Here is a 57,671-nt window from a genome sequence, read left to right on the forward strand (position 1 = left end):
CCGCCGGTACGCAACTGCTTCTCGGTGATACCGATCGAGGTGAGCTCGGCGAGTACCCGTCGCTTGATCAGTCCGTTGGGTCCTGGTGTGACGTCACTCGCCTCACGCGACTTGATGGTGCGGGGGAAGTTCTTCTCCTCCAGCGCCTCGGCGGCCTGCTGCTTGGTGATCGCGCCGGTGGTCACCATTCCGTCGATGACGTACTTGTAGCGCAACTTGAGCGCGTCGAGGTTGACTTCCGGGTCGTAGTACCCCGGCGACCGCACGATCGACGCGATGAGTGCGGCCTGCTCGATGGTGAGGCCCTTCTCGATCGGTTTGCCGAAGTAGGCCTGGGTGGCGGTCGCGATGCCGTAGGCGCCACGCCCGAAGTAGATGGTGTTCAGGTAGGCCTCGAGGATGCGTTCCTTGGGCCAGCCGTTGGAGGCCTTCATCTTCGCCGCATAGGCGAGTTCGCGGAACTTGCGCTCGTAGCTGCGTTCGTCGCCGACGATCGCGTTCTTCACATACTGCTGGGTGATCGTCGAGCCGCCACCGGCGTTCGCATCACCGGTGACCTGGCCGACCACCGCGCGCATCATGCCGCGCGCCGAGAAACCGTCGTTCTGCCAGAACTCCCGGTCCTCGGCGGCGACGATCGCCTGCGTCATCGTCTTCGGGATGTCCTTGTACTGGATCACCTTGCGGTCGCCGCCGGGCTGTTTGATCTCGGCGATCGGGTTCCCGGCCGAGTCGACGATCATCGCCTTCTGGCTGACCTCGACGTCGGGGATCTCCGCCTTGGCGTAGGTGAAGGCGAACGTCACGATGAGGGCCAGCACGATCGCCGGGACGATGGCACCGACGATGCCCAGCGCCCAGGCGTAGGCCTTGTGTTTACTTCGGATGCCCGCGCGAACACTGCGATCCGACCTGGTGCCGGTGCCACGCGACGTGGGCGAAGGGTTGTCTGCCTCGCTCATCGTCAACCTTCCCACCGGGGTGTGCGCTGCGCGCCGTCAACCACGGTATTTCTCCGACACCCAGGACTTCTGGGGTTCCGCTGCCACTCCACTCTGACGTATGCCCGGCGGCGACGGCAAAAACGTCGCCGAGAACACAGTCGTCATCCCACCGCCGACCTACGGGTTCCGGGGAGAGTCCGTACTACTTGGCCACTCGACGCGTGCGCGTCGATCGCGGAGGCAGCCCGGCAACGTACGACTGGACCAAATGGTTCCAGCTACACGTACGACACACTTCGACGACGTGGACGGTGAACTCTTCGGCGGTGGCGTCGAGCCGGGCGATCTCGTCGTTGCTCCGCGCCGACCCCGACACCTGGCCGAGCCGGTCGCCGAACACCCAGGAAACCAACGTGACCTGCTCTTTTCGGCAGATCGGGCACAGCGTCGCGCTGGGTCGGCCATGGAACTTCGCGGCGCGCAGCAGGTATGGATTCGCATCGCAGACCTCAGCCACGGCGGTCCGGCCCGCGTGGACCTCGGCCAACCGTGCGCGCCTGGACAGCGCGTAATCGACGATCTGGCGTTGCACGTGTTCAGGGTACGTGGTCGCTGGTCGGCCGTCGCCGCGACGTTCCGCGTCGGCCCGCATCGACATCCGTTATATCGGTGCGATACATTGATAGACACATCGGCGCGGAGTGTCGGCACGACAGAATCGCCGCGCATGTCGAGGAACACGATCGGAGAAGGGGGTGGGAGCGAATGCTTGAACTCGCCGTACTCGGGCTGCTGCTCGAATCCCCCATGCATGGTTACGAGCTGCGCAAGCGCCTGACCGGCCTGCTCGGCGCGTTCCGCGCGTTCTCCTACGGATCGCTGTATCCGACGCTTCGCCGCATGCAGACCGATGGCCTCATCGACGAGGCGGCCACCCCGACCGGAATGAAGGTGCGTCGCGGACGGCGCGTCTATCAGCTCACCGATGCCGGTCGCGAGCGGTTCAACGAACTTGTCGCCGACACCGGACCGCAGAACTACACCGACGACGGCTTCGGTGTCCACCTCGCGTTCTTCAGCCGTACCCCGGCGGTAGCGCGGATGCGGATCCTCGAAGGTCGCCGTCGGCAGGTCGAGGAACGCCGCGAGGGGTTGCGCGAGATCGTCGGCGGGTCCAACCGGGCCGTCGACCGCTACACCCGACAGCTGCATCAGCTGAGCCTCGAGTCGAGCGAGCGGGAGGTGCGCTGGCTCAACGAGCTGATCGCCGCCGAGAACTCGCACAACGAAACGGGTGACACCCCGTTCGATGACCCCATCAACGACAACGACGTCACGAGCGACAACGACGTCACCGATGAGGATTTCCACACCCCGGCCTCGAAGCCGAGCCGGGATCCGGCGCTCACCACCTCCCACCCCCGGGATGGTGAGCAACTGAAAACACCGGTAGCGCAGCGAACGACTGCCACGCCGCGAGAAGAAGGAGAGCCCGACCATGGGTGAGCCCAATAAGGTGCGCGTTGCCATTGTGGGCGTAGGAAACTGCGCTTCATCCTTGGTGCAAGGCGTGCAGTACTACAAGGACGCCGACGAGAACTCGACCGTCCCCGGCCTGATGCACGTGAAGTTCGGCCAGTACCACGTTCGTGACGTGGAATTCGTCGCCGCCTTCGACGTGGACGCCAAGAAGGTCGGCTTCGACCTCTCGGACGCGATCTTCGCCAGCGAGAACAACACCATCAAGATCGCCGACGTGCCGCCGACCGGCATCACCGTGCAGCGCGGCCACACCCTCGACGGTCTGGGCAAGTACTACCTGGAGACCATCACCGAGGCCGATGGCAGCGGCGTCGACGTCGTGCAGGCCCTCAAGGACGCCGAGGTCGACGTCCTGGTGAGCTACCTGCCGGTGGGCTCGGAGCAGGCCGACAAGTTCTACGCACAGTGTGCGATCGATGCGGGCGCCGCCTTCGTCAACGCGCTCCCCGTCTTCATCGCCTCCGATCCGGAGTGGGCGCAGAAGTTCGTCGATGCCGGCATCCCGATCGTCGGCGACGACATCAAGAGCCAGGTCGGTGCCACCATCACCCACCGCGTCATGGCGAAGCTGTTCGAGGATCGCGGCGTCACGCTGGACCGCACCTACCAGCTGAACGTCGGCGGCAACATGGACTTCAAGAACATGCTCGAGCGTGAGCGTCTGGAGTCCAAGAAGGTCTCCAAGACCCAGGCCGTCACCAGCAACCTCAACGGCCCGCTGGCCGGCAAGATCGAGGACAAGAACGTTCACATCGGCCCGTCCGACCACGTCGCGTGGCTCGACGACCGCAAGTGGGCCTATGTCCGCCTCGAAGGCCGCGCCTTCGGTGACGTGCCGCTGAACCTGGAGTACAAGCTCGAGGTCTGGGACTCCCCGAACTCGGCAGGCATCATCATCGACGCGGTGCGCGCTGCGAAGATCGCCCTCGACCGCGGCCTCGGCGGCCCGATCCTGCCCGCGTCGGCCTACCTGATGAAGTCGCCGCCGGTCCAGGTCGCCGACGACCTCGCCCGCGAGCAGCTCGAAGCCTTCATCATCGAGGCCTGAGCCTCGCTCGACCGTCGGGTCCAACACGACTGTGCCGCACACCCTTCGGTGTGCGGCACAGTCGTCTTCCGGGGTGGACTCGACAACGCGACGCCGCCGACACCACTACGCTGGCTGTCATGCGTGCGAAGCGGTGGGTGGCAACCGGATTCGACGGCCCCGACGACCTCGAATTCGTCGACCACGACGTGTCGATGCCCGGGCCCGGCGAAGTCACCATCGAGGTGCGCGCCGCCGGCGTGAATCCGGCCGATCTCAAACATGTCGTACGCGACCCGGACCCGGCACGGTTGCCGATCCCGCTCGGGTACGAAGTCGCCGGCATCGTGACGGCACTCGGTCCCGACACCGAATTGGCCTCCGGCGGCGGCGCGATTGGTGACGAGGTACTCGCATTCCGGGTTTCGGGCGGCTATTCCACCGCGCTGACCGTGCCTGCGGACAAGGTGTTCGCCAAGCCGTCGACCCTCGACTTCGACGCGGCGGCCGGTCTGTTGCTGACCGGTTGCACGGCGGCGGATATGTTGCGTGTCGGTGTCGTCGAACGCGACGAGACGGTGGTGCTGCACGGTGCATCCGGGGCGGTCGGCGTCGCCTTCTTACAATTCGCCCGGCTGCGGGGCATCCGGGTGATCGGCACCGCGAGCGCACAGAACCTGGACCGTGTTCGCGAATTCGGCGGTATCGCAGTCACTTACGGCCCTGACGTCGTCGATCGGATCCGAGTGGCGGCCGCCCCCTTCGACATCGATGCCGCCTTCGACGCCGTGGGTACCGACGAGGCCGTCGACGCGTGTCTGGAACTCGTCTCCGACCGCTCTCGCATCGTCACCATCGCCGCACCCACACGTGCGCACGCCGACGGCTTCGTCGCCATCGGCGGAAACCAGCCGGACAGCCTACAGTTCCGGGACTCCGTCCGCGCCAACCTCATCCGCCTCGCCGGGTCAGGAGATCTCCAGGTCCCCATCGCCCGCACCTTCGCGCTCGCACAGGCACCCGAGGCGCTGCGGCTCGTCGTGTCCGGCCACGCAGGCGGCAAGGTCGTGCTGACCGGGTAGCGACTCACCCGCCGGTAGGACCCAACACGTCGGCGTGACCGTGCCGACGGCACCAGCTGACCAGGTAGCGGGCGTGCAGCCCACACCAGCGGTAGACGGCGGCCTGCGTCATCGGCAGCCGATCGTCGTGTTCGCCGCGTGCGGTGATGATCGGGCCGAGGTAGTTGCTGGTCGCCTTGTTGGCGGTGTTGGGTGAGACCTTGGCCGCGCGAGCCAGAGTCGCGACGTCGGATGCCGCGCCGGAGGCGATCGCGCCGGCCAGCCGCCCCGCGGTGTGTCCGCGCTGTCCGACGAACTGTTCGTACAAGGACGGCCGCGCGGCGGTAGGACTCGTGTCCGGCGCGGGAGACAGCCGTCGGCCGAGCGCCACCGTGCGGACCGCCTGCATCAACGGCATCAGTCCGTCGGATTTGGCGAAAACCCCCATCACCTCGGGCCGCAGCCTCGCTTCATCGAGATGATCGCGCTCCATCCCGTGTCCCTGGGTGGCCAGGAGAACCGGGGCGGGCCGATCGTGGGATCGGAGTGCATCGATGACGTCGAGCCCGTCGAAGGCCCATTCCAGATCGGGGCGATTCCAGATGAGATCCGCAACGACGACGTCGAAACGCACCCGCCCCACGACGCTCCGGGTGAACTCGTCCTCGTCCGTTGCCACGACGACGTTCACCGCGCCCAAACCGGACTCGAGCGGACCTGCAACCACATGCCCCAACGGCGAGGCCACCAGTATCCGCAATCCCCTATCCACGTGCGTAATTATGCCCGATAGTCGCCATCGATACGTAATCGCGCATCCACGGCCGTCTCTTACGCTCATTTCGGTGCGGTATGCGACCGAGTGGGAACGTAAGGCCCATGACTTCCGGCGCCATACGCGTCAGGCTTGAGTCACCCCCTCGTATCCGTCTCACCTTCACCCCAGCGAGTCCGCAGTGCACTTCCCCCCAGTCACCAACCCCACGAATCATGTTCCCGGCCGCCTGCCGGTGGTCATCGTCGCCGAAGGCGACATCGTCGATGACGCGCTGGTCAGCCTTGTCGAGAGTTTTGGTTTCCCCGCCATCACCGTGACGCCCGGGAGCCCGGCGATACCCGGCGCGCTGGCCCTGATCGTCCGCGCACCGCAGCGCATCTCCTGGGCCCGTACGACCGCACCCCATCGCGACACCCCGATCATCTGTTTCGGCGCTACCACATCCCTCGACGATCGGCCCTCGATACCGACGCGCGCCCGCTCCCGTGGGGCACGCGGCGCACGCTTCTTCTGGTTCAAGGCGAACTCGCCCACGGCCGCCGCCGGCCTGCACACCTTGCTGACCGGATTCCAGGAAGATCTCCCGTCGCCGACGCGTATCCACGTCACCGGACGCGAGTGCGAAGTCCTACGCACCTACACATTGGGGGCGACGCTCCGGCAGACCTCGCAGATCCATCACGTCGCCGAGAGCACGGTCCGGGAGCACTATCGTCGCGTGGCCCGCCGCTACTGCGAGGCCGGGCGGCCGGTCGGCAACAAGGCGCAGCTGCTGCTTGCGCTCATGGCCGACGGCTGGATCGCATCCACCGAAGCCGAAACCGACATCTCCGCGTGAACCCCGGCGCAATCTGATCGAGCGCCCCATTCGTCGGGATGCCACCCGTCCGATGTTCACCACTGTGGATAATGGGAGCCATGCGCTCGCGCGGAAAGATCCTCGACGCCACTCTCGACCTGGTTACCGACGCCGGCTTCGATCAGATCACCATCGCCGCGGTCGCCGAGCGTGCCGGAGTGTCTCGCCAGACTGTTTATTCCATCTTCGGTTCTCGCGAAGATCTCGTGGCGCAAGCGGTTTCGCAGGTGGCGCTGGCCGCGCTCGACGACATCAAGACCCAGGCGTCAAAGACCGAGAACGTGACCGACTTCGTCGTCGAGGTGATCGTCGCCGGACGTTCCTTCGCCCGCTCCTCCCCTGTTCTGGTGGCCATGCTCCGGGGCGGTGACGGCAACCCGCTCTTCGACCCGGGTGTCGTCGGCAGGGCCAAGATCATTTCTGAACAGTTTCTGTCGCCGATACACGATCAGCTCGCGCGCCCCGACGACGTCGCCGAGATCATGGTGCATCTGGCCTTGTCTCTCATCCTGTTCGACGATCCCGAACGTAGGGATGACGACCTCCGGGACTTCCTGCGGCGCTGGCTTGGACCGGCACTACAGCACACTCAACGCTGATTCGCAGCGCGAGCTAAATATTGACACTTCACCCCTTGAGTGTCTAAGTTACTTTCCAGTTCGGGGAGATCCACTTCACACTACTGGGGGTTTGTCGTGCTCGGCCACAACGGGTTCACCCGTCGCAAATTCATCTCCGGAACGGCAGCCGTCACCGGCGCCGTTGCCGCCGGCGCCACGATCGGCACCATCACACCAACTGCCACCGCCCGCGCCGACAGCCCTCGTCCGCGCGTCCGCACCACCCGCGAAGAACATCGTGTCGTCGTGATCGGGTCCGGATTCGGCGGCGGTGTCGCCGCGCTGCGGCTGGCGCAGGCCGGTGTCCGGGTGCTGGTGCTCGAGCGCGGCCGCCGCTGGCGCACCGGGCCCAACGCCGAGACCTTCCCGCATCCGTCGAATCCGGACAAGCGGATGCTCTGGTACCAGTCCCCGTCGCAGATCCTGGGTAAGCCGGTCTCCGTCGAACCCTATGTGGGTTTGCTGGAAACCGTTGTCGGAGACAATATGACGGGTATCTGCGCGGCCGGCGTCGGCGGCGGATCCCTGGTCTACCAGGGCATGACGCTCGAACCGACGCGGGAGATCTTCGAGACCCACTTCCCCGCCGGTCTGGACTGGTCGGAGATGCATCGGGTGCACTACCCGCGGGTTGCCCGCATGCTCCACCTGGCCACCGCGCCCAACGAGCTGATCCGCTCGAAGAACTACGCCGCGGCACGCTACTTCGCCGATCGGGTACGCGCCAACGGCCTGCCGCTGGCCAAGATCCCGATGCCCATCGACTGGAACTTCGCGCTGGCCGAGCTGCAGGGCAAGATGCGTCCGTCGTACACCAACGGCGACGGCCAGCTCGGCGTGAACAACGGCGGCAAGTTCAGCGTCGACGTCACCTACATCGCGCAGGCCGAGGCTACCGGTCTGGTGTCGCTACGCACACAGCACAATGTCACCGAGGTCCATCGAACCCCCAAGGGGCAGTGGGAAATCCACGTCGACAAGATCAGTGATACCGGCCGCGTACTGGCGAAGCAGATCCTGACCACCCCGACGCTGATCATGGGCGCGGGCAGCCTCAACACCTCCCGGCTGCTGGTTCGTGCCGCGGCGCTGGGCCACATCACCGATCTGCCCGACGGGCTCGGCCAGGGGTGGGGCACCAATGCCGACCGCATCTACGTCTGGACCGACCCCACCGCGGATTTCGGTCCAGCACAGGGCGGTCCGGTGGTGTACGGCAGCAAGAACTGGGCCGACCCGCACTCCGCCCACACCGTGATCCAGGCCTCGATGCCGCCGAACCCGATGGGCCGCAACTCGACCATGCTCGTCGGCTACGGGGTCAGCGACAGCCGCGGTCACTTCACCTACGACTCCGCCGCCGACCGGGCCCGGCTGCATTGGCCCAAGAACGGCGACCAGCGCATCCAGAACCGGCACATCGGCCCAGCCGTACGGCGTATCGCCGGACCGCAGTCGACCCTCACCGACACCAACGCCGCGGTCAACTCGACCTGGCATCCGCTGGGCGGCGCGAACGTCGGCACCGTCTGCGACCTGGACGGCCGGGTCAAGGGGCAGCGCGGTCTGTATGTGGTCGACGGCGCGCTGATGCCCGGCAACAGCGCGGCCTGTAACCCGTCGATGACGATCGCCGCACTCGCCGAGCGGGCCCTCGACCGAATCGTCGCGAACGACGTGGGCGCCCGGATCTGACATCCGGTGGGCGTCCGCGCGACGTGGGGTCGCGCGGACGCCAGGGCCACGTCACCTACCCGGCCGGGCCACGGCGACGCATCTCTGTGCGACAGTGGGTTTGTGCTGCTGCCGTTGCTGTCGCCCCAGGCCCCCGATGATCCCGACGCCGTCGTGGTCGGGGACATCCGATTCTCCCGCGAAGACGTCGTCGGCGCGGCCACCTCGGTCGCCGAGCGGATCCGCGGCGCGCATACGCTCGCGGTCCTGGCCGAACCAAGCATCGACACGGTGCTCGCCGTGCTCGGCGGGCTGATCGCCGGAGTCACCATCGTCCCGGTGCCGCCGGACTCCGGCGTCCGCGAGCTGGGTCACATCCTCACCGATTCCGGTGCGCAGGCGTGGCTGGGTCCGGCACCTGCCGACCCGACCATCCCGGTCATCCCGGTGCGTCGGTACGCGCGATCGTGGCATTCGCATCCGGAGCCACCGGCCGATGCGACCGCACTGATCCTCTACACCTCGGGCACCACCGGATTGCCCAAGGGCGTGCCACTCACCCGCGCCGCGATCGGATCCGGGCTCGATGCGCTCGCGGAGGCCTGGGACTGGACCCACCACGACCGTCTCGCCCATGGACTCCCGCTGTTCCATGTGCACGGTCTCATCCTGGGCGTGCTCGGGCCGTTGCGGCGCGGTGGCTCGTTGCACCACACGGTCAAACCAACGCCGGCGGCTTACGCGGCGGCCGCATCGGCAGGCGCGACACTGTTCTTCGGGGTACCGACCGTCTGGCACCGCGTGGCCGACGACCCCGAGTCGGCCCGAACCCTGTCCAGCGCACGTCTATTGGTGTCGGGCAGCGCACCGCTGCCGGTCCCGGTCTTCACCTCGATCCGTGAACTCACCGGCCACCAGATCGTAGAACGCTATGGGATGACCGAAACGCTCATCACGGTGAGTACCCGCTCCGACGGCGAACGTCGGCCCGGTTGGGTGGGACTCCCGCTACGCGGCGCGGAAACCCGACTCCGACTCGACGGCGCTGACCAGCCACACGACGGCGCGACCGTCGGCGACCTGCAGGTGCGTGGCCCGATGCTGGCCCGAGGCTATCTCAACCGGCCCGAGGCCACCGCCGAATCCTGGCTGGACGACGGCTGGTTCGACACCGGCGACGTCGCCATGATCGATCCGTCCGGGATGCATCGGATCGTCGGGCGCGCGGCCACGGATCTGATCAAGTCCGGTGGCTTCCGCATCGGCGCCGGCGAGATCGAGACCGTGTTGCTCGGCCATCCCGCGGTACGCGAGGTCGCCGTCGTCGGCGAACCAGACGAACAACTCGGCCAGCGCATCGTCGCCTATGTCGTCGGAGATCCGGTCGAGCCGGGTGTGCTGATCGATCTCGTGGCCGACGAACTGTCGGCACACAAGCGGCCCAGGGAGATTCGCTTCCTCGACGCGCTGCCCCGCAACGCGATGGGCAAGGTGCAGAAGAAGCTGCTCGGGTGAGTGGCACTTCGGGGTGACGAAGGGTCCAGTCAGCGACCGACCGAGGTGAACGCACGCACCAAAGCCGTACGTTTGACCTTGCCCGACGCCGTGCGCGGCAGTTCGTCGAGGATGACCACCGACTTGGGGACCGCGTAGCCCGCGACCCGGCCGGTACACCACCTGGCAACCGCACTCTCGGTGACCGCGGCGGCATCGCCGGTCGGCGACACCACGATCGCCACGACCACCCGCTGCCCCCAATGTGAGTCCGGCGCACCGAAAACCGCGCATTCGGCGACACCGGGCATGGCGATCAGCACTTCTTCGACGGCCTGCGGGTGGACGTTCTCGCCACCGGTCTGAATCATGTCGTCGGAACGTCCCTGGACGTAGATGTATCCGTCGGCGTCGAGGAAGCCGACGTCGCGCGTGTTGAGCCAGCCATCGACCAGCACACGAGCGGTGGCCTCGGGATCGTTGAGGTAGCCCAGGGTCAGACATGGGGACCGGAACCACAATTCACCGGCTTCACCGCTCGGGAGCACGGTGCCGTCCGGGGCGCGGACCTCGACGTCGATCCCCGCACCGACCCGTCCGGCCGACGACAACCGTTGTCGATGATCACCGACGTGATCTTCCGGCCAGAGAAAGCTGACGCCACCACCAGTTTCGGACAACCCGTAGACCTGCCCGAATTCACAGCCGAGCAGCGCCATTGCCTCGTCGAGGAGGTGGCGGGTGATCGGCGAGGCGCCGTAGCCGATGTGTTCGAGCGCGGGCAACGCGGTGGGTGTTCGCTTGACCTCTTCGACGAGTGAGTGGATCAGCGTTGGCACCATGATGGTGTGGGTGATCTGCTCCCGGCTGAGCACGGCGACGATCCCCGTTGGTGAAGCGTCGTCGGTGAAAACGCTGGTGTAGCCATGGTAGAGACCGAAGTTGTTCCAGGACGCGCCCGCCGCGTGGAAGCTGGGCGGGATGATGAGGACCCGGCTGTCCGGGCCGAATTTGTGGACATCCGATTGCCGCATGGTGGCGTCGACGGCGCTGCGGGTGAGCGGAACGGCCTTGGGATGTCCGGTGGACCCGGAGGTGAAGTAGATCATCGCCTCGGATCCAGCTGCACCCCAAACAGTCTCGTACGCCGGCGGCGAGCCGGGCGACGCCCGGTCCACGGTCGGATCGGCGACATTCCGGGTACGCGCGGCGACATGCGCACCGAGGTCGGCGAAGCGGGGATCGATCACCACGTGGGCGAGATCGATGTCGGCGGTCATCGCGGCCAGCTCGGCGGGCGGCAGCCGGAAGTTGAGTCCGACGATGCTCGCGCCGCGTCGCCAGGTGCCCAGCAGTGTGATCGGATAGCCGACCGTGTTGGGTCCGAGCCAGCCGACCCGGTCGCCCGGGCCGATTCCGTGATCGGCCAGCATCGCGGCGACCTCATCGGCTGCACGATCGAATTCACACCAGGTGATGCTGCCGTACGGATCGACGAATGCCTGCGTATCTGGCCTGAGCACCGCACGCTCACGAACCAGCGCGTCGATATCGGTCACCGGCCCGACCCCCGAAGAGGATTCCCGGTGACCGCACCACCGCCGAAGGACGAGATGTTCTGTCGCGCGGTGTCGGTGGTGATCACCTCCAGCTGATTGAATGTCTCGGCCCGCAACGCGCCGTCGAGATCGTGATCCCAGGTGTCGTTGAGTAGCTGCTTGGTGCCCGCCAGAGCGACCGGCGACGACTGCGCCAGGCTGCGGGCGATCTCGGTTCCGTTCGCCACCAGGGCTTCCGGGTCGAACACCCGATTGATCATGCCCATCGTCAGCGCCTCGGCGGCCGACACCGGCCCGCCGAGCAGGCAGAGTTCCCGTGCCCGCCGTTCCCCCACCAGCCGCGGCAGTAGCCAGCTGGCTCCGCTGTCCAGGGAGAGTCCGCGCCGGATGAACAGCTGAGCGAACCGCGCGCGTTCGGTTGCGTAGACGAGATCGCAGGCCAGCGCCAGGTTGGCGCCCGACCCCGCCGCGACACCGTCCACCAGCGCCACGGTGGGGATGGACAACTCATGCATGGCCAGGACACAGCGGTTGGACATCTCGATCCGGTCCGGCAGCGACTCCGGATCGTCGAGCAGGCCCCCGACATCCGATCCGCCGCAGAAACTCTCCCCGGCACCGGTGATGACGAGCACCCGATCCCGACCGCCGGGATCGAGCGCATCGAGGTGATCGTGAAGCTGCGCCCACATCGCATCGGTCATCGCGTTGCGTTTGGCGGGCCGGTCCAGGGTGATCCAGACGATGCCGTCCTCGGCCTCGGCGCGCACGTTCATCGGGCCGTCCATCCTCCGTCGACAGCGAGCACCTGGCCGGTAAGGAAGGTGCTCGACGGTGATGCGAGGAGCAGCAGTGCACCGTCGAGTTCGTCGAGCCGGCCCGGACGGCCCATCGGCGTGTTCCGCCTGACCCAGCTCAACGCCTTCTCATCGGCGAACATGACGTCGGTCTGTTCACTCGGAAACCAGCCGGGGGCAATGGCATTGACCCGTATTCCGTCCTTGGCCCATTCCGCCCCCAGCTGCCGCGTCAGGTTGACCACGCCACCCTTGGCCGCGCAGTAGGCCGCCTGCTGGATAGGCCATGCTCCGACCAGACCCAGGATCGAGGCGATGTTGATGATCGAACCGCCCTCGGGCATGGCGTTGGCCGCAGCCTGGGCCACCGCGAAGGTGGCGGTCAGATCGATGTCGATGGTGCGCCGGAACAGCTCCATCGACACATCCTTGGCGGGGGCATCGTCGCCGAATCCGGCAGCGTTGACCACGATGTCGACACCCCCGAGGTCGACGGCCGACGAGATCAGGGCGGCGATGTCACCGGAGTCACCGACATCGCAGGACACCGCGCGGGCGGCGTACCCGGCCGCGACCACCTCGTCGAGCCGTTCCTTGCGCCGGGCCGCGGCGACGACCGTCGCACCGTTGCGGGTGAGGACTTCACAGAAGTGCCGGCCGAGACCGCTCGATGCGCCGGTGACGACGGCGATCTGGTCGGACAGGTCTGCGCTGATGGTCATGAATGAGTTCCCTTTCCAGAGGCCGGGGTGACGAGCAGATCGAGACAACCGGCCGCGACCGCACGATCGCGGAGCCGGTCTGGGGTGCCACCGACGGCGGCGGTGACGCGGGCATGCCGAAAATGCAGGTGCGCGTCGTGTTCCCAGGTGAAGCCGATGCCACCGGAGACCTGAATCAGCGCGGACGCACCGGCGCAGTAGGCGTCGGCGGCCTCGGCCCGCGCCAGCAGTGCGCCTTGCTCCGCCGCATCCGCCGACCCGGCATCGTGGGCTGATGCGGCCTGCTGGGTCAGCGCACGCGCCGCCGCCACGGCGACCGCGGTTCGCGCACACCGGTGTGCCACCGCCTGGTAGGTACCGATCAGCCGTCCGAATTGGGTTCGTACGCCGGCGTAGTCGACCATGGCGTCCAGGCATCCCTGCGCCCCACCGACCTGTTCGGCGGCCAGCAGCAGGGTGTCGAGACGACGGTGCCTGCGCACCGCGTCGTCGTCCCCGGGTTCGGTGAGCAGGATGGCCGGAACACCGGTGAGGTCGAGATCGGCCGGGGTGCTGCCGAAGTCGACCGTGCGCAGCTCCCGCCGGTCGATTCCGGCACCACCGATGAGATCGGCCACCGCGAGCGCCACACCGCCCGGGGTAGAGACCTCCGTGACGACGAGATCCGCACGGCCACCGTGGTTCACCGAGTGCAGCCGCCCGGTGAGATGGCCATCGGCCCACGTCGCACGGATCCGGTCCGGATCGGCGGCCGGAGACCCGACGATCCGTCGGCCGTCCAGCACCTCCTGCATCGGAAGACCGTCGGCGATCTCCGTGCGGTCCCCGAGCGCCCTCGCCAGGAGCAGCGCAGCTCTGATCGGACCCGGATACAGCGCCCGCCCGCATTCCTCGGCCATCGCGACGAGGTGTCCGGTCGGCACGGCCAGGCCACCCCAGTCGGAGGCGGCCGCCAGCCCGACGACCCCGACCTGCGCGGCCAGCAACTGCCAGTTGCTCTCGTCGAATCCCGCGCGACGCCGCGCGGCGTCGCCGGCTTCGTCCCGATTGTCCCGCACCTCGGCGATGCCGGGGTGATCGGCGAAGTAGTCGCGCAACGCCCTGCGCACCTCGTCGGGATCGATCTGTGACTCGGTGGTCAGACGCTGGTCCACGACCGCTCTCCCAACCACCCGGTGATCGTGTCCACCGCCTGATTCAGGTACGGGATCTGCTCGCGGCCCGAATAGTAGTGTGTGGCACCGGTAATCGTGTGCAACGTCTTATCCGCGTGGCCGACCGCGTCGAACAGGCGGTGGGTATGGCTCGGAGTACACGCGTTGTCCGCCGAATTGCCGATGACCAGTGTCGGCACCGCCAGATCGGCGGCACAGCGCGGACCGTCGCCGAGGGCGTCGTCGTAGCTCCACTGCGACAACCAACTGCGCAACGTGGTGAACCGCGCCAGACCGACCGGCCCCATGTTCACAATGCGTGGATCACCAAGGTAGCAACCGAGTTTCCGGTCACTGGGGTCGATACTCAGGTCGAGCCAGCGCGGATCGGCCATGGTGCCGTGCACGATGAAGCCACGCTCCATCAGGTTCTCACCCCGGCCCCGCAGCTCCGCCAGTTGTTCCTTCACCCACGCGGTAATCCGCCGGTTGCGCGCGATCTGCGCGGCCCGGAAGCGTTCCACGAACTCCTCGGTGTAGGGCGCCTGGTTGGGATTGTTCGGGTTGTACAGGTCGAGTTCGGGATCCCGCTTCTCCGGATCGTTCTCGTCCAGGATCGACGGATCCATCCATTCGGTCAGGGTGCCGTGCCTGCTGACATGGGCGGCCAGCAGCATCATGCCGTCGGCGGCGGGCAGATCGAGCTGGGTCAGATCGGGGGGTTCGCCCGCCGGGGTGTGGGTGACCGTCGCATGCTGGGCCTGCTGCTGGTAGTACAGCGACAACGCGCCACCGCCACTCCACCCGGCCAGCACGACATTCGTGTAGCCGAGGCGTTCGCGCGCATCCTTCACGCACGCACCGAGATCCTGGACGACCTTCTCCATGATCAGCGCGCTGTCCACACCGCGATACCGGCTGTTGCAGTAGATGACATGGTGTCCGGCGCGGGCCAGCGCATTGGTCATCGGCAGGTAGGCGCCGCCACCGATCGGGTGCATGAAGATCACCACGGTGTCGGAGCTGATTCCCTTGGGCCGCAGCAGATAGCTTTCCAGCACCACCGATTCGGTGACACCGCCGTAGGTGTCGCGGTAGGCCGAGGTGTCCTCGAAGACAACCAGGTAGGGGACGCGGTCGTAGTCGAATTTCTGCTCGCTCATACCTGAACCTCTTCCTTGACCGCGACCTGCGCGGATTCGATCATCGCGGGTGTCGGGGTCAGCCGCTTGCGGGTGTCGATGGAGATGACCTTCCATTCGACGCGCTGGTCCTTGTCGAATCGCCGACGGGCACGCTCGCGTGCACGCTCGGGCATGCCGTGGTGAATACCCTGCGGCGCATGCGATATCAGTCCGGGAGGCATCTCGATGCCGAACATGCTGCCACCATGGAAGAAGGCGATCTCGTCGAAGTCGACGTTGCGGTGATACCACGGCGGCCGCTCGGCTCCTTCGCGTCCTTCGACAGGACGGGGCAGGAAGTTCATCACATAGACCCCGGCGGCTTGCATGAACAGGTGGACGGTCGGCGGCAGATGCACCGTGTTCGAGGTGACCACGTCGTAGTCCTCGATGTTGTAGGTGAAGGGGAAGTTGTCTCCCTTCCAGCCCTCGACGTCGAGCGGGTTGAACGCGTAGAACACCGAGGTCTTGCCCTCGCGCTGGCGGAAGCGGACCTCGTACTCCTCCCGGCCGTCGTCGGGGAAGGCCTCGGCCTCCGGTACGGCCACCAGCGACGAGTCGAAGGGGAAATGCCGGCCCAGCACGCCGGCCTCGGGTACCCGGAACTCCTCGGCCGCCTCGATGATGAGGAACAGGCACTGATCGTCGGGGATCTGCCGGTAGGTGGTGGCCTTCGGGATGTAGACGTAATCGCCTGGGCGGTAGGCCAACCGGCCGAACTCGGTCTCGAAGTGGCCGGTGCCCTCGTGGACGAAGATCAGTTCGTCGCCGTCGACGTTGCGGGTGTAGAAGGGGGCGACCTCGGCGCGGCGGCTCAGCAGGATCCGGCAGTCGTCGTTGTAGAACATGAGCAGGGGTTCGCCTGCCGCGTCGATCTGGTCCGACGGGGTCAGATCGCCGACCAGACGATCGACGCCTGCCAGGTCGCCGACGGTCCGATAGGCGGTCGGATCGTTGCGCCGGTACAGATTTGCGGTCCGGCCGGTGAATCCGTACCGGCCGAGCTCGTCGTCTTTCAGATCCTCGACGTCGCGGTGGATCTGCCGGGGCGTTCGCCCCTTCCGGTGCTGGATGAACGACTCCATGATCGTGGCTCCTTCGTTGTCAGGGTCGGGGGAGTCCGAGACCGCGCTGCGCGATCACGTTGTACTGGATTTCGTCGGTGCCGCCCGCAAGGTGCAGTGCCGGCACCCCGAGGACGAATTCCGACCAGGCAAAGCTGTCCGGATCACCGTTGTCGATGAAGGCCGCGTCACCGAGGACGGAGGAGGCCAGCCGCGCGATCTCGTCGGCCGCCTCCGCCATGAGCATCTTGAGCACCGAGCCGGCGACCGGCTCGAGGCGATGACTCCACGAGTCGGGACTCAGACCGGCGGCCGCGCGCATCGCGGTGACCGCGGCGACGGTTCGTGCGATCTGCGGCCGATGGAGCGGATCGGCTTCGGCACCGAGACGCCGGACCAGGCCGACGATCCGTTCCATCACATACGGTGTCAGCGGCCCGGCGGCCCCGCTCATCGTGCCGCGTTCGTTGCCGAGGCTGGTTGCGGCCACCTTCCAGCCCTCGCCGAGTCCGCCGATGCGATGGGTGTCGGGGACCCGGACACCATCGAGGAACACCTCGTTGAAGGCAGCGCCACCGGTCATCTGTCGGATCGGGCGGACCGAGACCCCAGGTGCGTGCATGTCGACGAGGAACATCGTCAGCCCGGCATGTTTGGGGGCGTCGGGGTCGGTCCGCACCAATGCCTCGCCGACGTCGGCCAGGTGCCCCATCGACGTCCACACCTTCTGCCCGGTGAGGACCCAATGGTCACCGTCGCGGACGGCACGGGTGGACACCCCGGCCAGGTCCGAACCAGCGCCCGGTTCGCTGAAGAGTTGGCAGCCGATCAGGTCGCCGCGGTACAGGCCGGTCACCACCTCGGTGCGCAGCGGTTCCGGCGCATGGGCCACCAGCGCCGGTGCGACGATGTTGAGGCCGACGAACAACGCTTCGCGAGAAGGGAATCCGAGGTCGTCGAGGACCATGTCGAGGACGGTGTCATGTCCGAAACCGAGTCCGAGGCCGCCGAATTCGACCGGACCGCTCGGCCACGCGAGCCCCGCGTCGTACAGCGCGGCCTGCAGCCGGCGCATCGTCGCCACCTGGTCGTCGTGCCCGGCTCGCAGTTCCTCGACCGCCGCGATCCGGTCTTCTGCCGAACCGGCGGATTCGACTCGTCCAGCGGCGATGCCGTGGGTGACGAAGTCTGCGGCGATCTCCGACAGTCGGCCACGCAGATGGTCACCGAAAGCGGTGAGATCGGTGGGGACCGCCGTGCTGGTCACGCGAGTCCCGCGAGTTCGAGCGCCAGTCGTTTGGCCTTGTCCATGTCGTAGTGTTTGCGGGCGACCATGCGCTGGGCGTAGAGCCCGCCACCGGATTGGATCATGGTGACCAGCTGCCAGCCGCCGTAGGCATCGGCGGTGAAATCGCGAATCGCGTGGAAGAGCCGCGTCCGGTACTCGCCGTCGATCCCCTCCTTGGTCCGCATGTACTTCTTGATGAGTGGGCCGACCTCGTCGTTTTCCAGATCGGCGACCGACGGTGCGGTGAGGATCGATCCGCCTCCGATGTCGTGGAGATGGCGCACCATGAGACTGTAATCTGCTGCCGCATAATGCTTTGCGGCGTTGGTGTACAACTCGCTCGGGAAGTACCAGCCCTCCGGGCTTTCCTCGGCGTTGGCGATCGCCGCTTCCAGACCCGAGCGTGTCATCGTCGCGTAGATGACCATCTCGGCGATCTTCTCGCGGATGTGCACGATCTTCTCGGTGCCGTTGGCCTCGGCGATCAGCTGCGCGAGTCCCACCAGCTGATCGCCGAACTCGGACATGTGAGCGGTGCCGCCCAACCGTTCCCACAGGCCGAGCGCATGCGCGAAGGTCGCCGAATGTGCGATCTGCCCGTCCAGGAACACGCGTTCGTTCGGGACGAAGACGTCGTCGAAAAGGATGAATCCCTCCGGCATGTTGTGCCGGGCGCTGACCGGGAAGTCGTCCTCCCGCTCGCGAGGTGCGTAACTGGTGTTCACGATGCGCACACCCGGCGCGTTGACCGGCACCGCGCAGGCGACCGCGTAGTCCTCGTCGCCGGGTTTCATATTCTTGGTCGGCATCACGATCAATTCGTGACTGATCGCCGCCGACGAGATGTGCAGCTTTGCCCCGCGGATCACGATGCCGTCGGGACGGCGCTCGACGATGTGGGTGTAGACGTCGGGATCATCCTGCGCGCCCGGCGGGAGGCGCCGGTCGCCCTTGGCGTCCGTGATGGCCTGCACGCAGCGCAGGTCGTTGCGACGGCAGTAGTCGAAGTACTCCTCGATGCGCTGCGACAGTTCGGGATGATCGGCGCGCATCCGCGCGGCGGCGGTCAACAGAGCGAGCAATCCCTGACTGGTCGTCACCGTGACCATGTCCCAGTGCAGCAGCTTGCCCAGCAGCGTCTTCAGGTCGGCCGAACTGCGCGGGATGTCGAAGTAGGAACCGCTTGCGTCGTCACCCGGCTCGTAGTTGTCGTCGTAACCCTTCGCGACCAGCTCGATCGCGGTGGTGAACTGCGGATGGCGCGCGAGCTCTTTGACTTCCTCTCCCTCGGCGAAGATCCGCCGACCGTCGTCGAGCGACGCGATATAGGACTCCCTGGTCATCATCGCCATCTGGTCATCTCCTCATCCCGAGCCTGTCCGAACCGTTCTCCGGCAACTTTTCTGATGCTAGATTCAGGTTCAGTAAATGACAAGGGTCACACTTTCCGCCCGGTGCCGAGCACCGACGGTGACCATGACGCAGGAGCGATCGCCATGCCGCCGACTCTCAAGGGACGCCAGACCGAGGCCGCATTCCTCGACGCCGCGCGACGCATGTTCGCCGAAAAGGGGTTCCTGAACACCAAGATCTCCGACATCGCGGCGGCCGCCGGCCGCTCGACCGGCTCGTTCTACAACTATTACGAGAGCAAGGAACGGCTGCTCGAAGCGCTACTCGAACAGTTCACCGCCGAGATCGTCGACGGCTCCCTGCGTACCCGGCACGCCGACGCCGAGGCCGGCGTACGTGCAGCGGTGACCGCGTACTGGACCACGTATCGCAAATATCTGCCCGAGATGATCGGGCTCTTCCAGATGTCCATGCTCGACGAGACTTTCGCCAATCGCTGGCGGACCAACCGCACCGCCGGCATCCGGCAGATCCTCACCGGGCTGCAGAGCGCACAGCGCGCGGGGCACCCGATCGGTCTGCCACTGCGACCGCTGGCAACCGCACTCGTCTCGGTGCTCGAATCGGTCTGCTGGACATGGCTCGTCGCCAACGGGGACGCCGACGAATCACCACCCGACGACGAGACCGCCATCGACATCCTCACCGCGATCTGGTTCCGCACAGTGTACCAGCCTGGTGCGGTGGCGGGCTAAATCAGCCGGACTAGTCGCCCGGCCCGCGGAAACCACCGGACAGCCTGGCATGCAGGGCGGCCGACGGCTCGTTGAGCCCGACGAAGGTCACCGTCTTGCCGAGCGCCTCATATCGGGCTCGGATGGCGTCGAGAGTCGCGACCGTGGTGGCATCCCACAGGTGTGACGAGGAGAAGTCGATGGTGACCTGCGGCGGGTCGGTGGCGAAGTCGAAGCGGTCCTCCAACGTGTTACTGGCCGCGAAGAACAGATGCCCACGAATCCGATAGGTGCGATGTCCGGGGGTGTCCACCTCACCCGGTTCGGACACCGCCGGTGCCGTGTCGCTTGACTCCACCTGTGCGCCACCGGCCATCCGCCGCACCAGGATGACCATCGCACACAGGACGCCGGCCAGGACACCGAAGGCGAGGTTGTGAGTCGCGACCGTCACCCCGACGGTGCCGAGCATGGTGATCGTCTCGCCGATCGGCATGCGGCGCAGTGTCTTCGGTGCTATCGAATGCCAGTCCATGGTCGCCACCGACACCATCACCATCACCGCGACGAGCGCCGCCATCGGAATCGCGGCGAGGACCGGGGCGAAGAACGCCATCATGCACAGCAGCGACGCCCCGGCGACGAAGGTCGAAATGCGGGTGCGTGCCCCACACGTCTTCACATTCATCATCGTTTGGCCGATCATCGCGCAACCGCCCATGCCGCCGAACAGGCCGGTGGTGAAGTTCGCGACCCCCTGCCCCCACCCCTCCCGCCGGTGATCGGAGGACGTATCGGTCAGTTCGTCGACGATCTTCGCGGTGATCAGCGACTCCAGTAATCCGACCATGGCGATGGCGAGCGCGTACGGCGCGATGATGCGCAGCGTCTCCAGTTCCATCGGCACATCGGGCAGTCCGAAGGCGGGTAGCTCATCGACCGGCCCCTCGTCCCCCACACGCGGGATCGCCACCGCCCCGACGACCGCGATCACCGTCAGGATCGCGGTCGCGATCAGCGGCGCCGGGATGACGGTGGTGATGCGCGGGAGCACGATCATCACCACCAGGCCGGCCGCGGTCATCGGGTACACCAGCCACGGCACGCCGATCAGATGTGGAACCTGGGCGCTGAATATGAGGATCGCCAGCGCGTTCACGAATCCGGTCATCACGCTGTGCGGGATGAAGCGCATCAGTTTGGCCACGCCGACGGCGGCGAGCAGTACCTGGAGAACGCCGGCCAGCAGGACGGTCGCGACCAGATAGTCCACGCCGTGATCACGCACCATCGGCGCGGCGACCAGCGCCACCGAGCCGGCCGCCGCGGACACCATCGCCCGCCGACCGCCCACGATCGCGATCGTCATCGCGAAGATGAACGAGGTGAACAGGCCCACCGCGGGCGAGACCCCCGCGACGAGCGAGAACGAGATGGTCTCCGGGATGAGCGCCAGCGCGGTGACGAGCCCGGCGAACACCTCGACCCGCAGAAGGCGGGGATTGCGCAGGGCCGCGAGCGTCTGCGACCGGCCCGACGCGCGTCGGAGCGCAGTGCTGCGCGAGGGCAGCGGGTACTCCCGCATGTCGAATACCTCTCCGGTCCGGGGTTGCGTGGCGGATCCGCCCAGGCCGACGAACCATGGATTCCACGTTTCGCACGCAGGCCGACTCGAACTGATCGAACCGCGGTGATCTACGCACGCAAAGTTGGGCGGCGCACCGAACTAAGGTCTGGTCGACCGCCGCACGCTACTTCGGATCTTCCCGGAGATCGCCGGTCCACGCAAAACCGAGACGGATCAGAATCCTCCGCCGAGGAAGTCGGCGTAGGCGGGCAGGTCCAGCTGGCCGTGTCCGGACAGACCGATCACCACGACCTCCTCCTTGTCGGAGTTGGCCACCTGCGCCGCGCAGGCCGCGATCGCGTGGTTCGACTCCGGCGCGGGCACGATGCCCTGGGCTCGGGCGAACTGCACGCCCGCGGCGAAGGCGTCGTGCTGGCTGATCGCGACACCCTGCACCAGACCGAGTTCGACGGTGTGACTCAGGGCGGGCGCCATGCCGTGATAGCGCAGGCCGCCGGCATGGATGGGATCGGGCACGAAATCCATCCCGAGGGTGTGCATCTTCAGCAACGGTGTCAGGCCGGCGACGTCACCGTGGTCGTAACGGTACTCACCTTCGGTGATCGACGGACAGGCCGCTGGCTCGGCCGCAACGATGCGCGGATTCGACCGGCCGTGGATCTTCTCCCGCAGGAACGGAAAGGCCAGACCGCCGAGATTCGAACCGCCACCAGCACATCCGAAGACGACGTCGGCACCACCCGGCTCGACGGCGGACAACTGCGCGACGGCCTCCTGCCCGATGACGCTCTGGTGCAACACAACATGATTGAGGACACTGCCGAGCGCGTAGCGGGTGTCGTCGTTGGCCGCGGCCACCTCGACGGCCTCACTCACCGCCATACCCAGGCTGCCGGTGGTGTTGGGATCCTTGGCGAGCATCGCCCGGCCGGATTCGGTGAGATCGGAGGGACTCGGGTGCAAGGTGCCACCGTAGGTGCGGATCAGGAACCCGCGATAAGGCTTGGAGTCGTAGGAGGCCCGCACCTGCCAGACCTCGACGTCGATGCCGAACTGGGCGCCGGCGAACGCCAGCGCGCTACCCCACTGCCCGGCACCGGTCTCGGTAGTCAGCTTCTTGACTCCGTCGATGCTGTTGTAATAGGCCTGCGCGACAGCGGAATTCGTCTTGTGACTACCGACCGGACTGACGCCCTCGTATTTGACGTAGATACGCGCCTTGGTATTGAGCGCCTGTTCGAACCGTCGGGCGCGGATCAGCGGCGCCGGTCGCCACATCCGGTAGATCTCGCGGACCGGCTCGGGAATCTCGATGTAGGGCTCGGCGGACACCTCCTGGGCGATGAGCCCACTGGGGAACAGCGCCGCCAGATCGTCGGGGCCAACCGGCTCCTTGGTTCCGGGATGCAGATGAGGCGGGATGGGCGTATCCAGTTCCGCGGCCAGGTTGTACCAGTGCGTCGGCACGTCGACCGTGATCAGGTCCGGGTTCTCAGCATTCACCTGCGTCATGAATTCACTGTAGATCGGTTCCTGCTTGCGATCGTTGACATCCGGGGTACCCGACACCGGAGAGCTCGGGTCCGTCGTCGGTTCGTCAGGGCCGCCAGTCCGGGAGCATCGTCAGTCCGGGAGCATCGGGGCGTCGTCACCGTGGTTGCGGCCGACGAGCACCGCCCGAGTCACCGAATCACGGCCGAACCGATTCCGGAGTGCGTCCATGGTGTGGTCGAGTTCCTCGTGGTGATCGTCGGCGAAGGGCAGGGCCAGCTGGACCGCGTCATGGTTGTCGAGATTGGTCAGCGACAGCCCGATCAGAGTGCAGCCACGCTCGCGGATGATCGGCATCGCGTCGGCGACGAGGCCGCGTGCGGCCGCCATGATGACGTCGGTGCGGTCGGTAACCTCGGGGAGGGTGCGGGATCGCGTGGCGCGCGCGTAGTCGTCGAATCGGAGTCTCAGAACAACTGTGCGACAAACTCGTTCGGCACCACGTAACCGTTTTCCGAGCCGTTCGACGATCGCGATCACGGTCGCCTCCAGATCGGCCTCGGACGTGGGCCGACGACCGAGTGCGCGTTGCGAGCCGATCGAGCTCCGACGTCGGCCCGTCTCGACACGCCGTGGATCCTGGGCCATGGACAAGGCGAAAAGGTGGCGCCCCGACCCCGGTCCGACGAGCGCGGCGAGTCTGCGCTCGCCGAGTCGGGCCATGTCGCCGACCGTCCTGATCCCGGCGTCGTGCAGCTTCGCCTCGGTCACCGGGCCGACACCCCACAACCTGCGCACCGGCAGCGGATGCAGAAACGCCAGTTCACCACCGGGCTCCACGATCAGCAGACCATCGGGTTTGCCGACCGCGCTGGCGACCTTCGCGAGGAATTTGGAGCGGGCAGCGCCGACGGTGATCGGCAGCCCGACCTCGTCGCGGATCCGGCGGCGCAATTCGATCCCGATCCGTTCCGGACTGCCCGCCAGCCTCCGCAAGCCCCCGACATCGAGGAATGCCTCGTCGACGGAGATGCCCTCCACCAGCGGGGTGGTGTCGCGGAAGATCTCGAAGACCGCGCGACTGGCCTCCATGTACGCGTCGAACCGTGGCCGGACGACCACCGCGCGCGGACACAGCGCCCGAGCCTCGTGACCGGGCATTGGAGTGCGGATCCCGTAGGCCTTCGCCTCGTAGCTCGCGGCCAGCACCACCCCGCCACCGACGATCACCGGCTTACCCTTCAACGCCGGATTGTCCCGCTGCTCCACCGAGGCATAGAAGGAGTCGAGATCGGCATGCAGGATCGACGCCTCCCGCCGCTCCCGACCCTCGATTCGCATAGAACATATGTTCGCATAGGTCTCCGACAAGCGGCCACAGCCCGATCTCGTTGCCTCCCGATATGTCAGAGTCGAGTCGTGACCACAACACCTGACGACCACAGCGCCGCCGAATGGGACGCGCGCTACGCGGAAGCGGATCGCCTGTGGACCGCGGAGGTCAATCCGGCGCTGGCGGTCGAGGTGAGCGATCTGACGCCGGGTCGCGCACTCGACGTCGGGTCCGGCGAAGGCGCCGACGCACGATGGCTGGCCGACGCAGGCTGGCAGGTCACCGCAGTGGACATCGCACAGGTCGCCGTCGACCGTGCGCGCGCCCTCGATCCCCGGCCCGCGATCACCTGGGTACGCGCCGACCTGCGCATCGATACCGTCCCCGGCGCCGACTTCGACCTGGTCGCGCTGCACTATTTCCCCATCGCCACAGCCGACACCAACGTGGCGCGCACACTGATCGGCGCGGTCGGTGTGGGCGGGACGCTGCTGGTCGTCGCCCATGACCCCGACGGTGTACGCGCCCACGGCCGCAACCCAGACGACTACCTCCAGCCCGACGACGTTGCCGCGCTGCTCGGCGAGGACTGGTCGATCGTCACCGCCGAGACCCGCGAGCGCGGTCGCCCAGGTGGTTCACCGAATGCGGTAAGCCATCATCACCTCGACGTCGTCCTGCGGGCGCGTCGCATTCGCTGACCGCGCGACCGGCACCTCAGGAACCCGGCAGGACGGTCGCTATCCGGTCGACGGCCTCGGTCAGCACATCCGGTGCACAGGCCACGTTGAGCCGGGCGAAGCCGTTGCCCTGCACTCCGAAGGCCGGGCCGTGATGCAATGCCACCCGGCCTTGCTCCAAGATCGCCAGACCCGGGTTGTCGCCGAGACCGGTGGCCCGAAAATCCAGCCACGCCAGATAGGACGCCGACGGGCGGTGCGCCCGCACTCCGGGGAGTCGGGTGTCGATCAGCTCGGTGAGCAGATCGAGATTGGCGCCGATCACCGACAGGGTGGCGTCGAGCCAGTCGTCGCCGCCGGAGAAGGCCGCCTCGGTGGCGGCACGACCGAGGATCGACGTGCGGAACCGCACCTCTTCGGGCTGCCGGGCCACCAGCGCCCGCATCCGATCACCGGCGACGACGGTCAGCGCACATTTGGCGCCGGCGATGTTGAACGCCTTGCTCGCCGAATGGGCGGCGACCCCGACCTCGCGCGCGGCGTCGGATATGTCGAGGAACGGAACGAAGTCGACGCCGGGATGGACCAGCGGTGCGTGGATCTCGTCGCTGATGACCAACGCGTCGTATTCGGCGGCCAACTCTGCGAGTCGGGCCAGCTCGGACCGCGGATGCACCAGCCCGAGCGGGTTGTGCGGATGGCACAGCAATACCGCGCGCGCCCCGGCCGCCAGCGCCGCGCGGATGCCGTCGAGGTCGAGACGCCAGCCCGCGTCGTCGACGCTCAACGGCACCTCGACGACCCGCCCGCCCGCCTCCGGGACGAGTTCGAAGAACGGTGGGTAGATCGGTGGCATCACGATCACTCCGTCACCCGGCGCGATCCCGGCACGCAGCGCCTCGACGATCACCACGCTGACGTCGGTGGTCAACGACACGTCGGCAGGGTCGGGGGCCCAGCCCCAGCGTCGATCCGCGAATCCGGCGAAAGCCGTTGCCGCGCCGCCTGCGTCACCCGCATAGCCGAGGTCGGAGGCTGCCACGGTGGCGATCATGGCCTCGGCGACCACCGGGGCCAGCGGATAATCCATCTCCGCGACGAACAGCGGCAGCACATCGTCGGGATAGGTTCGCCATTTGGCGCTGGTGCGACGCCGCAGTTCTGCCAGGTCGGGGGCGACAGGTCCGATGCTCACCTCACCCTTCGTACCCGATCCGCGCGATTCGATACGAAGCGGCTCGCGCACAGCACCTCTCGACACACCCCGGCGGCCCCCGGCACACTGGCGCCATGAGTCCTCGCGATTTCCCCGTCCGGATCGGTGTCCAACTCCAGCCCCAGCATGCAGCGCTGTACGCGCCCATCCGCGACGCGGTGCGCCGAGCCGAGGATCTCGGCGTCGACATCGCCTTCAACTGGGATCACTTCTTCCCGCTCTACGGCGATCCCGACGGTGCCCACTTCGAATGCTGGACGATGCTCGGCGCCTGGGCGGAGCTGACCACCCGCGTCGAGATCGGCGCCCTGGTGACCTGCAACTCCTACCGCAATCCCGAACTGCTCGCCGACATGGCCCGAACCGTCGATCACATCAGCGACGGGCGACTGATCCTCGGCATCGGATCGGGGTGGTTCGAGAAGGACTACACCGAATACGGCTACGACTTCGGCACGGCCGGCAGCCGGCTCGACGATCTGGGTGAATCGCTCCCGAGGATCGAGAAGCGGCTGCAGGCACTCAACCCGCCGCCCACCCGCGACATCCCGGTACTCATCGGCGGCGGCGGGGAGAAGAAGACATTGCGGCATGTCGCCGCACACGCCGACATCTGGCACTACTTCGTCGACGAGGAGAGCTACCGCCGAAAGGCCGACATCCTCGAACGGCACTGCGCCGACCTCGGCCGCGACCCGTCGACCATCGAACATTCGGCGGCCGTCGACAGCCGCGGCGGGACCGTCGACGACGCCCTGCGCAAAGCCGATGCCCTGTCCGCGGCCGGAATCTCGCTCATCACCGTCGGCGTCGGCGGACCGGACTACGACCTGACCACCCTGGACGCGCTGTGTCGCTGGCGCGATGACCACAATGCCTGAACCTCTCAGGCGGGCCGTCTAGATTTGTGACCATGCATGTCGTACGGACGTCCCTTTCCGTGCCCGTTCGCCCGCGGACGACACCGATCGCGCGGGCGGCGGGAGCCCTCGCCACCCTCGGTGTCGCTGCCCTGATCTCGCTCGGATTTGGTGGCGGCACCGCGCACGCCGAGAAGCCGGTCAACATGCCCGAGCCGATCGTCGACACCGCCGGTGTGTTGACACCCGCGCAACGCAGCGCGCTGTCCGACCGTCTGGACCGGCTCTTCGACGACCGGGCCGTCCAGATGTGGGTCGTCTACGTACGCGACTTCGACGGCCTCAAGGGTGAGGACTGGGCGCGCCGCAGCGCCGAGGCGAGCAACCTCGGCGACCACGACGTGCTGCTCGCCGTCGCCACCGATCGCCGGGAGTTCTACATGTTCCCGCCGGACCCCGATTCGGTGGATGTCAGCCAGTCCGAATTCGAGGAGATCGAGCAGAACGACGTGCTGCCCGCGCTCAAACGTTCCGATTGGGCGGGCGCGGGTATCGGCGCCGCCGACGGCATCGACGCCGCGATGGATCCGTCCTACACCGGGCTGATCACCGCCGGTGTGGTCGGTGGCGTGGCGGTCGTCGGCGGCGGGGGCGCCGTGCTCTACACACGCCGGCGTAAGCGCCGCCGCCTCGACACCGAGCTGCAGGAACTACGCGAACAACAAGAGGAACTGACCGGCGATCAGCTGGCGGAGCAACCCCTCGACGTCCTCGACCCGTGGTCGCGGGAGGTGCTCACCGACACCGACAACGCGATCCGTACCAGCGAGGAGGAACTGCGGCTGGCCGTCAGCGAGTTCGGGGCAACCCAGACGCAGCCGTTCAGCGATGCGCTGGAACACGCCAAGTCCGGCCTCGCCCGCTCCTTCACGTTGCGGCAGCGCCTCGACGACAACATCCCCGAGACCACCGACGAACAGCGGTCGATGCTGGTCTCGATCATCACCACCTGCACCGATGTCGATGCCGCGCTGGACGCCCAGGTCGCCGAGTTCGACGCGATGCGCGACCTACTCATCAACGCCGACGCCCGGTTCGACCAGATCACCCAGGAACTCGTCGCGCTGCGCACCCGACTGGACGCCTCGTCGACCCAGTTGATCGCGCTGATCGACAAACACGGCGAGCAGACGCTGTCCTCGGTCGCGCACAACGTGGACCTCGCCCGAGAGCAGATCGGTTTCGCCGAGGCGAGCGCCGACCAGGGCCGGGCGGCGATCACGCAGCCTGCCGGTGAGCAGGGGCCTGCGGTCGCCGACATCCGGTCGGCGGAGGGCGCCATCGCGCAGGCCACGAAGCTGCTCGACGCGATCGACAACGCCGACGCCAACATCGCGGCCGCACATTCGCGGATCGCCGCGCTCATCACCGAGGTCGACGACGAACTGGCCGAGGCGGCCGGTCTCACCGCCGACGGTGGTCCCGCTCTCGCGACCGCAGCATCGGTTGCTCGGACCGCGGTCGCCAACGCGCGCACCGGGTTCGATGCCGACCCACTCGGCGTCTTCACCGCTCTGGTGACCGCGGACGCCGACCTCGACGACGCCCTTGCCTCCGCGCGCGACGCATCCGGTGAGCGCACCCGCCGGGCCCAGGTCGTCACCGGCGCCCTCGAGTCGGCCCAGGCCAAGGTCTCGGCTGCGGCGGATTTCATCGGCACCCGGCGCGGTGCCGTGCAGTCCACCGCGCGGACCCGCCTCGCCGAGGCGCAACGACTCCTCACCCAGGCGAACGCCACCGCGGGCACCGATCCGCTCGACGCCGCCGACGACGCACGACGTGCCGGGTCGCTCGCAGATCAGGCCCTGATGCAGGCGCAGGGCGACGTGGTGGACTGGCAGCAGTCACAACAGCCGCGCCGCTCCGACGGTTCGGCCGCGGGCGCGGTTCTCGGCGGCATCCTCGTCGACAGCTTCCTCCGCGGCACGCTCGGCGGCGGTCGTGGCGGCGGGTTCGGCGGCGGATTCAGCAGCGGTGGCCGCAGCCCGGGCAGCTTCGGCGGTTCCGGGTCGTCGGGCCGGATCGGAGTGGGTGGCCGGTTCTGATCGGCCCGTCACGTCGGGCGCTGTTCGCCCGACGTTCACCTTCGGATGCCCGGGGCGTTCCTTCGCGCACCTAACCTCACTGAGGTTCGCGGCCCACAGCCCAGGTGCCGCCGGGGAGGATGACTCGTGCGTATTCCGTTGCAGCTGTTGACCATCGGTGGTTCCGACGTGGGGCGTTCGGCTCGCGCCAGGATCACCTGCCGCTACAAGTGTGGCGATGCCTGTGCACATGAGCCGGGCAACAACAGCGACAACGCGTATTTCCGGGACGTGGTTCGCGCGGAGGTCTCACGGCGCACGGTACTTCGCACCTCCCTGGGCGCGGCGGTCGCGGTCGGAGCCACCTCGGTGCTCGCCGCCTGCGGCGACGACTCTTCCGACTCCGCCCCGGCGTCGGGTGCTGCGGGTAATCCGCTGCCCGGCATGGCCTTTGACGCCGTCGCACCCAACACTGAAGACGCCGTGGTGATCCCGCCCGGCTATCGCCAGCAGGTGGTGATCCGCTGGGGCGATCCGATCCTGCCCGGCGCTCCGCAGTTCGACTTCGCGAAACAGACCCCGGAGGCGCAATCCGGCCAGTTCGGCTTCAACAACGATTTCGCCGGCCTCATTCCGGTCGACGGGGTCGGCGGCCACTTCTACCTGGTCGCCAACCAGGAGTACCCGACCGAACCGTTCATGTTCACCGGTTTCGTCGAGGGTAAGCCGACCGAGCAGCAGGCCCGCATCGCGATGGCCGCGGTCGGTATCAGCGTCGTCGAGGTGCAGGCCGAATCCGGCAGCGGAGCACTGAAACCCGTCGTCGGACCCCGCAACCGGCGACTGACCGCGTCGACGCCGATCCGCATCACCGGTCCGGCCGCGGGTAGCGCATTCGTCAAGACCGCGGCCGACCCGAAGGGCGAAGTGGTCCTGGGCACCTTCGCCAACTGCTCCGGCGGGATCACCCCGTGGGGCACCATGCTGTCCGGCGAGGAGAACTTCAACAACTACTTCGCGAATGCGAGCAAGGTGACCGACCCGGCCACCGCCGCACATCTGAAGCGCTACTCCTTCGAGGATGACGCCGACGAACACCAGTGGGCGCAGTACGAGAAGCGCTTCGACCTGGGCCAAGAACCCAACGAGGCCAACCGATTCGGCTATGTCGTCGAGGTCGATCCACACGACCCGACGTCGGTGCCGGTGAAGCACAGCGCGCTGGGGCGATTCAAACACGAGTCCGCCACCATTCACGTCGTCGACAGCGGCCCGGACCAGGGCACCGTCGTCGCGTACACCGGCGACGACGAGCGTTTCGAATACATCTACAAATTCGTTTCCAGCCGCAAGATCAAGAGCGGATTGTCGAAGGCCGCACGCACCCACAACCTGGGCATCCTCGACGAGGGCACGCTGTATGTGGCCACCTTCACCGGCAACGACCCTGCCGCCATCGACGGTTCGGGACGGCTGCCCCAGTCGGGTAAGTTCGCCGGCAAGGGCACCTGGAAACCGTTGCTCACCACCAACTCCGACGGGTCGGCGCGTTCCCATGTCGACGGCATGACCCCGGCCGAGGTCGCCGTGTTCACACGGGCCGCCGCCGACAAAGTCGGCGCGACCAAGATGGACCGTCCCGAGGACATCGAGCCGAACCCGGTGACCGGCAAGGTGTACTGCGCGCTGACCAACAACAGCAAGCGTGGCACCGAGGGCAAAGCGGCGACCGACGAACCCAACCCGCGCGTGGAGAACAAGAACGGTCAGGTCATCGAGCTGACCGACAACCACGCAGGCACCGACATGACCTGGGAACTACTGCTAGTCTGCGGCGATCCGGCAGCCGCCGACACCTACTACGGCGGTTTCGACAAGGCCCAGGTCAGCCCGATCTCCTGCCCGGACAACGTCGCCTTCGATCCGCACGGAAACTTGTGGATCTCCACCGACGGCAACGCCCTGAAGAGTAATGACGGCCTGTTCGCGGTGGCCCTCGACGGCGAGCGGCGCGGCGAGACCAAGCAGTTCCTCACCGTGCCGAAGGGCGCGGAGACCTGCGGCCCGATCATCGGCGCCGACCGGGTCATCGTCTGCGTGCAGCATCCCGGAGAACTCGACGACCATTCCGCCGACAACCCGGCGTCACATTGGCCAGACGGCGGATCGTCGCAGCCGCGACCGTCCGTGGTCGCGGTCTGGCGTGACGGTGGCGCGGTCGGCGTCTGATGCGAGTAGGTCGCTGCGCGGGATTCGCGTAGCCGGATACTCGTGTTCCTCGGGCCGGATATCGGAATCCTCGAAGTCGGTCGGCACTTCGCCGGCCGCCCGCTCGAAGGAGATCCGCATACACCGCGGACCCGTCCAGGGCACCTTCGACGACGCGACGAACGGAGTTTTCGACTCCTGACGTCGCTGCCGGCCGATGGCGACGCCGTACCCCGCGCGGCGTCGCCATCGTGCGTCTTGGCCACACCGTCACGCCGAGTACCAGCCGATCGTCATTCCGCGGGTTTACGCCCGACGACGAAGTAGGCGATCGGGCCGAAGTAGTTCACGAAACTGAGTGCGGTCCACAGCGGCTTGGGTCCGTTGACCTGGGCCGCCGGCCGTCGTTTGAGGTCGCGCAGCGCGGCCGCCTGCAGCGCGAACTGCACGATGGCGCCGACGATGATCAGCGCGCGGGAACGGGGCGGCAACTCGGAGAACTTCTTCTTTCGGCTCATACGTTCCGACGGTAGCCATCGCGTCCCGGCCAGGAGTCGGGCACACACCGCTGTCTGACATGTCACAGCCGTCCGACTATTATTTCGTATCCCTAAGTATTAGGCTTACGAATGTGTCTGACACCGAGGTATCCGAGATCGCCGCAGCGCTGCGCCCGTCGCTGACGCGCCTGTACCTGGCGTTACGCCGGCACACCCCCATCAGCGAGTACACCGCAGCCCAGGCCTCGGCCCTGACCGTGCTGGTCGACCACGGCCCGATGCGAATGGGCGAGCTGGCCGAACGCGAATCCATCCGGATGCCCACCGCGACCGCACTGGTCGACGGACTCACGCGTAACGGCCTGGTCGAACGCCGCCCCGATCCCGCCGACCGGCGCGCCGTCGTCGTCGCCCTCACCGCCCACGGGAGCAAAGTCCTCGACCGGGTCCGCGGCGAACGCGACAGCATCCTGACCTCGGCCCTGAGCCGCCTCACCGATGAACAGCTGGCCGCCATCGCGGCGGCCACCCCGGCACTGCACGCGCTGCGCGAGGTGTTCGACCACCCGGAGGACCGGGTCGGTATCCAGCCCGATACCGACTCCCCGTGACCGGCACCGCATCGTCCCCGCACATCACCCGCTCCGAACTCAAGGGAATACCGATGACCCTCACCGAGAATCAGTCGGCGGCCGCTGTCGCCGATCACCACGAACCGTCACTGCTGGAGGCTTTCCGGCAACAGCCGCGCACCGTGTGGGTCACCGCCTTCGCCGCGGTCATCGCCTTCATGGGCATCGGCCTGGTGGACCCGATCCTCAACAGCATCGCCGAGGCCCTCGACGCCCCGCCGTCGAAGCTGACCCTGCTGTTCGGCGTCTACGTCGGCATCCAGTGTGTCGCCATGCTCCTGACCGGTTGGGCCGCATACCGTTTCGGCCCGAAACGCACGCTGACCACCGGCCTCGTGCTGATCATCGTCGCGGCAGGCATCTCCTCCCTCGCCGACAGCATCGACCAGCTGATCGCCTACCGCGTGCTGTGGGGACTGGGCAACGCCCTGTTCATCGCCACCGCTCTGGCCTTCATCGTCTCGGCCGCCAAAGGCAGCCAGCATGGCGCCATCATGCTCTACGAGGCCGCACTCGGTGTCGGCCTGGCCGTCGGACCGCTGTTGGGGGCACTACTCGGTGAATGGAGCTGGCGAGCTCCGTTCGGCGGTACCGCGATCCTGATGCTCATCGGCGCGATCCTGTGTGCGGTGATGCTGCCCGCCGACGCGCCACACACCGAACGTGTTCCGGTCCGGATCATCGATCCGCTCAAGGCACTGCGCAACCGCACCCTGCTGATCACCGGCATCGGCTCCGCCTTCTACACCGGCGCATTGTTCACCGTCATCGCCTGGGCGCCGATCGCCATGGGACTGCGGCCCATCTACGCGGGCATGGTCTTCTTCGGCTGGGGTCTGCTGACCGCACTCGCCGGCGTCTTCATCGCGCCCGGGCTGGCCCGGATCGTCGGGCAGAAGGGTGGCGTCCTGATCGCCATCACGGCCTACGGACTGGTCATGGCGCTGGCCGCGGTCGGCACCATGACCGACACGGTGTGGCTGATCGGCCTGGCCGTCATCCTCTCCGGCCTGCCGTCCGGCGTGCTGAACACCCTGTTCACCGGTGTCGCGATGTCGGCGGGTGACGGTTCGACGCCACGCTCGGTGTCCAGCGCCGGCTACAGCTTCCTGCGCTGGATGGGCGCGGCTATCGCCGCCGTGCTGGTCGCCCATCTCGCCGAGTGGTTCGGCTCGCACACCGCACCGTGGTGGTTCGCCACCGCGTACTGCGTCGTCGCCGTCGCGGTCGTGTCGCTGGTCCGCAATCCGGCCGCCGACGCGCACGCCGTCGACGAAGACGCCGCACTCATCGGCGCCGAGGAGTACTGATCGGTCCGTCGAGACACTTCCGAGCGACGGCGGAGGGTCTCGACGGGACGTCAGACCGCGGAATCCGGGAACGCGATGACGGACAGGAAACGGATCGGCAGCTCCACCAGTTCGACCGGACCGTGCGCACCCTCACCGTCGAGTTGCAGCGAGTCACCCGGGTTCATCCGATAGACCGAACGACTGTGCGCGTAGTCCATGACCCCGTCGATCATGTAGATGAACTCGGTGCCCGGATGCTGGAACAGCGGCTGCGCCAACGACTTCTCAGTCAACGTGACCATCAGACATTCCAGCCGCTTGTGTTCGCCGCGCAACGAACCGAGCAACTCGTACTCGTGGCCGTCGCGTGAACCCTCGCGGATGATCTGCGACCCTTCGCCCGCTTTGACGAAGACCGCCGACCGTTCCACATCGGCCCCGCGGAACAGTGAGGTGACCGATACGTCGAAGGCGGACGCCAGCCTCGACAGCGTCGACAGGCTGCACGAGGTCTGCGCGTTCTCGATCTTGGAGAGCATCGCCTTGGAGATACCCACCTTCGCGGCCATATCCCCGACCGACAGCCCCGATTGGCGCCGTAGTCGTCGTACGTTGTCCGCGATCGCGCTTTCGAGTTCGATCTCCTCGACCGGCTGGTCGACGAGCCGGTCGCGCGCTGTTCCGGACTGGTTCCGGATGAGAGGGTCCTCCGCCACCCCGCCAGCATAGGCAGCACCCTCACCCACTGCTCTGAGACACACGTCGCTTCCCCCTTTCACACCCTGTCGGTCCGCGCGGCTACATGTTCACCCGATCAGCGCATCTCCCCCGCCCCGACGTAGGGGTACGGGGTCTTGAGCAGGTCACCGTCGGCGAATCGGCCGAACCGGAAGTCCGTCTCCGGGATCCGCGGGTCACTGCTGCGACCGTCGACGACGAGGTCGGCGATCAGACCGCCGACCGCGGGCGAGATCTTGAATCCGTGACCGCTGAATCCGGCCGCGATGACAAGATTCTCCAACGGGCCGCGCGAGATGATCGGATTCCAGTCCGGGGTGACGTCGTAACAACCCGCGTAGCTGGCGGTGATCGCCGCCTCGGTGAGGTCGGGAAATCGGGTGCCCACCTTGTCGACGGTCAGGTCCACGAAGGCCTCGTCGGCCCGGTTCAGGTAGTTGTCCGGATCGGCGATCTCCAGTTCCGCGAGATCACTGTTGCCGAACAGGATCTCGCCGCGGACGTCGGGCCGGACGTACTGCAGCGACACCAGATCCGAGAACACCGGCACCGCGCCGAGATCGACGCCGGGGTCGATCATCACGATCTGCTCGCGATGCACCCGGATGGGTACGTCGACGCCGTGCTGAGCCAGCAGCGGGGCGGTCCACACCCCGGTCGCCACGACCACGGTATCGGCGAAAACACTACTGCCGTCGGCCAATCGCGCGCCGAGGACCCGATCGCCCTCGACGATCAGCTCGGTGACGGCGGTGCCCTGCCGGATCTTCACCCCGGCGGCCCGGGCGGAGGCGGCGAAGGCCTGTGCGGTCTGGTAGGCGTCGCCGTAGCCGCCGCGCTCCTCCCAGCCGAAGGCGGCGAACGGTTCGAGGTCGGCGGCCGGCCACAGACGGGCCACCTCGTCGGCGTCCATCTCCTCGGTCTGCACCCCGACGGCACGTTGGGCGGCGAGGCTCTTCCGGAGGCTGTCGACATTGGCCGGCCCGACACCGACGACGTAGCCGGTCTGCCGGAACCCGATGTCGGTGCCGAAGATCTCCTCGGCCTTCTCGAAGACCTCCAGACCCACCGTCGCCATGGCGGCCAGCGAACTGACGCCGTAATGGCAGCGCACGATACCCGACGACTTGCCGGTCATCCCACCGCCGACGGTGTCCCGTTCGCAGACGATGACGTCGCTGATGCCACGCAGACTGAGCGCCCAGGCCGCGGCGACACCTTCGAGTCCGCCGCCGACGATGAGGACCGAGGCACGGTCGGCGGGGCTCACCGTCCGCTCCCCGGGATCCACGAGGTGCCTGCCATCGGGACGCGGGCCATCGCCGCAGCCTCGATCGAGATCGCCACCAGGTCTTCGGGTTCGAGATGCTGGAGATGAGCCTTGCCGCAGGCACGGGCGATGGTCTGCGCCTCCATGGTCATCACGCGCAGGAAGTTCGCGAGACGACGGCCACCGTCGATGGGATCGAAACGCGCGGACAGTTCCGGGTCCTGGGTGGTGATACCGGCCGGATCGCGACCGTCCTGGAAGTCGTCGTAGTAGCCCGCGGCCGATCCGAGTTTGGCGTATTCGTCGGCGTAGCGAGGATCGTTGTCGCCCAACGCGATCAGCGCGGCCGTTCCGATCGCGACCGCATCGGCGCCGAGTGCCATCGCCTTGGCGACGTCGGCGCCGTTGCGGATGCCGCCGGAGACGATCAACTGCACAGTGTCCTTCCCCGCACCGCAACCACGGTGAACACCCAACTCCTGCAGGGCCTGGACCGCCTGCGGGATGGCCGCGAGGGTCGGGATGCCGACGTGTTCGATGAACACCTCCTGGGTGGCGGCGGTGCCACCCTGCATGCCGTCGACGACCACCACGTCGGCTCCCGAATGCACGGCGAGCTTGACGTCGTAGTAGGTGCGGCTCGCGCCGACCTTGACGTAGATGGGCTTCTCCCAGTCGGTGATCTCCCGCAGTTCGTTGATCTTGATCGCGAGGTCGTCGGGCCCGGTCCAGTCCGGGTGGCGGCAGGCGCTGCGCTGATCGATGCCCTGCGGCAGGGTGCGCATCGCGGCGACACGTTCGGAGATCTTCTGCCCCAGCAACATTCCGCCGCCGCCCGGTTTTGCCCCCTGCCCCAGCACCACCTCGATCGCGTCGGCCTTGCGCAGGTCGTCGGGGTTCATTCCGTACCGCGACGGGAGATACTGGTAGACAAGGTTCTTCGACTGTCCGCGCTCTTCCGGCGTCATACCGCCGTCGCCGGTGGTCGTCGACGTGCCGACCTCCGAAGCGCCGCGACCGAGCGCCTCCTTCGCCCCCGCCGACAACGCGCCGAAGCTCATACCCGCGATGGTGACCGGGGTGTCAAGTTGCAACGGGAACTTCGCATTCCGGGCGCCCAGGGTGACCTCGGTCCCGCAGCGTTCCCGGTAGCCCTCCAGCGGATACCGGGACATCGACGCACCAAGGAAGAGCAGGTCGTCGAAGTGCGGCAGCTTGCGCTTGGCTCCCCACCCGCGGATGTCGTAGACGCCGGTGTCGGCGGCCTTCTGGATGGCGGCGATGGTGGTGCGGTCAAAGGTGGCGGACTCACGCAGTCCGCGCTGCTCGACGCCGAGGTGATCGGTGCTCATCGTGGTGTCCTTCCGTTCAGGGGATTCGGGTCAGTAGGCGGCGGAGTTGTCCACGTGGAAGTGGTAGAGCTCGCGTGCCGACCCATAGCGGGTGTAGGTGGACGGGTCGTCGTCGACGAAGCCTGCGGCCTTGAGCAGACCAGCCAGTTCGTCGAGATGTTCGGCGCGCATCGGTTTGGCGACGCAGTCGGCGCCCAGGGAAGCGACATCGCCGCGCACGTAGAGTCGGGTCTCGTAGATCGAATCGCCGAGTCCGTGTCCGGCATCACCCCGGATGACCATGCGGCCGGCCTGGGCCATGAAGGCGCTGCTGTGGCCGACGTTGCCGCCGACGACGATGTCGACACCCTTCATCGAGATGCCGCAGCGGGCGGCCGCATCACCCTCGATGACGAGCAGCCCACCGTGGGCGGTGGCCCCGGCCGACTGGGACGCATTGCCCTTGACCACCACGGTGCCACTCATCATGTTCTCGGCGACGCCGGTGCCCGCGCTTCCGTTGATGGTCACCTCGGCCTGCTGGTTCATCCCGGCCGCGTAGTAGCCGACATGCCCGTTGATAGTGATCTTCACCGGTGCGTTCACCCCGGCGGCGACGCTGTGGGCACCGGCCGGATTGTCGATGACGATCTCGCCGGAGATATCGCCATGCAGAGCCGAATTCATCTCCCGCAGCGCGGTATTCGCCAGGTCGAAGTGCATCTGCGCTACCCCGTTCGATTCGGTTTCGGTCATCTCGGTCAGTGATCGGGTATCGGTCAGCGTGTCCACGCGTACACCACCTCGGGTTCGGGTTCCCAGATCCGGGCGTCGGCGACGCCGGGCAGATGCGCCAGGGCGCGGTACTCGCTGGCCATGGCCACCCAGTCGGGGGTCTCGGCGATGACCGCAGGCTTACAGGCGATCGCATCGCGGACCACCGCGAACGAGTCACGGTTGGAGACGACCAGCGTGTAGAAGCCGTCGAAGGTGGCGCACACCTCCTTGAGTGCGGTCTCCACGTCCTTGCCGTTGGCCAGTTCGCGCGCGACGAAACGGGCACCCACCTCGGTGTCGTTCTCGCTGTCGAAGACGATGCCGTCGGCCTGGAGTTCGCGGCGGATGGTGGCGTGATTGGCGAAGGAGCCGTTGTGCACCAGGCACTGTTGGGGACCGACTGCGTACGGGTGGGCCCCGGACGGGGTGACCGCCGATTCGGTGGCCATCCGGGTGTGTCCCACTCCCTGCCAGCCCGCCGCCTGCTCGAGCCCCCAGGAGCTCGCCAGATCACGCGGGGTGCCAACACCTTTGAGGACGGTGAGGTCGTTACCGAAACCCGCCACGAGTACCTCGGGGTAGACCGAGCGCGCCGCGGCCAGCAGCGTCTCCGAGTCCAGCGCCGCCGACAGCACCAGGGTCGCGTCGACCATCTGCGCGGTCACCTCGGAACCCGCTGCGTCGCTGATCGCGGTGGCTACCGCGACCGGGTCGAGATCGGCCGTCAGCAGGGTGACACAGCCGTGCCCGGCGGGAACCCAGCCGGGGTTGCCATAGACGGCGATGCCGGCCGAATCGGCGCCGCGGTCCTGCATCTCGCCGAGCATGCCGCTCAGCAACTCGCCGAGACGGGGATAGAGATCGGGGTTGCGCAGATGCAACCCGACGATTCCACACATGGTGATTGCCTTTCTCTTGCAGTCGAAATGGTCAGAAGGCCGTCAGATACTTGTCGATCTCCCACGGCGTGACAGCCGCGTGCCAGGAGAAGAACTCCTCCCGCTTGAGACCGGAGAAGTACTGTGCGACCGTCTGTTTGCCCTCGGGCCAGTCGGTGGGCAGCGCTGCGTCGAGTACGCCGGTCACGACCGGATCGGCCTCGAATGCCTCGACCGCGTGCAGCAGGGTCAACGGGAGCGCACCGATGTGAGCCGGGCAGGAGCCGAGCGTCCCGGGATCGAGACTGCGCTTGATGCCGTCCAGTCCCGCGCCCAGCGCGGCGGCGACCGCCAGATACGGGTTGGCCGAACCGTCACCACCGCGCAGTTCCGCACGCTGATCGTCGGGGATCCGCACGTAGTGGGTGCGATCGTTGCCGCCGTACGTAGGCAGCCGTGGCGCCCAGGAGGCACCCGACCGGGTGGCGGTGGCTCCGGTTCGCTTGTACGAGTTGACCGTCGGCGCCATCACCGCCTGCAGCGCACCGGCGTGTTCGAGGATGCCGCCGACGAAGCCGTACGCGGTCGGCGACAGGTCGAGTCCACGGGCGTCCTCACCGGCCGTCCCGGGGAAGACCGGGGTGCCCGCCGAGGTCAGCGACATGTGCAGATGCAGACCGGATCCGGTCCGCTCGGCGAACGGTTTGGGCATGAAGGAGGCGATCATCCCGCGTTCGGCGGCGATCGTCGAGATGAGGTAGCGCAGCGTGATGACCCGATCGGCGGTGGTCAGCGCGTCGGAGTAGGCGAAGTTCTGCTCGAACTGTCCGTTGCCGTCCTCGTGGTCGTTGGCGTAGTTGGCCCAACCGAGTTCGTTCATCGCGGTGGACACCGCGGTGAGGTGTTCGTACATGCGGGTCAGGCCGTGGACGTCATAACAGGGCTGGTCCGCGGCGTCGGCGTCGTCGGCGATCGACAACCCACCGTCGGCGCCCCGCTTGACCAGGAAGTACTCGACTTCGGCGCCCACCCACGGCTCGAAGCCGGCGTCGGAGGCAGCGGCGATCATCGATCGCAGAATGTTGCGCGGCGCGAAAGGCCACGGCTTGCCCTCGACGTGAGGGTCGCAGTGCACGATCGCCAGGCCTTCTTTGATGAAGGGAACCGGAAGGAACGAAGCCGGATCCGGGACCGCCACGAGATCAGGGTCCCGCGGTTCCTGGCCGATGGCCCCTACCGCGTAGCCGGCGAAACCAACTCCGTCGGTGGCCAATTCGTCGACGGCCTCGACCGGGACCAGCTTGGCGCACGGCTTGCCGCGCAGGTCGACGAACATGGCCAGGATGAACTTCGTGCCATTCGCCGCACAGAGTTCGGCGAGGTCTGTGGACTTCTCGGGGGAATCACTCATGGCGGGCTCCATGTGGTTGGGTGATGCGATTCGGGGCAGTAGCGTCGGGGGTAGACATCCGGCCCACGATCGGCGTGGCCACTGGTCGCGGTGCCACCGCCGGTGTTTACTGTTGTGAGCTTTTGTCTACTAATAGTAGACATGGCCTCTGTTTCCGCGCTGTTAAGCAATGGTGAGATGCCGGTTTCGATTGCCCCACCCCTGGAGCCAGCGCCCCACCGGCATCAATCCACCCACACGAGCGACGACGGGGACCCACCTCGCCGGTGGGTCCCCGTCGTCATCATGGTGATACGGCCTGCGCTCGATTCATCGCGGCGGGACCGGTGCCACAGCTTCCTTCTGCGCCGTACGGGGTTCCGCGAGTTGGCGTTCCACCGCTTCGGCGGCACGAGCGGGCGACATCCCGGACAGACCGGCGTGGCCGACACTCGCGGCCGGGATCTCGTACGCGGTCTCGGCGTGCAGCACCGGGTCGAGTCCGGTGATCTCGGTTTCCTCGTCCACGCGCAGCCCCATCGTCTTGTCGATCGCCTTGGCGATCAGCCAGGTGACCACGAAGGAGTAGGTGCAGGTGATGACGATGCCCGCGAGTTCACGCCACAGGATCGCGATGTCGCCGCCGAAGAGGATGCCCTGCACACCAGCCGGGGCCGATTCCGCGGCGAACAACACGATGCACAGCGTGCCGACGATTCCGCCGACACCGTGGACGGCGAACGCGTCGAGCGTGTCGTCGACCTTGAGCTTGGACTTGAAGCTGAGCAGTAGGGCGACGACCGCCGCGGCCAGGATGCCGACCATGAGCGCACCCAGCGGGGTCATGGTGTTGGCCGACGGGGTGATGCCGACGAGACCCGCCACCGCACCGGTGATCAGTCCGAGCGAGGTGACGTGACCTTCCCGCCAGCGTTCGATGACGCAGAAGCCGATCATGCCCGAACAGCCGGCGAGCAGCGTGTTCAAGATGACGACCTGGGTCAGGAAGCTGGCGCCGAGCGCGCAACTGCCGTTGAACCCGAACCAGCCGAACCACAGGATGCCACCGCCGAGCAGGGCCATCGGCACGTTGTTCGGACGCTCCATGCGCCGACGGCGGGCTCCGAGGGCGACCGCCAGCGCGAGCGCCGCGACACCGGAGTTCATATGCACCGCGGTACCGCCGGCGTAATCGTGGATCTTGATGTCGTTGACCAGGAATCCGCCCTCGTAGCCATCGGCGTCGACGGCGAACACCGAGTGCGCGACCGGGAAGTAGACCAGGGTCAACCAGATCGGTGCGAACACCAGCCAGGCGGTGAACTTCATCCGTCCGGCGGCACCGCTGGCCACGATGGCGATCGTGATGGCCGCGAACAGGATGAACCACGCAGTGAAATACAGGGTCTGCGTGGTGCCCGACCCGTCGTCGGCCATGAAGTCGTTCATGCCGAGATAGTCCACCGGGTTGCCGATGATCCCCCAGCCGCCCACCGTGGGCCCGGACACCAGTCCATAGCCGAAGAGCACGTACAGGACTGCGGTGATGCCGAGGGTGCTGAGCACCATCGTCATCACATTCAGCACATTGCGAGACCCGACCATGCCGCCGTAGAAGAAGGCCAGGCCCGGAAACATGAGTAGGACGAAGACGAATGCCGCGAGCATCCACGCCAGGTCGGCGTTCGCAGCGATGACCGGTTCCATGATTGCGGTCCCCATTTCTTTCGCAGAGCGGTGAGCGATTGGTGGCGGCCGGGCGTCATTGCCCGCGGAGGTAGGCGACGACATTGTCGCGATAGTCGAGAAAACCCTTGTAAGCAGCGATATCCGGATCCAGTGCCTCGATCACGGTGGCCAGCTGCGCAGCCCATTCCGGTACTCGCCGAACGTCCTCCAGCGATGCCATGAACGTACGGATGTTGAAGGTAACAGCTCCCGAGGCCGGCAGCCGGATGAAGTGTTCGAGCTCGATCCGCAGCCGCGCACGTCCGTAGTCACCGTCGGCGACCATGCGGGCGATGTCTCCCGACCATTCCGGGAGGGTTTCGAGGCTGACGTCGAGTTTGTGCGAATCCGACGCGGAGAGAGTCCAATTCACCCGCCGGTACACCTGATCGGGCGCCAGCCTGCGCAGGAACTGTTCAGCCCGGGCGACCACACCGTCGCGGATCAGCCCGGGGACCGGAGCGTGAATCTCGTACATGTCCATGCCGACGTCGAAGGCCACCGACCAGGCCGCGGCGAAGGTCACCACACCGGCGTCGAAGTAGAGCCTGCCGTCTCGTTCGACGACGAGTAGCAGATCGTCGGGGACCTCGCGGGCCAGGAACTCCAGCGGCCCACCCGGCAGCGACGCCGAATCGCCGACGGTGAACTCCTGGTCGGTACCCAGAAGGTCATTGCGCCAACGGAATCGGCGATCGCCGAACTCGTCGAGATGCATCACGTCGGGGTAGTCGCAGGACAGGTCGCGCAAGTAGTACAGCAGCAGATCCCAGCAGGCGACCTCCATACCGGGCCGGACCCGAACCCGGGACGGGTCGGCATCGAGGACCCGACGACGTTCGGCCATGTACAGCGGATACTCCGCACCACCGAGGTCGACGAGATGGCCGCCCCACTCCCCCGCCCGGGTGCTGCGCGCCATGCGCGCGGGTTCGACATTCACCGAGTAGTCGAAGACCGCGAGGTCGTCGGGGAAGGGCCACGGCAGATTCGCCAGATGGTCGACCGGCGCACTCAGCCGGGACATCGCCGCCGGGGTTGGGTGGTCGGGGGTCACCGGGATGACGGTCACATGATCTGGTGCGAGAGTCACAGATCCACCTCGATATCCACGCCGCGCGAGACGCAGCACAACATGCTGTTCCCGGCGGCTCGTTCCGCTTCGGTCAAAACGAAGTCGCGATGGGTGATCGTCCCCGACCGGACCGGGATACGACATTCACCGCACACTCCCTGGCGGCACAGATTCGGCACGGCCACACCATGATCGGCGAGCGCCTGCAGAAGCGAGACGCCCGCGGGGACCTCAACCTTGGCCCCTGTCGACGACACGGTCGCCGTGAACGGATCACCCGGATCGGGTTCCGGCGCGGTGAAGCGCTCCAGATGCACACGCGCAGCGGGCCAGCCAGCCTCGGATGCGAGCGCTTGGTAGGCGTCGAGCAGCGGCGCCGGGCCGCAGGCATATGCGTGCGTACCCAGCGGCTGACAGGCCAGACGCTCGATGAGTGTCTCCACCGTCGCGTCGACGCGGTGGGTCTCGTGCAGCGTGATGCCCGGGCACCGCGCCAGCGCGCGCAAGTCGTCGAGGTGGGCGGCATGACCGGGGCGGTAGGAGTACACGACGTCGGCGCACCCACCGTCGCGGGCGATCGCCCTGGCGTGCGAGAGCACCGGCGTCACCCCGATGCCACCGGCCACCAGCAGGGCGTTCCGTTGGTCCAGGACGGGCGCGAACATCGAGCGCGGACCCTCGACGTCGACGAGGTCACCAGTACTCACGTTGTCGTGCAACCAATCCGATCCACCGCCGGCTCCGCGGCGCAACACCGAGATGTCGTAGGAGGTCGGCAACAGGCCGTCGCCGGTCAACGAATACGCATTGCGGCGCACGCCGTCGGCTCCGGTGGAGACGATGAGATGACTCCCGGGCTGATACGGGGTCGGCGGGGTTCCGTCGGCGGGCACGAAGCGGAAGTGACTGATCTCGGCGGTGAGCGCATCGACCGCGACGACCCGCATCGGACGGGTCGCGGTCGCGTAACCGCCGTGCAGGTGAGCGCCGAGCACCGCGGTCATGACGTGCTCCGCTCCACCGGCGGCACGTCGGACTGGGAGGCCAGAAAGCTGCCACGCACCGCCGAGTGGTGCGCATGGATTTCGACGTTCCGATCGCACTCCGGGCAGACGACGACGTCCCCCGGCCCGGCGACGACCCGACTCGTCTGGTGGCAGTGCGCACAGTACATCGGCAGATCGCTGGTGTCGGTCACGTATGCGGAGAGTTCGTCGGCGATCGCACCCGCCGCACGGGCGGCGGTCAGCGCGACCAGCACGTCGAACTGCCCGCCGACGACCAGAATTCTACTGCCCGTGCGCTTTTCGTGAAGCACCTGATCGAGCGTGTGGCGGTCGGCGTCGGTATCCAGCGAATCGAGGACGAGCAATCGGGTGGGCGCCGCGGCCTCGGCGGCCTTCACCCACGTCGCCGCGACGTGTCCGGTCTCCGCGTCGCCGCCGATCGCGACGATCAGGAAACCTGCTCCGGCGGTGTCGATCTCTGCGGGGCGGGTAGGCCACGCCGGCACTCCCGGCTGCGGGGTCGGTGCCGCGGCGCGCAACCAGGCGGCGGCACGATCCTTGTACTTGATGATGCCCTTGTAATCGGCCATATCCGCGGGGAGGTCGGAAAGCACCTCTGCGGTCCGGCGCCGCCACATATCGACGGTGGCCAGCCGGTCCAGCGGCAGCATGTAGGTGCGGATGAGGAACATCACCGCCCCCGAATCGGGAAGTCGGATCAGATGCTGCACCTCGACGCGGAGATGCACCAGCCGCCCGAACTCGTCGTCGCCGACATGCTGGATCATCTCCCGATCCGGACCCCACTCGGGATAGCCCTCGGTCGACACGTCCAGTCGGCGGCCGATCGTCAGGGTCCAGTTGGTCCGACGGTAGGGGCGGTGCGGTTCGAGACGTTTGAGGAATTCATGTGCCCGGGTGATGACGCCAAGCTTGCGGACTCGCGGCACCGGGCCGTGGATCTCCAGAAAGCTCATACCGACGTCGAAGCCGAAGCTCCAGTCGGCGGCGAAGGTGATCACGCCGGCATCGACGAAGAGCTGGTCGGCCCGCTGATCGAGCAGTGCGACGTCCTCCTGCACCTGACCGGTGATGTAGCGCAGCGGCTCGTCGGGCAGCGTCGCCGGATCACCGTAGCGGAACCACTGCTCGACGCCGAGCAGGTCGTTGCTCCACAGCCAGGTGTCGGGTTCCAGTGCGGTCAACCGCATCTGATCCGGATAGGCGACGGCCAGCTCCCGCATCAACGTGAGCATCGCGTCCCACGCGGCCGGGACCATATGTGGCAGAACCGCGTGCCGGGTCGGATCGGAGGCGAGTACGGCGGCACGTTCGGCCAGTTCACGGTGATACTCGGCGTCGACGTCGACGAGAGCCCGACCCCAGTGTCCCGCAGCGGTGCCGACCGCGGACCCGGCCGGCTCGACATTGGTGGAGTAGCGGTAGCTGTCGGCGGGAAACGGGAACGGGAATCCCGCAACGAGTTCTGCGAGATCGTCCTGATGAGGATGAGTGGGCAGGATCGTGGTCACAGGGGAACCTCCAGGATGTCGCCGTCGGCGGCGCGGGAGACGCACGGCATGACCGCATCGGCAGCAGTCTTCTCCGTGTCGGACAGGTACAGATCACGATGGATCGCAGTGCCGCCGGACAGCGGAATACGGCACTCTCCGCAGACGCCCTGGCGGCAGAGGTTGGGAATACTGACACCGTCGGCTTCGAGGGCGTCGAGCATGCTGACCCCGGACGGCACCGCTACGGTGCGGTCGGATTCGGTGAGCCGCACCAGAAATGGATCACCCGGATCGAGTGCGTCGATACCGAAACGTTCCGAGTGCACTCGCGAGGCAGGCCAGCCGGACGCCTGCGCGGATTCGCAGACGTGGTCAATGAGCGCGGCCGGACCGCACACATACAGGTGGGTACCGATGGGCTGTTCGCGCAGCACCACCTGTAACCTCTCCATGAATGCAGCTCTGGCGGTGAATACTTCGATGTTCCCACCGGATAATGCGGCCACTTCGTCGACGTGTGCGGCGTCGTCGGGACGGTGCGTATAGAGCACCTGGACATTCCGTCCCCAGCGTCGCGCAGCGTGCAGATGGGACAGGATCGGCGTGATCCCGATCCCACCCGCGATGAGCAGGTGTTTGGCGGCTCGCGCCACCGGCGGGAACGCACTGCGCGGCGCCAGGACCCGCAGTTCGTCACCGAAGTCGAGTTCATCATGCAGCCAGCGAGAGCCGCCCGATCCGTCCGGTACCCGGAGTACCGAGATCTCGTACTCGCTCGGGTTGGTGCCGTCGCCGGTCAGGCTGTACGCATTGCGCCGGCCACCGGCTTCCACTACGAGATGACTTCCCGGAATGTAGGCGGGCAGTGGAGCACCGGACGGATCGGTCAAGGTCAGCGACCGAATGTTGCTTCCCGACTTGGCGATCCCGCAGACGACCAGTGTCAGGACACCGTCCGCAGCGATGGTGCGGCCACCGACGGCGGTGGATGCGGCGACGCTCACGTGGCTTCCTCCTTCTCGGTCGGGGCCGGACCAGCCGTCTCGGCATCGGACATGAAGCCGAGGTAGGAGCCGGTACGACGGGAGACATGATGATAGACAACAAGATTCCGAGCACAGCCGGCACAGGTGACGACGTCGTCGACACGCGCGGCCAGTCGGTTGATGGTGCGGCAGTGCGCACAGAAGACGTCGATGTTCCCGTCGTCGACGGGGTCGACCGCGAGTTCATCGTCCTCCACGCCCGCGCCGATCGCCGTCGCCCGCAGACGTAGACACGCCCCGGACGGCCCGGTGAGCATCACCCGCAGTCCGACGACTCCATCGAGCACAATTTTCCGTAGTTCGATTGCGACGCTGTCGATGTCGTCGGGGTGGGCGACCAGTTCCGTGACCGCGGCCGCCGCACCGATGGTCGAGGACCAGGCGCGCACCCGGGCACGTCCGGATTCCCCGATCCCGACCAGCACGTAGGCGGCGCCGGTCGGGTCGGGGGTCAGCGGCACACCACGCGCTGCGGCCATCGCCTCCGGGCGGGCCCACTCCGGAATGCTCGAATACGGGATCTGCGACTCCGGACCCGCTTCGGCACCGTTGATGACCGCTGTCATCGTCGCAGCCTCAGAGGAGCGTCGCGTCGCGCTGACCGGTATAGAAGGCCAGGGCGTAGCTCGGCGTACTGAAGTAGATCTTGGATCCCTTGGGGAAGAAGATGGCGTCCTTCGGCCGGGCGATGGTCTTCTGCCCGGTTTCCTTGTTCTCCAACAGGAATTCGCCTTCGAGGACGACCTTCATCTCGTCGTACTCGTATTCGTAGTAGAGCGGGGCGTCGGTGTGGCGCAGTTCGAAGAACCCGCTACACATCGGCGATCCCGAGGGGTTCTCGTAGACGTCGCCGATGCGGCCGTCGGTGCCGGGGTACTCGGCATCGGGCATCTTCGGGAGGTCCTTCCAGGCGTCACTGGTGACGCGGAAACCGGTCTGTTCAGTACTCTCGACGGTCACGATGGAGCTCCTTCGCGGGTCAGCTCGCTCCGGTCGACGGGGGAATCGGGCGGAGCGAGACTGGGATGAATAGGTGAATCATGACAGTGGACTTCGTCCTCTGTTATGAAACTTGCCTCGTGTTTCCGCTGCGTGACACTCGCGTTTATTGATGAGAAATCTCGTCCACCACAGTGAGACGCCCGTCACATCTTCGGACATAACGGACATCGACGGCGGGCCGTGGCCGAGAGTAGGGACGCCGACAATCAGTCGAGCCAGTCGAGTACCGACGCCGCCGTCCAGCTCTGCTGCATACTGCCCAGCGGTTCACCGGTGAACGGTTCGTAGTACTCGGCGAAGGAACCGTCGGTCGCCTGCCGCAGCCCTTCGTCGCGTAATCGCGCGGACCGCTCGGTCCAGCCGCGGCGGGCGAACGCCCAGCTGAACAGCCACGTCATGACCGGCCACACCGGTCCGCGCCAGTACTCACGTGGCCGGAAGTCCGCCGAGATCGGCGACGTCGAGGGTGGGACCGCGAACCGGAGGTCGGGGTGCCCGCAGAAGCGCGGACCGTCGAACAGCCGGAGCAACGCCCGTTCCCGCTCACGCGACAACCCGCCGCACAGCAACGGCGCGAACAACGCGATCGTCTCGGTGTTGATCCAGGCGTTCGCCCGCAGGTCGAAGTCGCGCGCCGCACCGTTGCGGTCGCCCGACGCCGACACCACGCCGGCACGGAACCGCTCGGCCCAGGCCCGCAGATCGCGGACGTCGGCACGCGGCTTGGAGTAGTCCTCGCCGATGGTTGCCAACACGTCGCAGGCCAGCGCGAAGATGGCGCTGACGAAAACGTCCTCGACGGCGAAATCCATCACTCGTGGCAGCACCGCGTCGTCGTAGTTGGCGCGTTTCATCTGCTCCACCAGCCACAGATAGCGGTCGTACTCGAGATCACTGGGCCGCATCGACAGGTCGGAGACGTGATCGAGGTCGGCGCGCTGATAGGGCGGCAGGTCGGCGCCGGGCGTCACATTGGCGTACGGACCGTCCCACCGCGGCGAGTTGTCCATCCCCGATTCCCACCCGTGAAAGATGGTGATTCGTCCGCGCCCGTTGGGATCTCGCGCATCCGCCAGCCAACGATGCCAGCGCACCAGGGCACCCCAGCGACGGTCGATGAACTCGTTGGCCACCGCCCGTGTGGTGCGGCCGTGACGGCGCGAGTGGTCGAGGATGCGTTGGACGGCGATCGCATGCACCGGCGGCTGGGTGATTCCCGATGTGTCGGGAAAGTCCGGAGCATTCTTCGCCAGCCGCGCACACTCCCAGCGCGCAGGTCCGGGAAAGTAGCCGTCGCGGCCGTTCGCGAAGACGATGTGCGGGATCATCCCGTTGTGCCATTGCGCCGACAGCAGGGTGTCCATCTCGATCACCGCACGCTCGACGCTGAGCGGGGCCAGCCCGACGGTCACGAACGCGGCATCCCAGCTCCACATGTGCGGATACAGCTTCGGTGCGGCACTGGTCATCGTGCCCAGGTCGTTGCCGCGCAGCAGGTAGGCGGCGCGCGCCGACAGCTGCGTAGGGGTGAATCCGTACCGTGCCACCGCTCGATTCTGCCCCGACTCGGTGCGGCGCGCTCGGTAGCTCATCCACGTCGACCTCGAAGGTAGGGTCGGGAGCGTGCCTACCGCTCTGATCACCGGGGCCAGCCGTGGCCTCGGCGCCGAAATCGCCCGCCAACTCGCGCCCACCCACGATCTGCTGCTGGGCGGTCGTCCGTCCCCGGAACTCGATCATCTGGCCACCGAACTCGACGGGGCCAGCACCTTCGCCGTCGAACTCACCGACTACGAGGAGGTCGAGGCGGCGGTCGAGGCGATCGGCGAACTCGATGTGCTGGTCCACAATGCCGGCGTCGGCAGCAGCCTTGAGCACGTCGCCGACACCCCGGTCGAGGAATGGCAGCACGTCCTCGGCGTCAATCTGATCGCGGTAGCGGAGCTGACGCGGCTGCTGATCCCCGCATTGCGTTCGGCGCAGGGGCACGTGGTCTTCATCAACTCCGGTGCCGGACGGAATGCCCGGGCGCGCTGGGCGCCCTATGCGGCAAGCAAATTCGGCCTGCGTGCGCTGGCCGACTCGCTCCGCGACGAAGAGCCGACGCTGCGGGTCACCTCGGTGTACCCCGGCCGCATCGACACCGACATGCAGCGTGAGCTCGTCGCCATCGAGGGCCGCGACTACGACGCCGCGCAGTTCCTGCGCCCGGAGACCGTCGCCGCGGCCGTCGTGCACGCGATCGCCACCCCCGCCGACGCGCATCCGCAGGACATCGTGCTGCGGCCGACCGGACGGGGCTGACCGAAGTGTTCGAGGACGTCAGCGCCTCGGATACCCGTCGGCGTCAGTCCGGGCTCCCCCAGACGATCTTGGCCTGACCCCCAACACAATTGGGAACCACCTCGATCGAACGCCGGACGGCCCCAACCGCACCGGTGGCCGCTCGGAAGACCGTCCCTTCGATACCCCGATCGCAGGCGATCAGCGCCGCGCCACCGCCGCCTACTCACGTGGTACCGGGGGTGCGCGGGGTGCCGACACCGTCGACGACTCCCGAGATTCCCTCGCCGACAACAACACCCGAGATATCGACCCCGGACGTACCGGAGGCACCTTCCGCGGAGTCACCCACGCCGGAGTCACCCGGCAACACTCCCGAGGCCCCCCAGGTCGACGAGCCGAGGGCGAGTGCACCGACCGAATCGCCGGCGTCGCCGTCTGGCGACACTCCAGCCGAATCGAGCGGTCCGCCGCCCGGGACCGCCGCACCGCACGAGCCTCCGGCGAGTACTCCGTCGGCCAACCCCGACACCACGCCATCGCATCCAGCCGAGCAGCCGACCAGCCGCACCGAGTCCCCAGCGGACGAGCCGGCTCCGGCGACAGCTCAACGCCCGGAAACCACACCCGACCCGGAAGCCACACCGGCAAGCCCGGTGTCCGGCACACCCGGACACACCGGGCCTACCGCATCGCCGTCGACACCGTCGACGCCATCACCGGCCACCCCCACACGCGGGCCGTCCGGCCCCGACCTACCGCCGGCGTCCACGCGTCCCGACGCATCCCAGCCACATCCCGCGCGGACCGAATCACCGCGCGCCACCCCCAGCTCGACGCCCGACCCCCCATGCTCCGGATGCCGATCGCACCGGACGGCCCACTGCGGCACGGCACGACTCCACATCCGATCCCGACCCCGAGCACAACCCCTTGGATCCGAACGGGAAGCACGAGACCCCGGAGGACAACCCGCGGTCGCCGCACCGCGACGAGCTGGATGACGACACCGACACCCGGCACGACGACCACGACGACCACGACGACCACGACGAGCATGCCCCGAACATCAACGGGGACCACGACACCAACGGGGACCACGACCAGTCCGATCGCGACGAGAGCCACGACGAAGATCACAACGCCGACGAGCCTCGCGACCGCAACAACGACAATGACGAGCGAGACGGCGACCGAGACGGCGACGAGGTCGATCCCGACAACACCTACGATCCGAACCGGCCGGTGCGCGAAACCGAATCCTCGAACCGGGAGTACACGGGCGGCCGAGGACTTCGAAGGCGGCACGTGGGCCGAGGAACCCGAGCCCGGGTGGTACCGCCGGATCGAGTGGGAACCCGGTGAACCACGAGATGAACCATGGGATATGGGGCATGTCCCGACAGCCAAGTACAGTGAATGGCACGACGATTATATGAACGGAGATATTTCCAAGGAACAATTCCTCGAATACTACCGAAACGAAGAAAACTATCGCGTTGAAGATTGGCTCAGAAACCGCTCGCATGATGACGAATAGATATTTCGAAATAGACTGAGAGAGGGTGTAATAGGTGACATTGTTAGGAAAGGCCCTCAGCGGGTCGTACGACGAATTCATGGCGGCCTACTCGAGCGAAGACGCCAATTTCAGATCGAAGAGCGGACGCACCCTCTTGACTGCCGCGGTCACGAACCCGGATATCGACAACCGTATCGCGATCACCATGCAGCTACTCGCCGACGGCGCAGACGCCAGCGCAATATCCCCTGCCGAAGAAACCACGGTCCTGCATGCGTTCTTCGGCAAACGCAACCACGACGGCGAACGTGAAGCACCCATGCTCGCCGCACTCCTCGATGCCGGCGCCGACATCAACCACGTCGCCAAGAAGTGGGGTCCCGTCCTCATGTTCTTCGTGCGCAACGAATTCGTTCGCGACCGCGAATCCGGGCCGTTCTATGACGTCATCTTCGCCCGCCCCGGCGTCGACTTCGACACTCCGATCGCCCGCAACAGCGAATACACGCTTCGCCGCCAGATCCTCGGATCAGACAAAGCCGTCCCAGCGCCCCTCCTGCGCCAATTCATGTTCGCCTACGAAGCCCCCGGCGGCATCGGCGATCCACGATCGGAGCAGTAACCATGGAGTTCATCCCCAAGGCCGGCGCCTGCCTGGCGACCACCAACGTCATGACCCAACGCGGACGCGTCCGCTGGATGCACCGCAGACCCTCCCAAGCCCCCGCCGACAACGGATGGCGCATCATGAGTGACATCGACACCAGCGAGTACCTCAACGACCAGTCGAATTGGCAGATCGTCGACTTCAACGACGTCTGCACCATCGAACCCGCCCTCATCAGCATCTGGGACTTCGCCGTCGGCTCGGACCTGCAGATCGTCGATGAGGGCAACGGCATGATTATCGTCGATACCCCCAGCGGCGAACAGATCCCACCCGAAAACTATTACGTGCCACCACAGAACCGAGCATGACCGGTGGTGAGTCCGGATAGTTTCGTCGACAATGCGGTTCGCCGTTTGACGATCTCGCATCAGGGCCGTACCCAACCGAGGAACACGAGCGTGCCTTTGGGCCGGTGCTGCATTATCTGGGGTTAGCGGAACGTGTGTACCATTGTTTCCGATAGGGCTGCTGGCTGATCACGGCCTAATCAGTTACACCCGGTACCCGGGGTGTTACCTATGGGGTCAAGTGGAGGCCGCCGCGTGACGAGGCGCCGCCGGTCGCGGTCCAGCGTGCGCTCGCTTCGCGGCGTTCAGCCACCTGCGGTCGATCCTCCCGACTGGTTGTTGCCGCAGATTCTGTCCTTGCTCGCGTGGGATCGCGAGTTGTGGGACGTAGATCCGCCCCCGGGCTGGACGGTGCTGGATTTGCCTGACGACACGAGGGGCTAATGTGCGTTTCCGACCGGATGGCGTGCGTGCGTGAACGCGCAAGTGTTAGTACTCGGGTTTACCGCGTTGTGGGACAACGCAATCTGATTCAGGTCAGGCTCGTCTTGCGCATCAAGGCGACGCGCGGTACGTTTCCGTTCATCACTTCAGCAAAGTGGCCATTTAGTTGGGCACACGGATTGTGTTCGGGATCGGGGGATCAAGTTGAAGCGAGTCGGGATTGCGGCTGCGCTAGTGTCAGCCATTGCCTTGACGAACGGCATTGCCGCAGCATCGGCGGCGCCAACAGCGTTGGCCACCAAGTACGACAAGCTGGTGACCGACGATGGATGGAAGATCGAGCTGCGCGCGTCCGAGCTCACGGTGAATCCGATGAGCAATATCGCCAACAGCTTCGCTTCTCGTGAGGGCTGGGTGTCATCGCGGGTCGGTGTGCTCATCACCCCGGCCAACTCGCAGCGTCCGCCTTCGCAGCCGGTCAATACCGGTGTGCTGGAACAGTTTCTGCTGGTTGGTTGTCAGATCGACGTGTCTGATGGCGCGACCTTCGGACTGGGTTCCTCGTTCGGCCCGAACGCCAACGTCACGATCAGCGGTCAACCCGGCGCCTCGATCGGGGCGGAGCCCAGATATCGCCAACGATCTCGTCGAAGGTGATGCCGGGCCGGATCACTGAAATCTCGCTGGGCAAAAAGGAGTTGACCACGAACCGGGCATCCATTCGGGCCCGCCGGGTCCACGTCTCCGTCGACGGATGCGCCGGACCGACCACGGTGCGCACCGTCGTGCGGTTCTCCGCGTCCAGCCCAACCTCGGACGACACGCTCAATGTCTACTCGGCACGGATGTGGCTGTGATGCATGATAACGCGATACACGAGGCGAGTACCGGACCGAGCCCGAACCAACTACGGCTGTGGGCGCCTGCCCTTGTGGCACTCCTTACCATCTGCGTCGCCGTCGTCGCGGTCGTCACGCTGAGCAATACGACAACGGCGGGGGCCGAAACGCCGGCTGAACGCTGCGCCCGCGAAACCGCAGCGTACAACGCCGCGTGGAAACAGGCGTGGGTTGCCGCCCACCCGGGCAAGACCGTCAACGACGCACCCACGCCATACCCGCCCTACGTGTGTCACGACCCGCAGTCGACCACGCCGACCACCACGACGACACCGCCAACGATCGCCACACCGGGCACCACCAGCCCGACACCCGGGCCCGGACCCAACATCACCGGCCACCCACCCACCGACATCCCCTCACCGGGACCGTCACCGATCGTTCCCGTCCCAACCGTGCGGCCGAGCGTGACACCGGCCCCGGGCCCGCAGATGCACCGGGTGGACTTCGTGCCGCTGACATCGATCGTGGTGCGCATCCCGACGACGCTGGGGCAAGATATCGTGCTGCGCTACCGAGACCGCGTACCCGATGTCGGGATGCGCGCAGGCCGGTGGGGCGGGACGATCGACATCGAGATCACCCGCTACACCCCAAGCGCCCGTGCACGTTTCGAGTTCACCACGACCATTCCGGCGGGGACGAGATGGCAGCGGGTGGGATCAGCCATGGAACTGGTGACCGCCACCGGGCAACGCGCAGCACTGCTCACCAAGACCGGAGCATTCGACCTCACCAATTCGGGGCCGAACCTGGTCGGGACGTTCCGCGCCGCCGGCGGCAGACTGCCATCAGTCGCCGACATCATCGCCCCCGCCCGCCACAACGCCTGCGGTGCCGGGTACTGCGGTCCTCCGACCGTCGATGACCGCACCCTGCACACCGAGATCGTCGACCAAGCCCTCGCAAGGTGCCGTGCCGACCAACTCGGCCTCACACCAGGCCAGATTCAAGGGCTGCGACAACAGACTCTGTCGGGGCCTGACGGCATGGCCCAGCAGAACAGACTCGGCGCGTCACGCGAACAACTCGCCTCCCAGGGCTGCTCACAGATTCGCAGCACACTGGTCGACTACATGGTCCAGAACTTCCCACAACGATTCCGGGACACCACAACCCGATGTGAACCCGGAGAGAAGGGGCCCCGTTGTGAAGGCGTTGTCGCTGTGTGCCAACCCCAAGGAAACCCGCCGCCAAATGCCACGCAACAAGTCGGAACCTACGTTGACCAGGTCAATACACGTATCCCACCCGGCGGCTATCTGACACGGACCGAATCACCACGCGGATCTGACGACAGTCCAGGCCGCAAACTGGAACGAAAGAACCACCCGGAGTTGTATCCACCGGGCTCGAATATCGATGCCGGTCACGTGCCCGACCTCACATGGGCAGGCGCAACTCAGTACACGTTCATGCCGATGGACCGGTCCGTGAACCGCTCGATCGGCTGGCAGGCCACCAAATATCCCCCCGGCTATCGCGCCAGGCTCTTCGTCCGAGGAAAATGGGTGAACAGCAACTGCGTACCCGCACCGATATCTCTTCCAGGAAGATAGCGATGACAGACTGGCAGAACTTGATCGACGCGCAACTCGACATCCACCAAAAGCTCATCGACGCAGGGTATCCGTATGATCCGGCCGCACAGCACGCTCCGGCGTCGGAGGACCAGATCCGCGCAGCCGAGGATCGTCTGGGCACCCCGCTGACCGATCAGCACCGCGAACTGCTCCTGATCACCAACGGATGGACAGAACAGCACGGCTTCAACTCGCTCCTCTCCACCGAAGACCTCGGCGACGGCATCACACCACTCGGGACCGAACAGTTTCAATTCGAAACGTACCCAGAACCGGGAAGCTGGGCCCAACGGCTAATCAACCGAAACGCCGGGTGGGAACAATCAACGCCCAGCGGCGGCGGCGATGCCAGCCTCCCAGAAGGACTCGACGACTGGCGTTGGCTCTACCCGATTGCCGAAGGAGAGGACAGCACAGGCCAGGTCCTCGCCCACGCGGCATCATCGCGTAACGCCGTCCCATCCCAACGGATCTACTCGGACTGTGTCCAACCGAGACGAGGTTTCCCGGACCTCGCCGGCTACATCGCCTGGTGCATCGACGACGACCGTGCAACACTGAAACGTCTTGCGTCGCAAGGCCCGTGGTGGTGAGTGGCCAGACATGTCGGCCGGGCATCTTCCGCCGGGCCGCGACTTGTGTACCTTAGCCCGGAATCGGGCGCGCCTCGGGTACGCGAAACCCGGCTCACCAACTGTCCGGATGGCTGCCGGCCGCTTCCTCGGGCTACTGCCCCTGGACCACCGGCCTCGGCGCCGGTTGTTGCGTGTCGTCACCCAACAGCGTGTAGTTGGGGTGCGATGGGGGGATACCAGCACCAGATGAGTTGCGGAAGAATCTCAGCCGCGCCGACACATTCAAAGCGCCGACTTCAGCTGTTGTCGATGGGCTTCGAACAGGGCGGAGTACTCGTCAAATGTGAGTTTGTCCTGTTGGAAGGCGAACTCGATGTCGTCCCAGCTTCCGCGCACGTACGCATCAGTGGGCATGCCAGCGACCATGGGGACGTGACCGTTGGTGTAGGAGATCTTCCGCAACCGCTCCATCATGAGCGTGCTGTCGATCTCGCCAGCGTCACGCTGGTCGATTACGTCGAGCGGTGTCAGACTCAGCGGGTGCAGGTTCCCGTCGTGGGCGGCCTTGTCACTGGCCAGGGTGCGGCTGACGTCGGGTTCGGACACCCCGATCAGGCGAGCGATAAGCGTGCGTGGCAGACCAGCTAGCGCGGCGTCGACGATCACAATACGTTCCCGTCGGATGGCAAGCCTGCGACGCGCCGCAGCTTCACGCAGGGCTCGATCGAGGGCGTCACGTGAAAGATGGCGGGAGTCAGTCCAACTCGGTACCGTAACCACCTCCTATGCGAAGCGTATACCTCTGCTGCATTGGCTTGGATAGGGGCGATCCGCCGCACCCGCGAACGCCAGCGATTCTCGGTTGTAGCTAGGAAGGCGAGTTGTGGTGGCGGGTCGGTGTCGGGCAGAGTCGTCGGTGTCCCTGGTGGGGCGCTGCCCGCCGCATTTGTAGCCCTGAGATCGGGGCGTGATGATCTCCTTCGCGCCCGGCACGATCGAAGCGGTAGGTCGTTCGATCGGTGAGATGGACTCCGGCACTGAGCTTCTGTCGAAACCGGGCGAGTGCGAAGTTGGATCTGTGCCCGACGAAAGGGGTCGCAGGAGTGATCAACTGCGTGGTGCCGTTGCCGAGCAATCCGTCGTGTCCGCGAACAGCTCGACGCCTCGCTGATGTCGTAGGCCCCAAGCCACCGCGACGGCGTACGACCTCGCCCGCCTAAAGTGGCCACCTTGAGCTGGTGATAGACCTCGATCAGGCGGCGCCCTCCGTAGAGTTCCCTGTATGACTGCGTAAGGGCCCGTTTTGACGATGCGTTCATCCCACTGGCTTTCTCCTTGTACTCATCCCCGCGGGCCTACGCGGTTGTCGCGGGTGCTGGAGTGTCACGCGGTGCGGACTTACCGACTGCGTGGGACATCGTCGTCGACGTCGCGAGACAGTTGTGCCGGCTGAGGGGCGATCAGACGGCAGCCGACAACATCGATGCGTCGAACGTCGAGCGCTGGTTCAGCGACACTTTCGGGACCGAACTCACCTACAGCGGCATCCTCGAGAAGGTTGCGCCCACCCGGCAGGGCCGAGAGGACGTTCTGCGTGGATTCTGCGAGGCGGCACAGGTCCCGTCAGCCGCCCACCGGGCGGTGGCCCGACTGGTGGCAGGCGGAGTCATCAGGGTGGTCGTCACGATGAACTTTGACCACCTCTTCGAGGTCGCGCTGCGCGAGGTGGGTATCGAGCCGCGGATCGTGTCCACGCAAGCGCAGGCCGCTGGTGTGCCGCCGTTGCAGACGATCGAGGACTGTGTCGTCGTCCATCTCCATGGCGAATACCGGAACGCCGAATCGATGCTGAACACCAGCACCGAATTGTCGCAGTACGGCGACCACATGCAGGCACTGCTGAATCAGATCGTG

54 protein-coding genes and 1 pseudogene (2 of these 55 only partly in view) are annotated in these 57,671 nt (G+C 66.6%); 23 read left to right on the plus strand and 32 right to left on the minus strand.

Features of this window, described 5'->3' with window-relative positions; translation table 11 throughout:
* Positions 1-962, minus strand: the beginning of a protein-coding gene (locus QSJ18_RS01020; RefSeq protein ID WP_286324320.1) for a transglycosylase domain-containing protein. Its footprint begins 1,363 nt before the window's first position; only the first 962 of its 2,325 coding nucleotides appear in the window; its start codon is at positions 960-962; its stop codon lies beyond the left edge, outside the window.
* Positions 963-1,146: 184 nt separating this feature from the next.
* Positions 1,147-1,536 carry a DUF5318 family protein gene (locus QSJ18_RS01025; RefSeq protein ID WP_286324321.1) on the minus strand — a complete coding sequence of 130 codons (390 nt, stop codon included), beginning with the start codon at positions 1,534-1,536 and terminating at the stop codon, positions 1,147-1,149.
* A 173-nt stretch (positions 1,537-1,709) separates the two neighbouring features.
* Between QSJ18_RS01025 and QSJ18_RS01030 the strand changes: the two genes are divergently transcribed.
* From QSJ18_RS01030 to QSJ18_RS01040, 3 genes are all read left to right on the plus strand, one after another.
* Positions 1,710-2,450, plus strand: coding sequence for a PadR family transcriptional regulator (locus tag QSJ18_RS01030; protein WP_286324322.1), 741 nt, complete (start codon positions 1,710-1,712; stop codon positions 2,448-2,450).
* On the plus strand, positions 2,443-3,534 hold the full coding sequence (locus QSJ18_RS01035; RefSeq protein WP_286324323.1) for an inositol-3-phosphate synthase: 1,092 nt from the start codon (positions 2,443-2,445) through the stop codon (positions 3,532-3,534). Before QSJ18_RS01030 ends, QSJ18_RS01035 begins: the two co-directional genes overlap by 8 nt.
* 119 nt (positions 3,535-3,653) lie before the next feature.
* Entirely contained in the window at positions 3,654-4,595 is a 942-nt protein-coding gene (locus QSJ18_RS01040; protein ID WP_286324324.1) for a quinone oxidoreductase family protein, read from the plus strand.
* 4 nt (positions 4,596-4,599) lie between these two features.
* On the opposite strand, the gene QSJ18_RS01045 is transcribed toward QSJ18_RS01040, so the two are convergent.
* Positions 4,600-5,346, minus strand: coding sequence for an MSMEG_1198 family transcriptional regulator (locus QSJ18_RS01045; protein WP_286324325.1), 747 nt, complete (start codon positions 5,344-5,346; stop codon positions 4,600-4,602).
* A gap of 184 nt (positions 5,347-5,530) precedes the next feature.
* On the opposite strand from QSJ18_RS01045, the gene QSJ18_RS01050 reads away from it, so the two are divergent.
* The 4 genes from QSJ18_RS01050 to QSJ18_RS01065 all read left to right on the plus strand — a co-directional run bounded on the left by QSJ18_RS01050 (position 5,531) and on the right by QSJ18_RS01065 (position 10,020).
* The gene (locus tag QSJ18_RS01050; protein ID WP_286324327.1) at positions 5,531-6,190 is read left to right on the plus strand and encodes a helix-turn-helix transcriptional regulator; all 660 of its coding nucleotides are present in this window, start codon (positions 5,531-5,533) and stop codon (positions 6,188-6,190) included.
* 80 nt (positions 6,191-6,270) lie between these two features.
* Entirely contained in the window at positions 6,271-6,810 is a 540-nt protein-coding gene (locus tag QSJ18_RS01055; protein ID WP_286324328.1) for a TetR/AcrR family transcriptional regulator, read from the plus strand.
* Positions 6,811-6,906: 96 nt separating this feature from the next.
* Positions 6,907-8,526 carry a GMC oxidoreductase gene (locus tag QSJ18_RS01060; RefSeq protein WP_286324329.1) on the plus strand — a complete coding sequence of 540 codons (1,620 nt, stop codon included), beginning with the start codon at positions 6,907-6,909 and terminating at the stop codon, positions 8,524-8,526.
* Between the two features lie 102 nt (positions 8,527-8,628).
* On the plus strand, positions 8,629-10,020 hold the full coding sequence (locus QSJ18_RS01065; protein ID WP_286324330.1) for an acyl-CoA synthetase: 1,392 nt from the start codon (positions 8,629-8,631) through the stop codon (positions 10,018-10,020).
* A gap of 29 nt (positions 10,021-10,049) precedes the next feature.
* On the opposite strand, the gene QSJ18_RS01070 is transcribed toward QSJ18_RS01065, so the two are convergent.
* From QSJ18_RS01070 to QSJ18_RS01105, 8 genes are read right to left on the minus strand one after another with little or no spacing between them, the layout of a single operon-like run.
* Entirely contained in the window at positions 10,050-11,558 is a 1,509-nt protein-coding gene (locus QSJ18_RS01070) for a class I adenylate-forming enzyme family protein (protein WP_286324331.1), read from the minus strand.
* Positions 11,555-12,334: an enoyl-CoA hydratase/isomerase family protein gene (locus QSJ18_RS01075; RefSeq protein WP_286324332.1), complete on the minus strand. Its 780-nt coding sequence runs from the start codon at positions 12,332-12,334 to the stop codon at positions 11,555-11,557. Before QSJ18_RS01075 ends, QSJ18_RS01070 begins: the two co-directional genes overlap by 4 nt.
* A complete protein-coding gene (locus QSJ18_RS01080) occupies positions 12,331-13,077 on the minus strand; it encodes an SDR family NAD(P)-dependent oxidoreductase (RefSeq protein ID WP_286324333.1) in 747 nt (248 codons plus the stop codon). Before QSJ18_RS01080 ends, QSJ18_RS01075 begins: the two co-directional genes overlap by 4 nt.
* Positions 13,074-14,231, minus strand: a complete 1,158-nt coding sequence (locus QSJ18_RS01085; RefSeq protein WP_286324334.1) for an acyl-CoA dehydrogenase family protein — start codon at positions 14,229-14,231, stop codon at positions 13,074-13,076. The genes QSJ18_RS01080 and QSJ18_RS01085 overlap by 4 nt, the downstream gene beginning before the upstream one ends.
* Complete coding sequence (locus QSJ18_RS01090; protein ID WP_286324335.1) at positions 14,216-15,394, minus strand: alpha/beta fold hydrolase; 1,179 nt, start codon at positions 15,392-15,394, stop codon at positions 14,216-14,218. Before QSJ18_RS01090 ends, QSJ18_RS01085 begins: the two co-directional genes overlap by 16 nt.
* Complete coding sequence (locus QSJ18_RS01095) at positions 15,391-16,500, minus strand: homogentisate 1,2-dioxygenase (RefSeq protein ID WP_286324336.1); 1,110 nt, start codon at positions 16,498-16,500, stop codon at positions 15,391-15,393. Before QSJ18_RS01095 ends, QSJ18_RS01090 begins: the two co-directional genes overlap by 4 nt.
* Before the next feature lie 19 nt (positions 16,501-16,519).
* Positions 16,520-17,746 (minus strand): acyl-CoA dehydrogenase family protein, encoded by a 1,227-nt coding sequence (locus tag QSJ18_RS01100; protein WP_286324337.1) that lies wholly within the window; start codon positions 17,744-17,746, stop codon positions 16,520-16,522.
* On the minus strand, positions 17,743-19,119 hold the full coding sequence (locus QSJ18_RS01105) for a 4-hydroxyphenylacetate 3-hydroxylase N-terminal domain-containing protein (RefSeq protein ID WP_286324338.1): 1,377 nt from the start codon (positions 19,117-19,119) through the stop codon (positions 17,743-17,745). The genes QSJ18_RS01100 and QSJ18_RS01105 overlap by 4 nt, the downstream gene beginning before the upstream one ends.
* Positions 19,120-19,263: 144 nt before the next feature.
* On the opposite strand from QSJ18_RS01105, the gene QSJ18_RS01110 reads away from it, so the two are divergent.
* On the plus strand, positions 19,264-19,875 hold the full coding sequence (locus tag QSJ18_RS01110; protein ID WP_286324459.1) for a TetR/AcrR family transcriptional regulator: 612 nt from the start codon (positions 19,264-19,266) through the stop codon (positions 19,873-19,875).
* Between the two features lie 10 nt (positions 19,876-19,885).
* Here QSJ18_RS01110 and QSJ18_RS01115 read toward each other — a convergent pair whose 3' ends face one another.
* From QSJ18_RS01115 to dinB, 3 genes are all read right to left on the minus strand, one after another.
* Positions 19,886-21,439 (minus strand): SulP family inorganic anion transporter, encoded by a 1,554-nt coding sequence (locus QSJ18_RS01115; RefSeq protein ID WP_286324339.1) that lies wholly within the window; start codon positions 21,437-21,439, stop codon positions 19,886-19,888.
* Positions 21,440-21,655: 216 nt separating this feature from the next.
* On the minus strand, positions 21,656-22,954 hold the full coding sequence (locus tag QSJ18_RS01120) for a TrpB-like pyridoxal phosphate-dependent enzyme (RefSeq protein WP_286324340.1): 1,299 nt from the start codon (positions 22,952-22,954) through the stop codon (positions 21,656-21,658).
* 111 nt (positions 22,955-23,065) lie between these two features.
* A complete protein-coding gene (gene dinB, locus QSJ18_RS01125) occupies positions 23,066-24,274 on the minus strand; it encodes a DNA polymerase IV (protein ID WP_286324341.1) in 1,209 nt (402 codons plus the stop codon).
* A gap of 78 nt (positions 24,275-24,352) precedes the next feature.
* Between dinB and QSJ18_RS01130 the strand changes: the two genes are divergently transcribed.
* Complete coding sequence (locus tag QSJ18_RS01130; protein WP_353507192.1) at positions 24,353-24,967, plus strand: class I SAM-dependent methyltransferase; 615 nt, start codon at positions 24,353-24,355, stop codon at positions 24,965-24,967.
* Between the two features lie 16 nt (positions 24,968-24,983).
* Here the strand turns inward: QSJ18_RS01130 and QSJ18_RS01135 are convergent, their stop codons facing one another.
* Entirely contained in the window at positions 24,984-26,141 is a 1,158-nt protein-coding gene (locus QSJ18_RS01135) for a MalY/PatB family protein (protein ID WP_286324342.1), read from the minus strand.
* Positions 26,142-26,236: 95 nt separating this feature from the next.
* Between QSJ18_RS01135 and QSJ18_RS01140 the strand changes: the two genes are divergently transcribed.
* The 3 genes from QSJ18_RS01140 (at position 26,237) to QSJ18_RS01150 (ending at position 31,335) form a co-directional block, all read left to right on the plus strand.
* Entirely contained in the window at positions 26,237-27,043 is an 807-nt protein-coding gene (locus QSJ18_RS01140) for an LLM class F420-dependent oxidoreductase (protein ID WP_286324343.1), read from the plus strand.
* Positions 27,044-27,075: 32 nt separating this feature from the next.
* Positions 27,076-29,127, plus strand: coding sequence for a TPM domain-containing protein (locus QSJ18_RS01145; protein ID WP_286324344.1), 2,052 nt, complete (start codon positions 27,076-27,078; stop codon positions 29,125-29,127).
* Positions 29,128-29,253: 126 nt separating this feature from the next.
* Complete coding sequence (locus QSJ18_RS01150) at positions 29,254-31,335, plus strand: PhoX family protein (RefSeq protein WP_286324345.1); 2,082 nt, start codon at positions 29,254-29,256, stop codon at positions 31,333-31,335.
* 272 nt (positions 31,336-31,607) lie between these two features.
* Here the strand turns inward: QSJ18_RS01150 and QSJ18_RS01155 are convergent, their stop codons facing one another.
* Positions 31,608-31,832: a PLDc N-terminal domain-containing protein gene (locus QSJ18_RS01155; RefSeq protein ID WP_286324346.1), complete on the minus strand. Its 225-nt coding sequence runs from the start codon at positions 31,830-31,832 to the stop codon at positions 31,608-31,610.
* A 113-nt stretch (positions 31,833-31,945) separates the two neighbouring features.
* Here QSJ18_RS01155 and QSJ18_RS01160 point away from each other — a divergent pair, with 113 nt between their 5' ends.
* Positions 31,946-32,425, plus strand: a complete 480-nt coding sequence (locus QSJ18_RS01160) for a MarR family winged helix-turn-helix transcriptional regulator (RefSeq protein ID WP_286324347.1) — start codon at positions 31,946-31,948, stop codon at positions 32,423-32,425.
* A gap of 53 nt (positions 32,426-32,478) precedes the next feature.
* The gene (locus QSJ18_RS01165) at positions 32,479-33,756 is read left to right on the plus strand and encodes an MFS transporter (protein ID WP_286324461.1); all 1,278 of its coding nucleotides are present in this window, start codon (positions 32,479-32,481) and stop codon (positions 33,754-33,756) included.
* A 50-nt stretch (positions 33,757-33,806) separates the two neighbouring features.
* Here QSJ18_RS01165 and QSJ18_RS01170 read toward each other — a convergent pair whose 3' ends face one another.
* The 14 genes from QSJ18_RS01170 to ggh all read right to left on the minus strand — a co-directional run bounded on the left by QSJ18_RS01170 (position 33,807) and on the right by ggh (position 49,041).
* Positions 33,807-34,499 (minus strand): helix-turn-helix domain-containing protein, encoded by a 693-nt coding sequence (locus QSJ18_RS01170; protein ID WP_286324348.1) that lies wholly within the window; start codon positions 34,497-34,499, stop codon positions 33,807-33,809.
* Between the two features lie 53 nt (positions 34,500-34,552).
* Complete coding sequence (locus QSJ18_RS01175; protein WP_286324349.1) at positions 34,553-35,746, minus strand: NAD(P)/FAD-dependent oxidoreductase; 1,194 nt, start codon at positions 35,744-35,746, stop codon at positions 34,553-34,555.
* Entirely contained in the window at positions 35,743-37,098 is a 1,356-nt protein-coding gene (locus tag QSJ18_RS01180) for an FMN-binding glutamate synthase family protein (protein ID WP_286324350.1), read from the minus strand. Before QSJ18_RS01180 ends, QSJ18_RS01175 begins: the two co-directional genes overlap by 4 nt.
* A 30-nt stretch (positions 37,099-37,128) precedes the next feature.
* Entirely contained in the window at positions 37,129-37,833 is a 705-nt protein-coding gene (locus QSJ18_RS01185; RefSeq protein ID WP_286324463.1) for a GltB/FmdC/FwdC-like GXGXG domain-containing protein, read from the minus strand.
* A 23-nt stretch (positions 37,834-37,856) separates the two neighbouring features.
* Positions 37,857-38,753: a class II glutamine amidotransferase domain-containing protein gene (locus QSJ18_RS01190; protein ID WP_286324351.1), complete on the minus strand. Its 897-nt coding sequence runs from the start codon at positions 38,751-38,753 to the stop codon at positions 37,857-37,859.
* A 31-nt stretch (positions 38,754-38,784) separates the two neighbouring features.
* Positions 38,785-40,143 (minus strand): type III glutamate--ammonia ligase, encoded by a 1,359-nt coding sequence (gene glnT / locus QSJ18_RS01195; protein ID WP_286324352.1) that lies wholly within the window; start codon positions 40,141-40,143, stop codon positions 38,785-38,787.
* A 309-nt stretch (positions 40,144-40,452) separates the two neighbouring features.
* On the minus strand, positions 40,453-41,829 hold the full coding sequence (locus QSJ18_RS01200; RefSeq protein WP_286324353.1) for an ammonium transporter: 1,377 nt from the start codon (positions 41,827-41,829) through the stop codon (positions 40,453-40,455).
* Positions 41,830-41,884: 55 nt separating this feature from the next.
* Positions 41,885-42,877: a heme-dependent oxidative N-demethylase family protein gene (locus tag QSJ18_RS01205; protein WP_286324464.1), complete on the minus strand. Its 993-nt coding sequence runs from the start codon at positions 42,875-42,877 to the stop codon at positions 41,885-41,887.
* A 62-nt stretch (positions 42,878-42,939) separates the two neighbouring features.
* On the minus strand, positions 42,940-43,929 hold the full coding sequence (locus tag QSJ18_RS01210; RefSeq protein WP_286324354.1) for a PDR/VanB family oxidoreductase: 990 nt from the start codon (positions 43,927-43,929) through the stop codon (positions 42,940-42,942).
* Positions 43,926-45,464 (minus strand): heme-dependent oxidative N-demethylase family protein, encoded by a 1,539-nt coding sequence (locus QSJ18_RS01215; protein ID WP_286324355.1) that lies wholly within the window; start codon positions 45,462-45,464, stop codon positions 43,926-43,928. Before QSJ18_RS01215 ends, QSJ18_RS01210 begins: the two co-directional genes overlap by 4 nt.
* Entirely contained in the window at positions 45,461-46,450 is a 990-nt protein-coding gene (locus QSJ18_RS01220) for a PDR/VanB family oxidoreductase (RefSeq protein WP_462475958.1), read from the minus strand. The genes QSJ18_RS01215 and QSJ18_RS01220 overlap by 4 nt, the downstream gene beginning before the upstream one ends.
* Positions 46,447-47,058 (minus strand): dimethylamine monooxygenase subunit DmmA family protein, encoded by a 612-nt coding sequence (locus QSJ18_RS01225; RefSeq protein ID WP_286324356.1) that lies wholly within the window; start codon positions 47,056-47,058, stop codon positions 46,447-46,449. Before QSJ18_RS01225 ends, QSJ18_RS01220 begins: the two co-directional genes overlap by 4 nt.
* Before the next feature lie 10 nt (positions 47,059-47,068).
* A complete protein-coding gene (locus QSJ18_RS01230) occupies positions 47,069-47,452 on the minus strand; it encodes a cupin domain-containing protein (RefSeq protein ID WP_286324357.1) in 384 nt (127 codons plus the stop codon).
* A gap of 248 nt (positions 47,453-47,700) precedes the next feature.
* A complete protein-coding gene (ggh, locus tag QSJ18_RS01235; protein WP_286324466.1) occupies positions 47,701-49,041 on the minus strand; it encodes a glucosylglycerate hydrolase in 1,341 nt (446 codons plus the stop codon).
* Positions 49,042-49,117: 76 nt separating this feature from the next.
* Between ggh and QSJ18_RS01240 the strand changes: the two genes are divergently transcribed.
* On the plus strand, positions 49,118-49,798 hold the full coding sequence (locus tag QSJ18_RS01240; RefSeq protein WP_286324358.1) for an SDR family oxidoreductase: 681 nt from the start codon (positions 49,118-49,120) through the stop codon (positions 49,796-49,798).
* A 205-nt stretch (positions 49,799-50,003) separates the two neighbouring features.
* On the opposite strand, the gene QSJ18_RS01245 is transcribed toward QSJ18_RS01240, so the two are convergent.
* Complete coding sequence (locus QSJ18_RS01245) at positions 50,004-50,312, minus strand: hypothetical protein (RefSeq protein WP_286324359.1); 309 nt, start codon at positions 50,310-50,312, stop codon at positions 50,004-50,006.
* Positions 50,313-50,710: 398 nt separating this feature from the next.
* Here QSJ18_RS01245 and QSJ18_RS01250 point away from each other — a divergent pair, with 398 nt between their 5' ends.
* The 7 genes and pseudogenes from QSJ18_RS01250 (at position 50,711) to QSJ18_RS01275 (ending at position 55,775) form a co-directional block, all read left to right on the plus strand.
* Entirely contained in the window at positions 50,711-51,142 is a 432-nt protein-coding gene (locus QSJ18_RS01250; RefSeq protein ID WP_286324360.1) for a hypothetical protein, read from the plus strand.
* Entirely contained in the window at positions 51,123-51,317 is a 195-nt protein-coding gene (locus QSJ18_RS20175) for a GH-E family nuclease (RefSeq protein WP_462475960.1), read from the plus strand. The genes QSJ18_RS01250 and QSJ18_RS20175 overlap by 20 nt, the downstream gene beginning before the upstream one ends.
* A 136-nt stretch (positions 51,318-51,453) precedes the next feature.
* Positions 51,454-51,921: a hypothetical protein gene (locus QSJ18_RS01255; protein ID WP_286324361.1), complete on the plus strand. Its 468-nt coding sequence runs from the start codon at positions 51,454-51,456 to the stop codon at positions 51,919-51,921.
* 2 nt (positions 51,922-51,923) lie between these two features.
* On the plus strand, positions 51,924-52,277 hold the full coding sequence (locus QSJ18_RS01260) for a DUF2185 domain-containing protein (RefSeq protein ID WP_286324362.1): 354 nt from the start codon (positions 51,924-51,926) through the stop codon (positions 52,275-52,277).
* Between the two features lie 795 nt (positions 52,278-53,072).
* Positions 53,073-53,557: pseudogene (locus QSJ18_RS01265) on the plus strand (MspA family porin).
* Positions 53,558-54,039: 482 nt separating this feature from the next.
* A complete protein-coding gene (locus QSJ18_RS01270; RefSeq protein ID WP_286324363.1) occupies positions 54,040-55,158 on the plus strand; it encodes a hypothetical protein in 1,119 nt (372 codons plus the stop codon).
* A gap of 2 nt (positions 55,159-55,160) precedes the next feature.
* Positions 55,161-55,775, plus strand: a complete 615-nt coding sequence (locus tag QSJ18_RS01275; protein WP_286324364.1) for an SMI1/KNR4 family protein — start codon at positions 55,161-55,163, stop codon at positions 55,773-55,775.
* A 264-nt stretch (positions 55,776-56,039) separates the two neighbouring features.
* Here the strand turns inward: QSJ18_RS01275 and QSJ18_RS01280 are convergent, their stop codons facing one another.
* On the minus strand, positions 56,040-56,423 hold the full coding sequence (locus QSJ18_RS01280) for a winged helix-turn-helix domain-containing protein (protein WP_286324365.1): 384 nt from the start codon (positions 56,421-56,423) through the stop codon (positions 56,040-56,042).
* Positions 56,424-57,443: 1,020 nt separating this feature from the next.
* On the opposite strand from QSJ18_RS01280, the gene QSJ18_RS20180 reads away from it, so the two are divergent.
* Positions 57,444-57,671: the beginning of an SIR2 family protein gene (locus tag QSJ18_RS20180; protein WP_353507195.1), read on the plus strand. It continues 381 nt past the right edge of the window; only the first 228 of its 609 coding nucleotides appear in the window; the start codon lies at positions 57,444-57,446; the stop codon falls past the right edge of the window.

This window comes from Gordonia heveisoli (assembly GCF_030315745.1).
GTDB lineage: Bacteria > Actinomycetota > Actinomycetes > Mycobacteriales > Mycobacteriaceae > Gordonia.

What these genes read in the sequence shown, in the direction of transcription:
- QSJ18_RS01030 (WP_286324322.1), top strand. Translation starts at nt 1,710, where the DNA reads ATGCTTGAACTCGCCGTACTCGGGCTGCTGCTCGAATCCCCCATGCAT.
- QSJ18_RS01035 (WP_286324323.1), top strand. Translation starts at nt 2,443, where the DNA reads ATGGGTGAGCCCAATAAGGTGCGCGTTGCCATTGTGGGCGTAGGAAAC.
- QSJ18_RS01040 (WP_286324324.1), top strand. Translation starts at nt 3,654, where the DNA reads ATGCGTGCGAAGCGGTGGGTGGCAACCGGATTCGACGGCCCCGACGAC.
- QSJ18_RS01055 (WP_286324328.1), top strand. Translation starts at nt 6,271, where the DNA reads ATGCGCTCGCGCGGAAAGATCCTCGACGCCACTCTCGACCTGGTTACC.
- QSJ18_RS01075 (WP_286324332.1), bottom strand. Translation starts at nt 12,334, where the DNA reads ATGAACGTGCGCGCCGAGGCCGAGGACGGCATCGTCTGGATCACCCTG.
- QSJ18_RS01080 (WP_286324333.1), bottom strand. Translation starts at nt 13,077, where the DNA reads ATGACCATCAGCGCAGACCTGTCCGACCAGATCGCCGTCGTCACCGGC.
- QSJ18_RS01090 (WP_286324335.1), bottom strand. Translation starts at nt 15,394, where the DNA reads ATGAGCGAGCAGAAATTCGACTACGACCGCGTCCCCTACCTGGTTGTC.
- QSJ18_RS01095 (WP_286324336.1), bottom strand. Translation starts at nt 16,500, where the DNA reads ATGGAGTCGTTCATCCAGCACCGGAAGGGGCGAACGCCCCGGCAGATC.
- QSJ18_RS01105 (WP_286324338.1), bottom strand. Translation starts at nt 19,119, where the DNA reads ATGGCGATGATGACCAGGGAGTCCTATATCGCGTCGCTCGACGACGGT.
- QSJ18_RS01110 (WP_286324459.1), top strand. Translation starts at nt 19,264, where the DNA reads ATGCCGCCGACTCTCAAGGGACGCCAGACCGAGGCCGCATTCCTCGAC.
- QSJ18_RS01115 (WP_286324339.1), bottom strand. Translation starts at nt 21,439, where the DNA reads ATGCGGGAGTACCCGCTGCCCTCGCGCAGCACTGCGCTCCGACGCGCG.
- QSJ18_RS01120 (WP_286324340.1), bottom strand. Translation starts at nt 22,954, where the DNA reads ATGACGCAGGTGAATGCTGAGAACCCGGACCTGATCACGGTCGACGTG.
- dinB (WP_286324341.1), bottom strand. Translation starts at nt 24,274, where the DNA reads ATGCGAATCGAGGGTCGGGAGCGGCGGGAGGCGTCGATCCTGCATGCC.
- QSJ18_RS01140 (WP_286324343.1), top strand. Translation starts at nt 26,237, where the DNA reads ATGAGTCCTCGCGATTTCCCCGTCCGGATCGGTGTCCAACTCCAGCCC.
- QSJ18_RS01145 (WP_286324344.1), top strand. Translation starts at nt 27,076, where the DNA reads ATGCATGTCGTACGGACGTCCCTTTCCGTGCCCGTTCGCCCGCGGACG.
- QSJ18_RS01155 (WP_286324346.1), bottom strand. Translation starts at nt 31,832, where the DNA reads ATGAGCCGAAAGAAGAAGTTCTCCGAGTTGCCGCCCCGTTCCCGCGCG.
- QSJ18_RS01165 (WP_286324461.1), top strand. Translation starts at nt 32,479, where the DNA reads ATGACCCTCACCGAGAATCAGTCGGCGGCCGCTGTCGCCGATCACCAC.
- QSJ18_RS01180 (WP_286324350.1), bottom strand. Translation starts at nt 37,098, where the DNA reads ATGAGCACCGATCACCTCGGCGTCGAGCAGCGCGGACTGCGTGAGTCC.
- QSJ18_RS01185 (WP_286324463.1), bottom strand. Translation starts at nt 37,833, where the DNA reads ATGACCGAAACCGAATCGAACGGGGTAGCGCAGATGCACTTCGACCTG.
- QSJ18_RS01190 (WP_286324351.1), bottom strand. Translation starts at nt 38,753, where the DNA reads ATGTGTGGAATCGTCGGGTTGCATCTGCGCAACCCCGATCTCTATCCC.
- glnT (WP_286324352.1), bottom strand. Translation starts at nt 40,143, where the DNA reads ATGAGTGATTCCCCCGAGAAGTCCACAGACCTCGCCGAACTCTGTGCG.
- QSJ18_RS01200 (WP_286324353.1), bottom strand. Translation starts at nt 41,829, where the DNA reads ATGGAACCGGTCATCGCTGCGAACGCCGACCTGGCGTGGATGCTCGCG.
- QSJ18_RS01205 (WP_286324464.1), bottom strand. Translation starts at nt 42,877, where the DNA reads ATGTCCCGGCTGAGTGCGCCGGTCGACCATCTGGCGAATCTGCCGTGG.
- QSJ18_RS01210 (WP_286324354.1), bottom strand. Translation starts at nt 43,929, where the DNA reads ATGACCGCGGTGCTCGGCGCTCACCTGCACGGCGGTTACGCGACCGCG.
- QSJ18_RS01225 (WP_286324356.1), bottom strand. Translation starts at nt 47,058, where the DNA reads ATGACAGCGGTCATCAACGGTGCCGAAGCGGGTCCGGAGTCGCAGATC.
- QSJ18_RS01260 (WP_286324362.1), top strand. Translation starts at nt 51,924, where the DNA reads ATGGAGTTCATCCCCAAGGCCGGCGCCTGCCTGGCGACCACCAACGTC.
- QSJ18_RS01275 (WP_286324364.1), top strand. Translation starts at nt 55,161, where the DNA reads ATGACAGACTGGCAGAACTTGATCGACGCGCAACTCGACATCCACCAA.